Here is a 55,636-nt window from a genome sequence, read left to right as displayed (position 1 = left end):
TTTATAATTTTTATCAGAGAGCGGACCGTGGGTAACACCTCCACCAACCCAAATAGGACTTCTGCTAGACCCGTGTCGTGCGCGACCAGTCCCTTTTTGTTTCCAAGGTTTTTTGCCGCCTCCGCGCACTTCTCCGCGATCTTTAGTGTCGGCCGTACCAGCACGCTTATTAGAACGCATTCCTTCTACCACCTGATGCACCAAATCCGCCCGCCACTTGGCAGCAAAAACCTTAGCCGGAAGATTTATTTCTCCTGCTTCAGCTCCTTTTTGATTGTATATCTTTGCCTTCATCTCGGTTTCTGATTTTGTTTTTGTTTTTTTTGCTTCCATAATTTTTATTTTGTGACAGCGCTTTAGGCGCTCTGAGCGCCTAAAGCGCTGTTTCTCTGCTAACTATTTCCACTAATGTCCCTTTTCGGCCAGCGATCGCTCCTTTGATAAGCATTAAATTATTTTCTTTATCAACAAAAACAACTTGCAAGTTTTTTTGCATTATGCGATCGGACCCCATTCTGCCCGCCATTCTCATTCCCTTAGGAACATGAGTACGTAACCCTCCGCCGATACTTCCAGGCTCTCTTTCAGAATGTTTTTGACCGTGAGATCGCGGACCGCCGGCAAAACCATGGCGTTTCACGACCCCTTGAAAACCCTTACCTTTCGAAACACTCGCAACTTCTATTTTATCACCGGCAACAAAAGCTCCCACATCTATGATGTCTCCTTCTTTGGATAGAACTTTATCAGCAGGTTTTAGTCTAAATTCTTTTAGAGTTTTATAAAAGGCGCCTTTCATTGCTCCAGCGCTCCCTTTTGAAACTCTTTCTTTCTTTTGCGCGCCAAAACCTACTTGCACAGAATCATAGCCATCTTTGGATTTTTCAAAAATTCTGGTAACTGTTACTGGCCCTGCTGTTACTATCGTCACTGGAAAAACAGTCCCGTCGGGAGAAAAGTATTCTGCCATATTTTCTTTTGTTCCTAGTATAAATTTCATGATTTTATTGCGGTAGCGCTTTTTCTTACATCATTTTCACATCTATATCAACTCCAGAAGGAAGAGAAAGATTGGAAAGCGCCTCAACTGTCTTTGCATTTGGGTTTATTATATCGATCAATCTTTTGTGTACTCTTATTTCAAATTGTTCTCGCGTATTTTTGTAAATAAAAGCAGAGCGATTTACCGTATATTTTTTTATTTCAGTCGGCAAAGGAACAGGACCTACTATTTGCGCATCATAACGAGAAGCTGTATCTATTATTTGCTTGATAGATGCGTCTAAAATCTTGCTTTCGTAAGCGCGAACTCGGATACGCAAAACCACTTTCCCTTCGCCCTTTTTTTCTTTTTGAAGCGAAGCTTTCGGCATTTTAATCCCAACCTTTTTCTTTGCCGGAACCTTGGCTTTTGCCGTAATTTTTTTTTCTTTTTTTTCTGCTGTTGGCATTTTAATCTAGCCCAATATTTTTGTAACGACCCCTGCACCCACAGTCTTTCCTCCCTCTCGAACTGCGAATCTCTGTGATTCTTCAAGCGCAACAGGAGTAACTAATTTGACTGTAAGTTTTACTGTATCTCCAGGCATAACCATTTCTACGCCCTCGGATAAGAGAACATCGCCGGTAACGTCTGTAGTTCTGATATAAAATTGAGGCTTGTAACCCTTGAAGAATGGAGTATGACGTCCGCCTTCTTCTTTTTTCAAAACGTAAATTTCACAAGTGAAGTTATCGTGAGGAGTAACAGTGCCCGGCTTTGCCAAAACTTGTCCGCGAGTGATGTCTTCTTTCTTTAAACCTCGAAGAAGAATTCCGGCATTGTCTCCAGCCATTCCTTCTTGTAGGTTTTTGTTAAACATTTCGATACCAGTAACAACTGATTTCTGAGTTGGCTTGATACCGACGATTTCAACTTCTTCTCCAACTTTTATAACTCCTCTTTCTATTTTACCCGTTACCACTGTTCCACGGCCTTCAATTGAAAAGATATCTTCAACTGGCATAAGGAATGGTTTGGAAACATCTCTTTCAGGAACTGGAATGTATGTGTCAAGAGCATTTGTAAGTTCAAGAACTTTCTTTGCCCATTCATCGTCAATAGATTTTGCTTCGAGAGCCTTAAGAGCAGAACCGCGAATAACTGGAGCATTTGCGCCATCAAAACCTTGTTTGGTTAGAAGTTCTCGGATTTCTTCTTCTACCATGTCAATCATGTCTTTGTCGTCAACCATATCGCACTTGTTTAAGAACACTATGATTTTTGGAACACCAACTTGTTTTGCAAGAAGAACGTGTTCGCGAGTCTGAGGCATAGCACCGTCTGTCGCTGCAACCACGAGAATAGCGCCGTCCATTTGAGCGGCACCAGTAATCATGTTTTTAATATAGTCCGCGTGTCCAGGAGCATCGATGTGCGCATAGTGACGAGCGTCAGTAGCATACTCATTGTGAGAAATGTTAATAGTGATTCCGCGAGCTTTTTCTTCAGGAGCATTGTCGATTTGATCAACCCCTCGAAGTCTTACAGTTTTTCCTGCTAAATTTAAAACATGTAAAATTGCAGCTGTTAAGGTGGTCTTTCCATGGTCAACGTGACCAATGGTGCCGACGTTTACGTGCGGCTTATCTCTTTTAAATTCTTCTGCCATAATATTTTTTGAGCTAATAATTAAAACTTAACGTACGAGAACCAGTCGCTAAGGCTTAACTACTAACCTAATTAACTAATAAATTAAAAAATCAAAACAAAAACTGCAGAAAGTGCAGTTATTTAGATAATAGCAGATTGACAAATAATGTCAAATAATCAAGTTTATTTTCTTGCTGCGATAATAGTTTCAGCGACGTTGTTCGGCACAATGTCGTATCTAAAGAATTCCATCGTAAAAGATGCCCGGCCTTCGGTCATAGAACGAAGTCCCGTCATATAACCAAACATTTCCGAAAGAGGCACAATAGCTTTTATTACCTTGTTCATTCCGCGGTCTTCCATCCCTTCTATTAGTCCGCGCTTTGAAGAAAGATTTCCAGTAACATCTCCCATGAATTTATCTGGAGTAACAACCTCCACCTTCATCATCGGTTCTAGAATAACAGGATTGGCGCGACGACAAGCATCTTGAATAGCCATACTGGCGGCAATTTTGAAAGCCATTTCGTTTGAATCCACTTCGTGATAACTTCCATCCCAAAGTTCTACTGAAACATTCACTATCTTGAATCCAGCTAAAATACCACGATCTAATCCTTCTTTGAATCCCTTTTCACAAGGGGCAATGTATTCCTGAGGAATCACACCACCTTTAATAGTATTAATGAATTCAAAACCAGGAGACCTTTTTGTATTTTTTGGCAAATCTTCCAATTCTTCTTTGGTTAGCATTTCCATCGGCTTCACTTTTATCTTCACATGCCCGTAGTTTCCGCGCCCGCCGGACTGCTTGATGTATTTTCCTTCTGCTTCAGAATTTCCAGTAATGGTTTCTCGATAAGCTACTTGTGGTTTGCCGACATTTGCCTCTACAGTAAACTCTCTTTTCATACGATCAACAATAATTTCAAGATGAAGTTCTCCCATCCCGGCGATAATAGTCTCCCCTGTTTCTTGATCACTGCTGACTTTAAAGGTCGGGTCTTCTTGAGCAAGACGATTGAGGGCCATACCCATTTTTTCTTGGTCCGCCTTTGTCTTTGGTTCAATACGTAATGAAATAACTGGCTCAGGAAAAACAATTCTATTTAGTTCGATAGGATTGTTTTCATCACAAATGGTATCTGAGGTAATGGTATCTTTTAATCCTACCGCAGCGGCTATTTCTCCCGCAAAAACCTGTTTTACTTCTTCTCTGTCATTAGCATGCATCCGCAAGATTCTACCAATACGTTCTTTATTTCTTGTGCGCGGATTGTAAACATAACTTCCGGCCATCAAGCTACCAGAATAAACACGGAAAAAAATAATTTGTCCGACAAATGGATCTGTCGCCACTTTAAAAGCAAGAGCCGCAAAAGGCTCTTTATCATCCGCATGTCGAACCATAGACTCTTCAGTATCTGGATTAATTCCAGGGATAGGAGGAATGTCAGTAGGCGCTGGTAAGTAATCAACGACGGCGTCGAGCACTAGTTGAACACCTTTATTTTTCAATGCCGAACCAGCAAATACAGGAAAAATTTCGTTAGCAATTACGGCTTTACGTAAAGTTTTCTTTAAGACATCTATATTTGGAATAACCCCCTCAAGGTATTCAGTCATCATTGCGTCATCTGTCTCCACTATCTTTTCAATGAGTTCGGCGTGATATTTTTCTGCTTCAGCTTTTAATTCTTCCGGAATTTCTTTTTCGACAACTTTGTTGCCCATCTCTCCCTCGAAATAATAAGCTTTCATTTTTAGCAGATCGATAACCCCTTCATGTTTTTCCTCAAGCCCGATAGGGATCTGCATACGAACGGCTTTTTTTGTCAGACGGTCAAGGATAGTTGCAAAAGAATGCTCAAAGGAGGCACCCGTTCTGTCTAATTTATTTATGAAACAAATTCGTGGAACTTTCGCTTCATCCGCATAGCGCCAGTTTGTTTCGGACTGCGGTTCCACTCCTGCGACGCCATCGAAAACGACAACAGCTCCATCGAGAACACGAAGAGAACGCTTCACTTCTACTGTGAAATCAATGTGTCCTGGGGTGTCAATAATATTAAAACGATGTTTCTTTGATTTGTCGGTCGGAGATGCATATGTGGGAGTCCAGAAACATGTCACAGCCGCGGATGTAATAGTGATTCCACGTTCGCGTTCTTGCTCCATCCAGTCTGTAGTAGTTTCTCCATCATGCACTTCACCTATCTTGTGCGAAACTCCAGTATAAAAAAGCACCCGCTCCGTTGTAGTCGTCTTCCCCGCATCAATGTGCGCAATAATTCCAATATTCCTGACTTTTTCTAAAGGGTAATCTCTTTCCATAAATTTAAACTACCAAGCAAAGTGCGCAAAAGCTTTATTGGCCTCTGCCATCTTGTGAGTATCTTCTTTCTTTTTAATAGCTGAACCCTCGTTCTTGGAAGCGGCAATCAATTCATCAGCGAGGCTTATATGCATCGGAGAACCTTTTTTATTTCGAGCTGCATCACGAATCCAGCGCATCGCTAGAGCAAGTCGGCGTTCTGCGCGGACCTCGACAGGCACTTGATAGTTAGCACCTCCGATGCGTTTGGAGCGCACTTCGGTCATCGGACCGGCATTTCTCAAAGCTAAATCAAAAATTTCTAAAGGATTTGGATTGCCTGTTTTTTCCTTGATTATGTCAAAAGCGCTGTAGATTATTTTTCTAGAAGTTTCTTTCTTTCCGGACCACATGACATAGTTAATAAACTTCTCTAGTTTTTGAGAATTATAAACGAAATCAGGCTTCACTATGTTTCTATTTTTTACTTTGCGTCTCATTTTTTTATTTTCCTCCCCTCCTTATCGAGGAGGGGTTAGGGGTGGTGATTATTTTTTTACTTCTTTTTTAGGTTTTTTATTTCCATAAAGCGATCTGGATTGTCTCCTCTTTTCTACTCCTTGAGTGTCCAAAACTCCGCGTACGATGTGATATCTTACTCCGATCAAGTCTTTCACACGTCCTCCGCGAAGCATCACGACAGAGTGTTCTTGCAAATTGTGTCCTTCCCCTGGGATATAGGCGGTCACTTCCATGCCATTTGTCAATCTGACTCTCGCAATCTTACGCAAGGCGGAGTTTGGCTTTTTAGGAGTAGTGGTGGAAACTTTTGTGCAAACTCCTCGCTTGAAAGGTGAAGGAAAAAATACTGGTCTATTTTTTAAGACATTAAAACCTTTCGCCAAAGCCACTGTCTTGTGCTTGGAGCGAACTTTTGTTCTATTTTTCTTAATTAATTGGTTTATTGTTGGCATAAGTAAATAAAATAGCCCTAAGGGACTATGCGCATAATGTACTATAAAAATAATCAAAGCGCAAGCCCCCACACCTACTTTAATATCGCTTTTTATTCTGCCAATAAAAATAGTTAAGAAAAAAAATATTTGATAATTTTCAATTACAGAATTAATTATATTAAAAAAAAGCAGAATAATATTAAAGTAGGTGTGGGGGCAAGCCCTATGTTTACAATACCAACCCAGTTACCAAATGAAAAAGAAACGCTAATATCGGGTATAAATAATCAGAAAAGAAAACAATGAAAACAAGTAGAAGAATTAAAGAATATTGCTCATAAGCTAGAATAAAAGAAAAAGCTCTCTCGGGTAAAAAAGAAAAAAGTATTTTTGAACCATCCAAAGGAGGAATCGGGACTAGATTAAAAATACCTAGAGCTAAATTTACAATCACAATTGCGGAAGTTATAAAGTAAAAACCGGCAGGCAAATCAAAAGAAGCTGAAACGCGAATGATAATTCCAAAGATAATCGCAATAAGAAAATTGGCTAGAACACCAGCAGAAGCGACAGCGATAGTCCCCCATTTCTTGTCACTCAAATTGTTTGGATTATAAGGTACTGGTTTTGCCCAGCCAAAAAGAAAACCTGCATGCGAAAAAATCAAAACCGCCGGCAAAAGTATGGAACCAAATAAATCTAAATGCTTAATTGGATTTAAGGTCAGGCGACCAGCATCACGAGCGGTATCATCACCAAAATATTCCGCCATAAAACCATGAGAAACTTCGTGAATAACTATCGACATAATAAGTATAGTTATATAAAAAATTGCATCAGTACCTTGCATCCCGTTAGAAGCAGGTCGCGGTCAATATGTCGCGATTTTGCTTTATTATGTTATTAATTTTTTTTTTGATTATCATATTTATTTTTCTTAAACTGCGACCGCGGCTTCTAACGGGATTGCATTCCTATAAACTTAATGATAACATAAGCGGAATGAAAAAAATATGTATGATAACTAAAAAGGGTCCAATCATTGGAGGCGGGTATTCCAACAGAACTCGTGCCACTCAATTCAACCCAACCGGTAAGAAAAAAAAGTACCCAAATCTTCAAAAGAAGAGAATTTTTATACCTGAATTAAACAAAACCATCAATATAGAAGTCAGCGCTAGGGGTATGCGCACCATGAAAAAGCGAGGCACTTATGCCACTCTCCTCAAAGCTGGGCTAATAAAAGGCTAAATAGGTTATTTTTTTAATTTTTTGGGGCGACCTAATAAATAAAAAATAATATTGATTAAGATTATTAATCCAAAAGCGAACTCCCACGTTGGCTTTGGATTATAAAGATCTACGCTTATTAAAAGCGTGATTATTAAAATAAGGACGCTCAAAATAATGGATGTTGAGAAATAAGTAAGTTTTGGATTCATATATCTATAATACTATAAATTTACGCTGGTACAAAAGTCAGCGCGGTGCCTTTTTTACCGCTACGGCCTGTTCGGCCTATGCGGTGCACGTAAGTGTCATAGGTTTGCGGCACGTCATAGTTGATAACATGAGTAACATCTGGAATATCGAGACCTCTCGCCGCCACATCTGTCGCAATCAAAATACTTATTTGATCTTTTTTAAATGAATCTAAAGTACGAATGCGCTCACGGCTCCTTTTGTCGCCATGAATGCACCCCACCTTGAATCCCATATGGGCAAGTTCTTTAGTTAATGTGTCCACGCTATGTTTCATTTCCCTGAAAATTAAAACTTTGTTTGAACCGTCTTTACTTAAAACTTCGTGCAGTTTTTCTAATTTTTCTTCCTTAGTTCTTACGCGAATCACATCTTGATCAATATTTTTTGCTGTCTCACCAGAAATTACAGAAATGAAAACAGGATTTTTTAAATATTGTTCTGTTAATTTTTTGATTTCTGGAGAAAGAGTCGCTGAAAAGAAAAGGGTTTGTCTTTCGGTCGCTGTTTTTCCTATAATGTAAACCATATCATCCCGAAATCCCATATCGAGCATTCGGTCTGCTTCATCAAGCACTACTGAATGGCAAGTGGAAAGATCTAAAACCTTTTTTTCAATCAAGTCCCGCAAACGCCCCGGAGTGCCAATAACAAAAGAAACTCCCATTTTTATTTCTCTAATTTGTTTCATGATTGGCAAGCCTCCCACGCAAGCTACCGAAAACATTCCGAAACCGAAAGCAAGATTTTTAAAATCTGTTTCTATCTGTAAAGCAAGTTCGCGAGTCGGCGCCATTATTAAAACTGTTTCTCTTTTCTTTTGTCCTTTGGTTTTTGCAATTTTTTCAATCAAAGGAAGTAAGAAAGCTGCCGTCTTGCCGGTGCCTGTATTTGCCATGCCGAAAACATCCTTGCCTTCTATCACTGCAGACATAGCTTGGTCTTGGATAGGGCGTGGATTCGTAAATCCCGCTCTCTCAATATTTTTATGAAGTTGCGGATTAAAAGGAAAATCTGCAAAAGAGTGTTTTGCTACATACGGCTTTTCTTCTATATGCGTTCCTTTTTTTATGAAACGAGAAAAATCGATCCGTTCTCCGCGAGATCTTTTACTTGATCCGCCTTTTTTAAAAGAGGGTCTTGAATTATTAAATTTTCTTCTGCCAAAACTAGATTTCCCGCCAAAAGAACGGGTAGACGTTTTAAAAGAAGTGTGACCTCCAAATTTCTTTGGATTAGCCTTTTTTTGTGCGTACATAATGGGTCACTCCCAATATGTAAATAGATGAGAATGATGTTTTTAGAATAGCATTTCTGTATTATTTTGTCAATGTTTTACTCTCCCCGCACCAGACCTAGGGGAATCCCCTAGGTCTGGTGCGGGGTATGTTATACTAAAAATATGAAAGCCTACTTAGATATAGTAAAGAATGTTTTAGAAAATGGAGAAAAAGTGGACACTCGCCAAGGCACTCCTGCATATACAATAGCCGGAACTTTTTTTGAACACGATATGTCAAAAGGATTTCCTTTATTAACAACAAAAAAAATGCCTTTTCGCCTTATTTCTACTGAATTAGAATTTTTTATAAAAGGGATCACGGACAAAAAATGGCTGTTAGATAAAAATAATCATATCTGGGATGAATGGGCTTCCCCTAAGAAAGCACCCTATGGACACGATGAAGCTTCTAAAAAAAGAATGCTAGAAGAAAGAGACCTAGGACCGATTTATGGATTTCAATGGAGACATTTTAATGCTAAATATGAAAATTATGATACTGATTACACAGGCAAGGGGGTAGATCAATTAAAAAGACTTATAGAAATATTAAAAACAAATCCAAGAGATCGCCGAATGATTGTGAATGCGTGGAATCCTCTTCAGCTAGAAAAAATGGGGCTTCCCCCTTGTCATTATTCTTTTCAAGTCACCACTATTAATGGGAAATTAAATTTAATGTGGAATCAGCGTTCAGTTGATACCATGCTCGGTCTTCCATTCAACATTGCAAGCTATGCTTTACTACTTCATCTTATTGCTAAAGAAGCAGGGTTAAAAGAAGGAAAACTTGTTGGATTTTTAGCAGATGTTCATCTTTTTGAAAACCATGTGGAGGGTGCAAAAGAACAACTTTCTCGAGACCCGCAAAAATATTCATTACCAAAAATAGAGACAGAAAATTGGAAATCTATTTTCGATTGGAAAGCTGAAGACACCAAAGTTCTAAATTATCAAAGTTATGGCAGAATTCCTTTTGAGATAGCAATATAATTATGATTTCTTTAATCGCCGCTATTGGTAAAAATAATGAACTAGGTAAAAGCAATACTTTGCTTTGGCATTTACCTGTCGATATGAAACATTTCAAGGAAACAACCACGCTTCATCCAGTAATAATGGGACGCAAGACTTTTGAATCCATAGGACATCCCCTGCCCAACAGAAGAAATATAGTGATCACTCGCAATGTGAATTATAAAAAAGAGGGCGTCGAACTCGCATACTCTCTAAACGAAGCTTTGGATTTATTCCCGGATCAAAATGAGGAAATTTTTATCATTGGTGGCGCAGAATTATACAGACAAACTATGCCTATCGCAGATAAACTTTATATTACCCACATAGATGCAGAAGATAAAGACGCAGATGCATTTTTCCCTGAAATTATTCCAATTGTTTGGAATGAAGTCTCGCACATTGAACATGAAGCAGATGAAAAAAATATTTATCCCTACACTTTTTCAATTTACGAAAAATTCCAATAAATTTTATGGGTCTTCGTCTGTTTTAATTCGTATAAAAACGTCTTTGCCTTCTGGGGATTTTTCTTTTCTATACTTTCTCTTTTTATTTATTTCAATTTTTCTTAATAATTCTTTCTCTAAATCAAAATTCATCGTTTCGCACATACCTAGAATAAAAATCATCACATCGGCAAATTCTTCCGCCACACCGGGAAGATTTTTATTATGCTTGGAAAAAGCTTCAGAAAGCTCTTCGTAAGCTCGGCAAAATTCTTGCGCAATATCCGTCGTATTGAATCCATGCTCAATCTTGTTTCTTATTACCTCTTTTTGTAATTCTTTTAGATCTATCATAATTTAATACGATCAAGTGTAACTTTTGCTTGTTCTAAAATATCTACAGAAAGTCCGGTTGGGTAATCTTCTTTGGCAACTATCCTAATTATTCCAGCATTAATAATCATCTTTGCACACCATGAGCATGGCGCAAAGGATGTATACAATGTTGCTCCCTTGGTACTAATTCCATGCTTTGCAGCATGTACAATTGCATTTTCTTCCCCGTGACAACATACACATTCACTTTTACTATTTTTATCATAATTGTATGTTCCTGATGGTATTTTGCCTTTATAAACATTAATGCAACGTACACAACCACCATCAATGCAGTTTTTTACATTAGTGGGTGTACCATTATATCCTGTAGAAATAATTTTTTTATCTATTACAATCACGGATCCTTTGGCTGGACTAATACAATTGGATCTTGTTGCGACAACCTCTGCAATTTTCATAAAATATTCATCCCAAGACGGACGCTTATCTTTTATGGTTTTTTTAACTGCCTTTTTCATTTATCTAATATACTACCAAATACAAAAAAAGCCACCCCGACCTATGTCGGGGCAGCTTTTTTATTTTAAAAATTTGTTTAGTCTTTCACTTCTACCCACACATATTTTTCTGCTGAAAAATTGTCTGGGCACGCCTCGCGCCGTCGCGCTCCGGCCGGTAGAAGTAATTTAAATTACTTCTACCCCCATACTTCGAGCGGAGCCGGCAACGATGCGAATTGCTCCCTCTATATCTTTCGCATTTAAATCTGCCATTTTCTTTTCAGCAATTTCACCTGCTTGTTTTTTTGTTATTTTACCTACTTTTGCAGTAGCATTTTTACCTGAACCCTTTTCTATCCCGGCAGCTTTTAAGATAAGTCCTGTTACAGGCGGAGTTTTGACAACGAAATCATAACTACGATCTTCGTAGACAGTGATCTTCACAGAAACCTTATCTCCAGCCATTTTTTGCGTGGCAGCATTAAATTTAGTAACAAAGTCTCCAATGTTAATACCAGCCTGACCAAGCGCAGGTCCCAAAGGTGGCGCAGGAGTCGCTTTGGCGGCCGCAATTTGTAATTTAATTTTTTTTGTTATTTTCTTTGCCATCCCAGTACTAAAATTTTATTTATAATTAATATTGTTAATCTATACTATTTTCCCTTTTTTGTCTATTTTTCTAATTTTTATTTAATCAAAAATTAGGCAAAGCCGTTACGGGACAAGTACAATTTTATATCTTTTTTACCTGTAGAAAATCTAGCTCTACTGGCGTCTCGCGACCGAACATCGAAACGAGCACTTTCACTTTTCCGCGATCTTGATCAATATTGTTTACCTTGCCTTCCAGATCCTTAAATGGGCCATCGGTAATGCGAACCGTCTCGCCCACAACCATATCAATGTTGTGCCTGGCAGTTCCAGCATCCATCTTTTTGAATAAGTAATCAACCTCTTCTTTTTTTAATGGAACGGGGTTGACTCCTGCGCCGACAAAGCCAGTCACCCTAGGCGTATTGCGCACCACATACCAAGAATCATCCGTCACAATCATATCCACCAACACATATCCGGGATAAATTTTTTCTTCCACTTCTACTCGCTTGCCGGCTTTGATTTTTATTTTCTTTTCAACTGGGACAATCACGTTAAAAATTTTATCATTCATCCCGAGAGAGTCTATGCGCTGTTTCAAATTACGAAGAACAACGTTCTCGTATCCGGCATAAGTATGTATTGCGTACCAATTTCTTGTTCCTAGCGTTTCTTGTTTAGCCATCCCAGTAGTAAAATTTTAATTAATAATATTTATCGACTATGTCCCATTTGCTGAATTTACTACGGGACAAGTGTTCTTAAGGGGTAATTATTTTTTGTAAGACTTGGGAGAAAATAAAATCAAAAAAACCTAAATAATAGGCAATCACCACGGATAAAACAATAACTAAGAGCGTATAATATAAAGTTTGATTCCTAGATGGCCAGATAACATGTTTTAATTCTGTTTTTGTTTCTTCTAAGTATTCAGTGATTTTTGACATATACTTCCCCGCCTATAGCGGATTTTTAAATTATTTTAAAAAAGCCCCCTTTCAAGGGCTTTCTTAATAATACTCTTTTTGCTCAAATAGTCAAATGAACCCCCCTCTCCTTAACAAGGAGAGGGCTGGGGTGAGGTCTTTCTACCTTATTTCGTAAGTTATAGTCACATCCGAGCTGATGGTGTTCTCCCCTTTTGGAATCACTGCCGGTGCCGGAGCTGCCCCCGCACTATCTTTCATCATAGCGCTCGCGGTATACATAATCGGAGTATTTCCATTTTCACTGAAAGAAGTAATTTTTCCCAAACGTACTCCTAAATCTTTTGCCAACACTTTTGCTTTTGCTTTGGCGTCATCAATAGCTTTTTTCCTTGCTTCTGCTTTTAAAGAATCTTCTTTATCAATTGCGAAATTAGGGCCGTTCAAATCAGAAACGCCTGTTGTCCCTAGTCCTTGCATAATATCACCGACAGAATCGATATTTCTAATTTTTACCGTAATACTTTCGTTTGCTGTATAGCCGACAAGCACTTGCCTGCCAGGAGGACAATAAGAAGGAGAAGTTGAGCCAACTGCAATCCCGGCTGTGCCGGCACCCACAGGAACAGGAGGGCAAACAGCATTTTGATATTGATACTTAGGATTAAAGGATGCATTCGCGGTCTGAATATCTTTGTCTGCCACCCCTTTTGCTTTCAATAAATCTAAGGCTTTTTTCTCTATGGTTGCCACTGCCGTTTGAGCATCTTTCACTGTTTTTGCATCTTGGCTAATCGTAAAATAAATATTCGCTATATCAGGCACCGCTGTGACTTCCCCGTGCCCAGAAAAAGATATAGTGTTAGGTGTTTTATCTTCGTCTCTATCGCCTCTACAATCAAACAAAGCATTTGCGACCACAACAGCCAAGAAAACAATAAGCGCGATCTTTAATCCGTTATATAATTTTACTTTTTGTTCTGGCGATATTTCCATATATTTATTTTTTAATCGCTAGTAATTCGACATCAAAAATAAGGGTCGCATTCGGCGGGATAACTCCTCCGACACCAGTTGCCCCATAAGCATCCGCTGGAGGTATAGTAAGGATTTTTTTCTCTCCCACTTTCATTCCGACAATTCCTTTTTCCCAACCAGGGATAACTTGTCCGGAACCCAAAGTGAAATTGAAAGACTGTACGTGGTTAAATTTCGGATCGACATTTGAATCAAAAACTGTACCGTTTTCTAAACGGCCGGTATAATTTACAGAAACTGTGTCTCCATTTTTCGCTACTTCTCCCACTGAAACAGAATCCTCAGATGGAATAGTTGGAGTAGTATTGTCAGAAACATCATTAACAATATTGTTTACGTCATTATTCAAAGGCATATTTTCTTTATTTTTAAGGCTGATAAAAATTAAAACTCCCACCAAAGCTAAACAAATCACCACTGCCAAAACTATATTCATATTTTTTTTCTCTGTATTCATAATTAAGATTAATTAGATTTTTAATAATTTAATTATAACAACAAGTAATCAAGCTAAGCAAGTTAGAGTCTTGTCCAACGCACTTTAAATATCCCCATTCATCCTCCCCTTCGTCTTCTCCCCCACTACCCCATCCGAGCAAAGTAACAATAGGGCTGGTTTGAAAATGTTGGGATTGTTTAGCGAGGTAGTTAATCTCTTGATGCCATGTAAAAGAAATACAATGAAGTGGGGTCGCGGGTTGGGTCGGGTTTTCATATTTTAATAATATCATGACTCCGAGTCGGAAGTCATAATGTGCAATGTGTAAAACTATTTGTACAAACATAATGCAATGTAGAAGGAACTCCTTGCAGATATTATATCACGCTCAACCCGCTCCACTAAAAAATAATCAACTACTCCTTTTTATTTCGTCCCGCAGAAACATCAGTGTTTCCCGCTTCAATATCTTTCTAATTTTTTGGAATTGATCAGGTGCGAGCAAAGAATTCAAGTCCTGGTTGATAATCGTTTCAGTGATGTTTTTCTCGATAAAATCCGCTAGCTCCCTAAAAAACTCCGCGACAGACTTTTTCCTTCTTTCCTCAATCACTTCCTTGTCATAAGTGAAGCCTTGAAAGAAAAAATGATGGATGTCATACAGGTCGCGCCCGGCGATGGACTCGTTTTTCTCATAACGGTCGATAAGCGCCACCAATTTATTGGCAAACATCGTTTCGATAGTCTGGCAAGTAATGATCCTGTCAATATCAGCAAATTCCTTGGGTTCATATTTGTTGGCCAAGGGCGGAGGAAAAGTAACATCCAATTTTATCGTGTTTCGCTCATGATCTTTAGCGGGATATTTCAAAAAATATTGCGGAACGTTTTTGCTTCGGTCTTTTATTTCCATGCCGAGCTTTCTGAAAACTTTTTCCAGTTTTTTTTGAACCATCGGAACATCTTCCTTTTTACCGGTAAAATCAAAATCCAAATCCACCGAAAAACGATCAAGATACCCGAGCATCGCCGCACAAGTTCCGCCCTTGAAATACAAAAACCCAGCGAGTTGAGGCTCGTCGTAAATTCCCGAAAGCAACCTGTAAAGCCAGGCTTTGTGGATGGTGTCTTTGGTATTGGGTAAAATCATAAATTATTTCCGGTAATGCTTAAAGGTTGGCGAATAGCCGATAGTCTCCTGTATCTCCTTGACCTTGCGCCAATTTATCAAACCTTCCGCGTCGAAATGAGTCTTGGGATTGAAATATAGCATATCCGCCACCGCTCTTTCTGCCATCGCCCTTTTCACTCCATCTTTTTCAATTATGCCGGCCGGATTATATAGAAACCGGTCAGCTAATTTCCGGGAATGGAAATTCTGTCCGTTTATGGAAAATTTCTTTGACACTGAACTCACAAGGGTAATCCGATTGATTTTTTGCTGGATAATCCCTTCTTGTGCCAAGACCGTTTCCGCACTCATGTATGCATATCTATGCAAAGCCTTTGCGCCCAAAAGCGCTGGCTCCAGTTTCTCAACCGGCTTTAAGGAATACAGGCCTCGATAAACTCGCGTCAATAATCCGGCCCGGGTGTAACGTTTTAAAGTGGTATGCAAAGTATTTTTGTTCTTTATCTGCCATAAATTAGCCAGATCGCCAGCGTGAAAAATTACCATACCCAACCCGGCTAATTGCGCAAAACGACCTAAATAACCGCTTTTTCTTGCAACTTTATCATTTTTACCTGTACTCATATGTACAGTATAATACAATTATATAAAAAGGCAACTGTTTTCAAAATAGCGCCACTTACACAATATTAACTTCGGGCACTAAATCCAGTCCGAATTTTTCTTTTACGGATGCAATTATTTTGTTTGCTAACTCCAAAATCTCTAAACCTTTCACCTCTCCGTAATTTACTAAAACTAGTGCTTGCTTTTCATGCACCCCGACATTCCCCACTCTGTGTCCTTTCCATCCGCACTGTTCAACCAACCAAGCAGCAGGAATTTTTATAATTCCATTATTTTCAAAATGAGGGATTTCCGGATAACTTATTTGCAAAACTTGCAGCTGTTCTTTCCCCACAAAAACATTTTTAAAAAAACTCCCGGCATTGCCTATAATTTTTGGGTCTGGTAATTTGCTTTGGCGTATACACATCACAGCATCGCTAATATCTTTTGGGCTCTTAATTTCTATTTTATTTTTTTCTAAAAAATCTGACAAAATTTTATATTTTATGTTTCGCTTTTCTTTTTTGCTTAATTTTAAAGTAATAGCTGAAATAAAATATTTATTTTTTAATTTATTTTTAAAAACACTGTCCCGGTATCCCAACTTGCACTCTTCTTTGCTAAAAATCCTTTTTATTCCTGTTTCAATTTCAAAAGTTTCAACGTTAAAAAGCACATCCTTGAGCTCTAGTCCATATGCTCCTATGTTTTGTACCGGCGCAGCACCGACAGTCCCAGGAATGAATGATAAATTTTCTATGCCCCAATATCCATGATTGACAGCAAACATTACCAAATCATGCCAAAGTTCTCCGCCCGCTCCGCGAATATAAACATTTTCAGAATCTTCTTCCGTGATTTCTATGCCTCTTAATTTATTTAAAACCACCATTCCGTCAAAATCTTTGGTAAATAAAACATTGCTCCCTCCCCCGAGGAACATTTTCTTATTATTTTTAAATTCGGGCAAAACAAAAAGTTCTTTCAGATCTTTTTCAGATTGCACTTCGACGAAAAATTTCGCCTCGACGTTGATACCGAGGGTGTTTAACTTAGAAAGATTGTAGTTCTTTAAAATTTCCATCCCGTTAGAAGCAGATCGCGATCAACTCACGTATCTTATGTTTTATATTATTAATTTCCCAAATATTTGATTTCATATTTTGTTTGTTTTTAAATTGCGATCGCGGCTTCTAACGGGATCCATCACTTCTATGCTATACCCCCACACTTATTAAATCAACAATAAGTGTGGGGGTATACCAAAAGAAAAAAATTCGCTATACTTCATATATGGTTAAATTTCCTGATGAATTAATCGCTGACACAGAACAAAGTGCCGTACCAGATAAAACAAGGAAAAAAAGAAAAACTCCGAAACCATTCGGGAGATTTTTAAGAATCCTCGGTCCAGGGATTGTCACAGGAGCAGCCGATGACGATCCGTCTGGAATCGCTACATATTCCCAAGCGGGAGCGCAATTCGGGTTCTCCTTGCCCTGGACTATGCTTTTCACTCTTCCGCTTATGACCGCCGTGCAAGAAGCTTGCATGCGCATAGGAGCCGTCACCGGCAAAGGATTGGCGGCCGTGGTCCGTGAACGTTATCCCAAAATAGTATTGTATCCGATCGTATTGCTCGTGGTGTGCGCTAATACTCTCAATATCGGTTCAGACATCGGAGCAATGGCAGCCAGCACTCGGCTTATTATTCCGATTATTCCATTTTCTGTTTTAGCGGTTGGTTTTGCTATCCTTATAATATTATTAGAAGTGCTTATTCCTTATCGCACGTATATTCGTATTTTAAAATGGCTGGCAATGGCATTATTTGCCTATTTCATTACAGCATTTTTAATTGCCGTACCTTGGGTTGATGTATTAAAATCTACTCTCATCCCCCAGGTCCAATTCAATAGATCTTTTCTGTACATCATAGTCGGAATTTTTGGCACAACTATCTCGCCTTATTTATTCTTCTGGCAGACGAGCAACGTTGTCGAGGACAGTATCGCTAAACATAAAATGCCCCAAAGCGGTGGCATTCCTAAATTAACAAAATCTTATTTAAAAAATCTGCGTATTGATAATGCCGTAGGTATGCTTTTTTCCAACGTCACTGCATGGTTTATCATCGTAGTGGGAGCTCTCGTGCTCAATCAAAATGGAGTGACGAATATTAATACGGCTGCTGATGCCGCCCGCGCTCTTGAACCATTAGTACACACATTTCCAAACGCTGGCTTTCTGGCGAAGCTTATTTTTTCCATCGGAATAATTGGCATCGGTCTTCAGAGCATACCGGTGTTGGCGGGAAGTTCTGCCTACGCAGTGGCTGAGACCTTTAGCTGGCGAGAAGGACTGTTCCGCAAATTCAAACAATCGCGCAATTTTTATTTTGTGATTATTGTCGGCACCTTGATTGGTCTGGTTTTTAATTTTATAGGTTTTGATCCTATCAAGGCGCTTATCTTTACCGCCGTATTCAACGGAGTCGCAGCAGTCCCTCTAATTTATTTTATTACAAGACTTTCTAGCCGAAATGATGTAATGGGCGAGCATAAAAGCGGTCTAGCCTCAAAGCTTGGACTCTGGGCCGCTTTTGTATTAATGGGCGTATTTGCCATAGCGCTACTCGTTTCGTTTTTATAATTTACTCTACCCCATAGGTCTTGCCATGGAGTTGTTGTCATTCTCTGACAACAGTCACTGTTCCATCTTTATTTAATCTGATCACCTTGGATGCTTTGCCTGCAATAGCGCCTCCATCCACATACAGATTAACTGAGTTGCCAAAATATTTTTTTGCTTCATCGATATTTTGCACAGGAGGCATATCTTCTATGTTTGCCGAGGGAGCGATAAGTGGACCTGTTTGGATCAACAAATTTCTAAGTTCTTCATTAAGAGGAACTCTAAATGCAAGAGTATTCGTTCCTCGATGCAAAAATGCAAAAGCATCATCCGGGCAATCTAAAACAATACTCAAAGGTTCGGATCCTTCGATTCCGCTTAAATTAAACAAACTTTCTTTTAGTTTGCTTTGTTGCTGTTGTGATAAAGAAATGGAAAACTTTTCCAGTTCGTTAATATTTCCAATTAATATAATGCAAGGCTTATTGGGGCTTCTTTTGCGCAAGGCGTAAATATGCTCAACTGTCGCGAGGTTTTGCGCCCTTCCGACTATTCCATATATAGTATCAGTCGGCATCACTGCCACCCCACCATCTTTTAGAACTTTTATTAAATTAGGGTTATTCCAAATCATTATGGAAATAATTCTACTCTTAGTGTATTATTTATACAATACAATGATAAAAAGATTTTTAGATTTTTGCGAAAATACAGAAAATAAAATAAGGGCATTTTTGAGTCGTTATCCCATTATTTATGCGTTTATTGGAAGTATCGGCGTAGTACTTCTTTGGCGCGGAATCTGGCACACTGCAGACGACATGAGCATGAGCAGCACTCTTTCTCTTCTTTTGGGAATTATTATTCTTTTAGTAACAGGCTTGCTTGTCTATGAATTCATCGGAAACCGTCTTATCATCTCCGGCCTTATCGGTGAAGAAAAAATTACAAAAAAAGAAGAGGGTGAAATTAAAAAGGAAGAAAAAGAAATTCAAACAGAAGAAGTTCAGCTCAAAAACTTACAAAATACACTCTCTAGATTAGAGAAAAAGCTGGACCATATAGATGGTGAAGTGAAAAAAAAAATTAATTAAGATACTCTGCTATTTTGAATGAAACGTACCCAAGCAAGCCAAGCTGAACGGTCGGAGTTAATCCCGTTCCTAAAACAGGAATAATAGGCATGAGGGAATTGTACGCCCACCTGCCTGTTCCAAGTCCCCAATATTCTATAAAAATGGAAATTATTATTCCGATAAAAATTATCAGCCAACTTTTATTTTTGAGTGGAGAATAAAAAATAAATGGCAAGGTAATGATTGCGACAATAAGGGCATCAGCTAAACTGGCTCGCAAAAGTATAATCTCCGTGATTTTTCCACCCATATAATTTGCATAAAAAACAGAATGCAAATTCTCCCAAATTACATTCAGAATAAAAGCAGAAGCAAATATTGAAAGAATTTTTTTCATTTTAATTATTTTAAGTTCATTTGTTCGCCGACTTCTTCTTCTAATATTTTTGTTTCACTAGAAACAATATGTGTTTCATTATTGCGTGCAATTTTAATTTTTCCAATAAAAGCAGCGATAATTGCGGCTACTCCTCCTACGGCTAACCCGTAACGTGGACCTATGTGTTCTCCAATCCAACCAATGATTGGTCCACCGATTGACGTGGATCCAAGAAAGGCCACTGTCCAAAGTGCCATTACTCGACCCCGCATTTCTGGTCTGCTTTCCGTTTGTAAAGTTGTATTACTTAAAGAAATATAATTAATAGAAAATATGCCGACAATAAACATAACTAAAATCATAAGAAAAATATTTGGCATAAATGCGGCAATTGTTAAAGATACGCCTAACCCCATGGCCGACACAACAATCATATTAGAGGATATTTTTTTTCTGCTGGCTGCCAGCAAGCCACCTACAGCAGATCCAATTCCTATAAAAGTTTGCAAAAATGCATAACTTCCAGCATCGCCATGAAAAGTATATTGAGCGATTAATGGCAGCGAAGTGGCAAATTCATACGACAAAGTACCAATAATCGCCATCATTAGAAGTGTGTTAAAAAGAATTGGGTTAGATCGCACATAACGCAAACCCTCCATTAATTGCCCACTTTTATTTTGAGCTCTAAAAGTTAAATGTAACTCCTTTTCCTTCATAATGGAAAAAGCAATAATTACGGCAATGAAGGAGATTGCATTAAAAATGAAACACCAACCGATTCCAACAGATAAAATTAAAATTCCAGCTAAGGCTGGCCCAATAGCACGAGCTAAATTAGACTCCATTACATTTAAAGAAACTGCATTTTGTAAATTCTCCTTTCCTACCATCTCTGGAATAAAGGTATGTAATGTTGGGCTGTTTATAACATTGACTAATCCAAGGATTAAGGCGAATATATAAACCATATAAATTTGGATACTATGAGTCAAAACAAGAATACCTAATACTAAAGCCAAAACACCAAAAATACCTTGGGTTAAATAGAGAATCTTTCTTTTTGAAAATCTATCAGCAACCAACCCGCCCCAGGGACCCAAAATAAGAATCGGTAAAAATTGAAAAGTGTACACAATTCCAAGCTGAGTACCTGAATGTGTTAGTTGTAATACAAGCCAACCCTGAGCGATTGTCTGTATCCATGTACCAGACAAAGAAATTGCCTGACCAATAAAATACAATCTGTAATTTCTTATTCTAAGCGAAAGAAAGGTATTTCTGATTTTATTTTTCATTAATGGGTGCCCGGAGAGAATTGAACTCTCGATATCGGCTCCACAAGCCGAAGTTTTACCACTAAACTACGGGCACCATGTTATGAGGATTTACCTCGTATTCTATATACTGACAGATTTTTTTTAAATTTCAAGGATTCATCTTTATAATGGTGAACTAAAAAATGACAATTGTTACAAAGCCATGCAAGATTTGATACATGATTATTGTTTCTATTCTTATCAATATGATGGGTAGAAAGAACTCTTTCATCTTTTGTTCTACATAAATTGCAAAATTTAGGAATCTTATTTCTCGCCAATACGCTTCTGTAAGCAGATAACCCAGTTTTCCAATTATGATGTTTAATTCCTATGAATTCTTGATTTCTCCACACTGTTTGGCAAGACTTGCTACAAAAGAATTTACCACTTTTAGATTTTTTTAGTCTTTTTAACTGTTTATAGGTCTTTTCTCCACAAATCTCGCAGGGTAAAAATTTTCCACTTCGTCTAGCTTTGTACTGACATGCGGTAGAACAATACTTAGCCCAACCATTCTTTAGAAAAAATGGTTTACCATAAAATTCTTTTGAACATAATTTGCATTTAACTATTGGCATAAGTACATTATACCAAAAAAGAAAGACAAGGTAAACAAGAACACTTGTGGATATTTTTCACAAGTGTTCTTGCCACTTAAAGAGATTCTTTAATATTTCTTTTGTGCCCAGGGGGAGATTTGAACTCCCATGCCCTTGCGGGCGCTACCACCTCAAGGTAGTACGTCTACCAGTTTCGCCACCTGGGCATATTATGAGTATAACAATAGATTAATAAAAATTAAACAAAAATTTATTCTGCAACTTTTTCTACTGCATCGTTTGCTTCCTCTGAATGAGCGATGGAACGCATTTTTTTGCGAACATCTTTGACTGCCTTGGTACGGATATAGTAAAGTTTTGACCTGCGAGCGCGAGACCTTTTAGTTATTTTGATTTCCCCTATCATTGGAGAATATAACGGAAAAATTCTTTCTACTCCAACACCAGAAGAAACCTTTCTGACGGTAAAAGTAGCACCCGCTTCAGTGCCATGTTTTCTAGCAAGCACGATACCCTCAAAAACTTGAAAACGAGACTTGCCTTTTTCATCTATAATCTTTGACGAAACAGAAACAGTATCTCCAGCCTTGAAATTAAGCTTCTTTCGCTCTTCGATATCTACCGGAGTGAATTTTATTTTATTGATTTTATTTCCTGCCATCCCATTAAAAAATTTAAATAATAAACTTACTACTTCTTACCAGTCCGCTGATTTTCTAACGGGACAAGTAGTCGATTTAATCTAACATAAACAACCTCTTTAAGCAAATTCTTGCTGATAACACTTCACGCAATACACAATATTAGGACTTTCGGGAGAATAAGGGGTATAAATATTTACACCGCATTTCATACAATTTCGGTGATGCAACTTTGGTTTATTCATTCTGGCAAATCGTTTAATTTCACGGCATTTGGGACATTCATGCGGGATAGGTAAATTCATTTTACGCAATAAATCATATTCACCCTGAACTACCCTATATCCATTCCCACAATTTTCACATTCAATAACTTCGTTTAAGATATCTTCTCCTGTATTCGCAATTTTTTCCGGTAAAGAATTTGCTGGTTTAGAAATATTATATACGATATTTTCTCTATCACTCCAGTTAAACCCTTCACGGGTCGCTTGCTCTTTTGTCTTTGGGAAAAAACGTATGGCATTTGATTTATTATAAGAAAATTTACTTAACTCGGATGGAAAAAATTCTCCATAATAATATTTGCGTCCCAGTTTATCTATATACGGATTTATTTTCATATCTGCGATAATTTCATTTTTCAGTTTCTCGTATTCTTCTTTGGAATATTGTTTATTTAGGATGCAATATTGCTTTCTCTTTAGATTAAAACAGCCAAAATTATTTTTGCCGGATATATTCCAAGAACAATATTGAAGATTAAGAGAATCCGGCCAACAGCCATAACAAAAATAAATTGAATTCGCGTTCTCTCCTACAGTGGCAGATTCATAAATAAGAGAAGAATTGTTACCCCAGCCAGAGTAGTCCATGCAATCTTTTGCAGTAGGAACTGTTATAAACTGAGTCCATTTACAATTTTCTGCACCATTTACAACATATACCTCTTTAGAATTTTTAGATGTATACACATGTTCTCCTGTTACATTTAAATTTAAAGAATGGCCATCATATTCTCTATATGGTAAAGTCAGCCAAAATTCATGCGCTCTTTTTTCAAGCTCGCGTAATTTACTCCAAGAATCTAGACTGAGTTCTTTTAATTTTTCCGCATATTCTTCTTTAGAATATTTTACATTAAAAATATAATTAGAAGCTCCACGAAGGTTCACACATCCGATGCAATTGGTGCAACCGTAACAATTACGCGAAAACCATACATCCACACAGGTATCACATTCATCGGAAAAAAAAGTTCTATAATTTTTCGTAAAACCTATAGACTCATAACATAATTCTGATTCATATCCCCTAATACAATCTGCACTATATTTCAAACCATTTAATAAAGAAGAGTAAAAAACTGTATCACAATAATCAGCCCAGAAAACTAAATAACAATCTTTACTCCAGGCAATATCATTTGAATAATCAGAATTTTTTAATGTTAAATAAGCTGTTTCAAGCGCAGCATACGGCGTTTTGTTACTCAACTCTTTTAATTGTTCCAAAAACGGACGCGATGGATCGTAGTCCATAGCATACTCTGTGCCATCCCAAGAATCTCCCCACCAGCAAGGTTGGCAGTAAGTTGTGATTTTTGTTTCCGGTTCAAAAGTTGATAGAGTTTTAATCCCACACTTTTCACAATTTCGCCAAAACAAACTCCAAGTATTGTGAATAGCAAATCTACGTACTATTCGGCATTCTGGACACCAAGAGGGCGATGGAACTTTTATCTTTCCATAGAAATTAAAATCTTCTGGCTCTATCGTGAAATCTTTTTGGCAATTTTGGCAGGATTTAGTTTCTTGATTCATAATTAATTCACCTCTCCCCTTGCTTTCCCCTCTCCATAAATCAATTTATGGAGAGGGGTTGGGGTGAGAAAGTATTTCTTAGATTCATTTTACCACCTTCTCAAACTCTTTTGGAATTGCGGATTCCACTTTTATAGTTTCCCCTTTTAAGTTCTTAAATTCTATGGATTTGGCATGCAGGGCCACTCGAAAAATGCCTTTCGGGCAAGGATTATCAGGATTATAAAGCGAATCGCACACAATGGGATGATTCAAATATTTCATATGCACCCTGATCTGATGCGTCCGGCCAGTTTTTGGTCTTATTTCCAGATAGGTAAATCTTTGTGGCTTCGCTTCAAGTAATTTTCCACCCCTGCGCCCTTCTCCTGCGGAGTGGGACCCTCGGGGATGTAAAATTTCTTGAAGCTTCGCCTTAGCAACAAAACGTTTCAAAACCCTATACTGGGTTATCGCTTCTCGCATCTCTCCCCGGGCTCCTCTGCCAGCCGAATAACGGCGAAAATCTTTCGGGCTTCGCCCGATTGGCTTATTTATTATCCCCCTCTCATTTTTTACATTGCCGGAAACGATAGCATGATAAACTTTTTTTATCTCCCGATTTTGAAATTGTTTTTTTAGAAATTCGTGAGCTTTTTTATTTTTAGCCAACAAGAGAACTCCGGAAGTCTCTCTATCAAGTCTATGCACTATCTCTAATTTCAGATATTTTTTTATAAATAAATCTAAAATTGTTTTCTCTTTACTTCTTTCGTCAGGGTGCACCAAAATTCCAGACGGTTTGTCTATGGCCAGGATATTTGCATCCTCGTATAAAACTTTTATTTTTGAATTTGTTATTGCTGGCATTATAATTCAGAGTTATCTGCAATCAGAATATATACTGTTTTATAAACTGAGTACATGAATATAGTAAATATGCCGACAAAAATTAATGGGGCGCCTGCATTAATGAGGTCAGCTGAAATATTAACTGACTGCTTAATTAAATTAAATGGGTTTAAAAAAAGATCCCAGCTATTCCATCTTTCGAATCTTCCCAAATACACTCCGAAACTCGAAACAAAACAAATAACAAAAATTATCAGTTCAGAAATAAAATTGCTTAAATGATTTTTGAAATATTGATGAATACGATAAAGAGAAACCATTCCCAAAAGCAAACCGACCCATCCGAAGAAAAAGAAGAGCAAGCTGTCATACCACACGAAGGACGCAGGACTCGAGACTATGTGCGTAACATCAGTCACTAAATATGGAGCATTTGGGAAAAACAAAAGCCAGAAAATAAACAATGGTATAAAAATACTTATTGATGTTTCCTTTTTAATAAAATACGAAGAAATTATGTAAGGTATCCAAGCTAAAAAAAGATTCCAGATCAAATAACCAGGAGTTTCTACTCCCGACAAATCCAAACGAAAAAGGATAAAAATAATAGCGATAACCGACACCACGATGAGTATTTGAGTTATTTTTCTGATTTTCATATTGTGCTAAAAAATTATAAAAAACTTGCTTTTATTAAACTAATCTAATATAATCTCATATAGTTAATACATTAGATTAATTAATATATGAATTACAATAAACGTATTCAAAATATACCACAAAGTCTATGGACAATCATCAACCAAATTGATGAGTTAAAAGGAAGATGGATTGGTGGAGCGGAGATAAATCCGCAGGCGCTCGGAAGATTGAAACGCTCGGTTTTAATTACTTCGGCTGGCGCATCAACTCGTATTGAAGGAGCAAAACTTTCAGACGAAGATGTTGAAAAAATGATGCGCGGACTTTCTATGCAAAAATTCGCTGATCGGGACAAGCAGGAGGTGCAAGGATATTACGAACTGCTGAATAATGTTTTCAATTCTTATAACAAAATACCATTTTCGGAAAGTAGTATTCAGCATCTGCATAAAGAACTTTTGAAGTATGTAGAGAAGGATAAGCTTCACAGAGGCGAATACAAAAAAACAGAGAATAGGGTTGAAATGATAAACGAGGCTGGTGAATCCGTCGGCGTGTTATTTGATACTACGCCTGCTTGGCTTACGCCAAAGGAAATGCAGGAGTTAGTGGAATGGACAAAAGAATCTTTTATTCAAAAAGAAATCCACCCACTGCTTATTGTTGCTAATTTTTTAATTGAATTTTTAAATATTCACCCATTCCAAGATGGCAACGGCAGACTTTCCAGAGTACTAACAAATTTAATGATGCTTCAGGCTGGCTACGCGTATATGCCTTATGTCTCGCATGAGAAATTAATTGAAGACAACAAAGCTGAGTACTATATCGCTCTTCGCAAAAGTCAGAAAACTTTAAAATCTAACAATGCAAATATTGAGCCATGGCTTGAATTCTTTTTTAATGTTCTACTCACTCAGGCAAAGCAAGCAATTGAATTATTGTCAAAAGAAAATATTGAAAAACTTTTATCTCCAAAACAGCTTTTGGTTTGGGAATATCTTGAAAAAGTTTCTGAAGCAACCCCGGGAGAAATTTCAAAGAACACAAAAGTAGCGAGACCAACTGTATCACAAGCAATCGACACTCTTTTGCGTTTGAAAAAAGTGGAACGCATCGGACAAGGGAGGACGACGAGGTATAGAAAGAAGTAAATTAAATTACACCAAACATCCTCTCCCAGCCAAAGGAGGTTTCTTTTGGCAAGTGCTCACTAATAAAATTACGAAGGTCAGGTTTATTGCTTACAAATAAATTTAGCACTTCAACTATATCTGTCATAAGCTCACCCACTGTTCCATCAGAATCATCAACCCCATTGCAAACTTTTTTATCCAGCTTCACAAGAAAATCAATACATATCTTTGCCGACTCTTCGCATATGGGAAGTTTTGAAAGTGCGTACCGCATAAGTCGCCCGCCTTTTAACAAAGTATCTTGATACGTAAACCATTTTGAAGACGGTCCGTCATAATATTTTATATATGATAATCCGTGTTTCAATTCTTTTTTGATAGCAACTAATTCTTCTTTTGTGATATCTCGTATTTGTCCAGAACATACTGCTCGATCAAGCGGACTTGTGATGAGCTTGAAGTTTTCAGGATTATATTTGAAGATTGCAGCAATAGCGAGTGCAATCATATGTTTACAAAGAATGTCTTTTTGCCCTAGGTAGCAACTGCAAGACCCTTGGTCAAAATCATTAGCTTCAACAAATACTTCATAAGGATGCGCACCAGCAACAGCGGCACTAAAACCACGAATATCTGACTTTATTTTCCCAACCTTGCCGTCATTAAATAATTTGTACCCTTTTTTGAATTCTTCTTCGCCCACACCTATTTGAATATCGAAAAGCGAGAATTGCGGTAATAGGAATGTTCTATTGTTGGATTTTTTATCCATGATATAAATATATCATTTTTTCTATAATCAAGCTCTATTAAATAGTAATGTAATTTACAAAATAGAACCTAAATATTTTTGGGTTCCAAATAACTTAAGAGGTACCCCACTAGGAATACTTTTTTTGTATTCAACTTTCCAAAAAGCTTACAAAATAAGCCTCTCGGTCGGTCTCACACGCATGTGCCCTTGGTAGGAATCGAACCTACATCGAAGCCTTAGAAGAGCTCTGTTCTATCCATTGAACTACAAGGGCATATTATAAATCCTACTTTATCAAATCTACCACAAATGTATATATTTAGCCAAAAAATATCAAGACCACCCTTGCTATTTTTGTATTATTTTAAAAAGGAATTCACACCCCCATCCTCCCCTTCGTCTTCTCCCCCACTACCCCATCCACTTTTAGATTATGCGCTTTTTGGTATTGTTTGATAGCCATAGTTGTTTTTGATCCCAAGATGCCATCTATTTTCAAGTTTAGTTTCAGATCTTGGTTTAAGAACTTCTGGAGTTCTTTGACAGCTTCACCTTTGCTTCCTTTTTTGAGAACAGAGAGACCAAAGTTGTAAGCATTAACACTTCTTTCCCCTCCTTGATTCAGGAGGGGTGCTGTAGGCGGGGTGGTAATTACTGGAATTGAAATATTGTATTGATTAGCCAATTGTTGCGCTTGGGTGTAGTTGCCCATGGAGAGCAGATTGTTGATTCGACTCTGAGCACTGTTGCCTGAAGAATGCGCGGTAGGGTTAGTAATGGAAAAAGAAATAGGGTAATCGTTGCTGTTAGCATTTGAGCCGTCAGTGCAGCGGACATAGTAATTGTATGTATTGCCGTTGGAGAGACCGGAAATGGTGGTGGAATGGGATTGGGTGCCAGTTGTGGTAAAGGTATCGGTCATGGAAGCGTAAGCGGTGTCGGCAGAGGTGGAGTATTTGCAGGTGGCGTTTTCGTCGGTGGTCAAAGACATTGTTACTTGCGTTGTGCCAGCAGGTTGACTGCCGGAAGGCAAACCGGCGGAACGGATGGGGGCGGTATTATCTCCTTCTTCCACGTCAAAGGTGTGTTCGGAATATGAACCAGTATAGGTAAAAGATATTTTACCTTCCGCGTTGGAAAGACAGAGGCCGTTTGAACAGTTATCGCCGGTAATGTTGTTTCCCAGAACGGAATCCACGGACACATTGTAGTATTTGTTGGGTTCCAGGTCTCCGATGGTATGGAGGGTGTTGGTAATGGTGCTGGTAGTGTTTTCCGTCCAGGTTTTGTGATAAGTTCCGGAGTTGTCCCAGGTGGAAACTGCTATGTCCAGCCACTTGGTTTTATCCGAGTCGGGAATGGTAATTGAGAGATCAGCCGTGGTTTCCGTGGTGGTGGCGGTTTTGTTTCTGAACTTTTCGTCTCCGTACATTCTGACACTGGTGGAAGTGTTTACTGCATCCGTGCCCATGGTATATGGCGGCTGGTATTCATAAGCGCCGATGTCGGGCGTACCGTAGATGGAATTGCCGGCGTAGTCGGTGGTTAATGAGACATCGGTGCCAGAGTCGATGGCGGGGGAAGTGGGGAGAAGGGAAAAGTTATAAATACTGGAATTAAAAAATTTTGGATCCTGTATAATTGAATAAGCACCGGCAGAAATACCAACATAATTAGAAGTTAATACTCCATAAATAATATCATGGTCATTGGATATTGTTCCTCCAGTTTTTATAAGGCCACGATTGAAACCATCTATTATATTGTTTTGCATATCAACGGTCCCTTCAACGCTTACTGCATCACCAGTCTGACTTCCACTGTAAATAATATTATTATATAATTTATGATTTCCAGTATTTTGTAATAAAACAAGCGGCAAGGTGCCATTGGTTGCATGATAAAAAAGATCATAATACATTTCAACAGCGGAGCTATTAACGTGAGCAATCGCAGTTTTTAAATTATTTTTGCTGATTGAATACCTGATTATTCCAGAAGAAGTCTCATGGAAACTGAATCCGTCTCCATCTGATCCTATCCCGTCTGTTCCGTTAGTATCCGCCGTACAATAATCAAAAATAACACCAATCCAAGTGTTATGGACACCAAATCCATCCCCTCCGTTGTTGGCTGATGTTACCCTGGTAAGGATAACTGTACTGCCGGTCCCTTGTAGTAAAAATCCATTTTTATCAGATCCGATCCCATTACGGGACATGGTGGTATCTGTTATCGTAAAATTACTCCCGTTCGCAGTGCCATCGGTGAAAAAACCTTCTGATGTGTTGTCGTCGAAATGGCTATTGGATATGGACAATGTGTTAACAGTAACCCCGGCAAATCCATAAATACCATATGTATTATTACTGGCATTTAGATTTGAAATTGTTAGATTTGAAATTGTATTGTTATAGAGATGGATAGCCTTTGCAGAAGAAGATATACTTCCATTATTTATTGTTATGTGGTCATTTCCATTGAGAAAAAAGTATCCTTGGAATGTTGCATTTCTAACATCCAAATTATTAAACGTAACATAATTTATTCCACGAAGATCGATACCGCTATTATTTCCAGTAGCGTCGATTATAGGTTTATTTCCACTTCCATAGGAATCAAATGTTAATATATTTCCTACCGTTCCCGTTACCTTAACATACAAATAGCCAAAGAAAGTCTCCCCTGCTTTAAATAAAACACTATCACCAGCATGAATAGAAGCGGCATTCAGCGCGGCATTTACTTTAGTTAGTGTTTTCCATGGACCTTCACTTGCTCCATCATTTATAGTTGTGGTTATACCATTATATGTATCCTTTCCAAGAGTCGCATCCACATAATACGTCGCCGCGCTTGCTTCGTTTGCCAAAACAAAAAAGCTTCCCAGAAATATCGAGAAGAAAAAAATGAAACGGAAAAGTTTTATTATTTTGGCAAACGCATTAGATCCTGAAACAAGTTCAGGATGACAAAATTGGCGAGCGTCATTCACTCTCTCTCTCTCTCGATTTTGAAGTTTGTGTAAGGCATAGTTTGATTTTATTTTAACCTTTTCCTATTTTTTAACAACTTAAAATTGTTTTTAGAAACAATGGACCGGCCTAATCGTTTTTCAAGTTTTTTCCTGGCCCCACCGGCAATACTGCCACCAGCTTTAGCATCAGCTTTTAATTTTACCACACCTTGGGAATTTTCAGTTCTGTGTATTTCAGTTGTAGCTCTTTCGCCGAGCATATTAAAGATAAGTTCAAAATCGTCCATATGGTCACGCAGGTTTTCCCTTTTTAATCCTTTTAGTTTTTTGTATTCGCTCGGAGTAACACCGAAACTCGCTTTGGAAATTTCCGCTGTCAAAATTTCGTATTCCCGTTGCTCTTTGGCTCCTCGTTTTTTCCATTCGTCTGTCAATTCTTCGCGGATAGCGATGCCTCGCATTCTTTTTTCGATCCAGTTGTCGGGATAGCCTTTGAGTTTGTATAAAATTCGTGTTCTTTTGGTGGCTAATTCAGGATCTTCAATTTCCTGAATTCGTTCATAGCCCACTTTGGCAAGCCATCTTTTTAGTGGCTCGGCTTTAGGAGAAGGAATGGACTGAATAATTCGAAATAAGCCTTCGGTGTTGGCACAGTCGGTTTCATAAAATTTCCCGTCGGAAGATTGCAGTTTCAGTTGTCGACAAATTGTCGACAACTCAACCCCATCCTCATCTTTAACTCTTGCTTTCATTCTATACCAATAATCTCGAGGATTGACGCTATCCGTCAAAACTTCAATAACATCCACAACCGAAAACCACCATTCATTATTATAAATGATTTTTCTGATTTCCTTGCCTTTGAAAATGGCTATTTTGATTTCGTTGTCCATAAATCTATTATACTACATTTTTATCCCCACACTGACACTATTCGCAAATGATACGGAAAACACCCTGCAAATTTGCGCAATTTAGCATTTGTTTACCACCTTTTGTCTCTACCGAAAGGGGGGTGGCAATTTGCCCCCACCCTTTAGAAAGTTCCTTATCACGTCGACGCATATCTTTTATATAGCCATCAAGCTGAACGGAATTTGTCAGGACCGAAATTATAAAATATTAGTTCTCAAGATTAGATGGGCTTTCTTGGGCGGAAAACAAAATATCTTCCACTCTTTCATCCATTCGCAATCCATTAATCCACACCCCTAAAGCCTCCATCTCCATATTATAGAGCGTCATTAATTCCGTTTTGTTATCTATTTCTTTTTGGATAAAGTCCTCCCGCTCCCTCAAATGACAGTTAAAAGTTTTAAATTCTTTTTCTTTACCGGTTTTAGACATAGGCATAATTCCTTTCAGTTTATTTTTCACTCCAACCATTTTATCTTCCAAAACTTTAATTTCATCTTCTAAAACAACTAATTTATTTGCAAGAATTTTTATTTCTCTTTTTGAATTTTCTATTTCCTCTGCCTGTGGCGACCACCTTTCTATTTTACTTTTTTCTTTGTGATATTTTTCCATAAGTTCTATTCTGGTGCGCGGTGAGGGACTTGAACCCCCGACCTTCTCAGTGTAAATGAGTTGCTCTACCAACTGAGCTAACCGCGCATATTTATACTGTCAAAAAAATTACCTAATAACTAACTCTAAGTTAACGACCTACCAAAACAGCTAACCGCGCAAATATTAATCTTACCTCTCAACACCTATTCAAATTACCATTTTTACAACGAAGGGTCAACGATAGGCGCAGGAGAATTTAATATTTCTGTCGACTTGCTTTCTCTCTCGGAAAAATAATTCAACGCCTTGTCAATGCGGTCTTTATTAACCAAAGGAAGTTGTCCGCTATTGTCTCCAATTGGCAAAGCAGGATCTTGATTTATTTGGAGGAAAAGACGGTAACCGAAAATAAAAGACAAAAGAATTATAATAGCTGCAACGAAAAGAATAATTCTCCAATACAAACTGGAATGGAAAGTTAAATCTTTTTTCTTAAAACTTTTCTCTTTTTTAAATAAATTTATTTTATTCATGGAATAAAGCTTAAAAGTTTAATTTTAAAAACGGCCTCCCAATTCGGACCTTTGGCATTTTTATCAGTTGCGCTGGAGGAGCCGGCTTTATGGATGTTCATTGAGGTAAAATCAAGTTCGTATGGAGAATTTTCTAAGAGCGTTAGAAATTTATAGATTCCTTCAAACCTGCCTGCTGCCCTTAACTCAACCGTCAGTTCTGTGTTGTCCGTCTTGGTACTGATTGAATTGATTTCAGTCGAAACCCCTGATTCCTCTCCCAACCTTTCGATCATATTCAAAAAAGGGACAATATCCGAACTTTTGATAAAATGGTTTTCAAGCGAAATCCTATCGGGGGCGATTTTTTGAAGAGACTGATCAAGAGAGGCGATGTTGTCGCGTCGGAGCGTCTCTGTTTTTAAATTTATCGTATCTTGCTCTGTTTTTTGATTATTGTCATTAATCTTTTGATAAGTAAATACAAAAGCAAAAGAAAGCAAAAACAAAAGTATTATGGAAATGAGTATTAATATTTTTTGAAAATTATTTTTCATGGTTCTATTGTGATTATGAAGGGGTTAAGCTCAAATTGAAATTGATATTGGATCCTTTCACAAAATTTGAAATCGGCAAATTGACATTCTTGAAAGACGAACTGTTTTCCAATGCCTCGCGGAATAAAAGCAAGACTTCGCGAGACGGCGCGACGCCGGTAATGCTTATTTTTTTCTCGCTTGTCCCGTTGTTTTCATATGAAATTTCCGTGATTTTAATATCGGGTCTTTTGTTTAAGAGAATAGCATTGATCACTTTGACAGAGAGGGGAAATTTATTTTTTTCAAATTTTTCGACTAGGGTAATTTTATTGTTTATGTCTTTTAATAAAACCAAGGAATCCTCTCCTTGAAGAGGCAGTGGTTCTAATTTTTGATTTTCCAACCTTGCGCTGGTCAAGGAATGTTTTACAGAAGAAATAAAATAGGATGGGAGCAAAGAGAAAAAGGCGACCAAAATACAAAAATCCAGCATGGCTATAAATAAAATCACAAGCCTAAAATAGAAATCTATGACTTTCTCCTTTTTTTCTTCTTTTGGAATTAAATTAATCATATAACTAATTATTCTTATCAAAATCCCCGAGCGCCAACCCTAAAGCTGTAGCAAATGAAAGCGACTGCTTGAAACTCATTTCCGGAATATAATTTTCTGTATTTGATATATTAGTCCAGACGTTTGCCATCTCCACAGTACTTTTCATGCTGATAGAAATGTAATCAGCCAACCCTTTTAAATTGGCATCTCCTCCGCAAAAAATTATCTTTTTTATCAGTGGATTATTTTTCCCCTCCTCGTCTTTATGCGTCTGCCAATATAAAAAGTGTTTTACTATTTCGTCCCGCAAAATGGAAACACTGTTTAAAAGCACTGAGAATATTTCTTTATTGTCCGCATTTCGCTCCAACCCGTACTTTTCCTTTTTTTCTTCCGCTTCTTCGAAACTAATGTTGAAATTTTTCTGAATCATCTGGGTCAGCGTCATTCCTCCCAAATCGAGAGTGGATGTGAATACCACGATACCTCTGGAAACAATAAAAATACCGGTTCGTCTTTTGCCAAAATCCACGATCATATAAGTATCCATATCTCCCTTTTTTACAACCGCTCTCGAAACTGCCTGTGCTTCGAGTTCAAATGATTTGACTGATATATTAGACTGTTTAAAAATCAATAAGTAATTTTTAATTATATTTTGAGGAACTGCGGTGACTTGAACTTCCAGATTTTTAACATTTTCACTAACTATTTCGTAATCAAAAATTGTATCCTGGGCCGAAATCGGGATATGGTCTTCAAGGGCAAGCTCGATTCCCTCTCGGACATTTTTCAAACCGTTTTTTTCTAATTTAAGCGGAAAAAGGTACGCTTGTTCTTCCGGCAAGGAAACCCGAACGTATTTTATTTTTTCTTCTTTTCGGAGCGCTGAGAGAATTTCCTCCATTTTTCTTGAGTCTTTTATTTTCCCCGACTCGATGACTCCTTGGGGGATACTTCGCTCTCCATACTTCCCCACTCGAATACCATTTTTAGTGGAAACAAGCTCTACGAATTTTATGGATTCATCTGAAATATCTAAACCAAAAAAAGGTTCAGAAAGAAATTTAGGCAAAGGAAAAAATCTTAGAAGGAATTTATTAAATAAATTACCAGACATACAAATATTATAACCTATTTGTCTCTAAATCACGAAACATAACTTTTCGCAGGGGTTTCGAGGCTGGCGAGCCGAGAACTTCAGGATTTTTTAAGCTTCAAAAAATCCGTACCGAAGAAAAGTTTATGTTTCATGATTTACGATATTTATTTTATCTAAATATCGCTGTAAGATGAGAGCCGCCGCGGAGGCATCTATTCGGCCAGACTTTATTTGCTTCAATCTGCTATGAGCATTAGATTTTCTAGCTTGCCCGCCAAGATCTTCATATCGGCGAGCCTCCACTGAAGTTAAGAATTCTTTTTGCTTATGCACCGGCAATTTGAAATGCTCTTTCAATTCCAAAATAAAAACTTCAATCCTACCGGATAAAGCATTTAATTTCCCTGAAAAATCCACAGATTCTCCGACCACGATTTCTGCCACTTTTTCTTTTTTTATTATCTCGCCGAGCTTTTTAAAAGTATTTGGGTTATTCAAAACGATTTCTTTTGGAAAAGCCAAGGTGTGATTTTCGTCTGAAATAGCCACTCCTATCCTTTTTGTCCCAAAATCAATTCCCAAAAATCTCCCTGTATTCATATTGAGAATACTAGCACCCCCACACTTATCTTTGCAATGCAACTTTGTTGCGTGCCCTTGGCACCTTGCAAAAATAAGTGTCGGGGTAGCACAAAAATAATTATCTGTTATAATATACCGCATGAATCAATTTAATCCATTGTTTATGAATAGCGGTTGGGGTTGGGGTCTATTATTACCAATTTTAATATGGTCTCTATTTTGGAAAGGTTGCGCTTTGTGGACAGCCTCCAAAAATAATCAAAAAGGGTGGTTTCTTGCGCTTCTTGTATTGAACACCGTCGGTATCTTAGAAATTATTTATATCTTTTACGTTTCTAAAAAGAAATGGGCAGATATAAAAGAAATTCTAACCGCCAACAAAACTGAAATTAAATAAATAATCAAAAAATACCCCAGCCAACTGGGGTATTTTTTGATGCAAATTTTGTGGTATACTGGATGAGTGGCTGAGGCATATAAAAGAAATCCAAATACTAATTGCAGTATTTGTAAAAAAGAAATTTATAGAAGACCTTCTGAGATAGCAGCAAATAAGGGTCGAGTCTTTTGTAGTCCTGCTTGTTATGGTATTTCTCTTAGAAAAGAAATCCCCTGCTCAATGTGTGGAAAATTAATTTTGACTGGCCTAAATAAAAAAACTTGTAGCAGAAGTTGTGCAAATAAATACAGAACAGGCATAAAATATAAAATCGGAAGACCTTCAAAAAGCAAAGTAAAGTCTCAACAACTTTTGAAACTTAGATTGCTAAAAGTAAGAGGTAAAAAATGCGAGAAATGTGATTATGATAAATATGAAATATTGCAAGTTCATCATAAAAACAGAGATAGAAATAATAATGAACTCAAAAATTTAGAGCTTATTTGCCCAAATTGTCATTATGAAGAACATTTTTTAAAAAACAGCTGGTTAAAAAATAAACTTGAGAAAAAACCTGAAATAGCTATACTGAACTAGTCATAAAAGACGGAAACGTGGCGGAGTGGTCTAACGCACTTGTCTTGAAAACAAGAGTGCCGCAAGGCACCGTGAGTTCGAATCTCACCGTTTCCGCAAACGAATTAAATTAAATAAAGAAGTTTCACAGATTTATGAATATATTTTATCCCATACAATTATTAGCTGATTGGTTTACATATTCTGTTTTTAAAATAATTCCCAGCACATTAAAAGCCAGCGCAGTTAATTTTTTTATTTATGACACTTTAAAAATAATTATCCTGCTTTCAGTTATTATTTTTATCGTTTCAATAATCCGTTCTTATTTACCGCCAGAAAAGATAAGGACTATTCTTTCCCGCGAAAGTAAATATATGGGAAATGTCATTGCTTCGCTTTTGGGAATAATTACGCCTTTTTGCTCTTGTTCCGCTATTCCATTGTTCTTGGGTTTTATTCAAGCAGGAGTTCCGCTCGGGACAACGTTTTCTTTTTTAGTAGCCTCCCCGATGATAAACGAAGTGGCTCTCGTGTTGCTTTTAGGAATGTTCGGCTGGAAGATTGCCTTGATGTATGTAGTGAGCGGACTCGTTATTTCAATTCTTTCAGGAATTATTATTAGCAAAATGAAAGTGGAAAATTTAGTTGAACCGTTTGTTTACGAGAACATAATAAATAAAAATGGAAGCCTGCCAATAATGACCAAAAAAGAAAGAATCCTTTACGCGAGAGATTACACTTTAGATATTTTAAGAAAAGTTTGGGTTTATATTTTAATAGGTATCGGGATTGGCGCTTGGATACACGGTTATGTTCCCGCTGATTTCTTGGCTCAATATGCAGGAAGTGATAAATGGTACGCTGTACCGCTCGCTGTACTCATAGGCATTCCTTTATATTCAAACGCAGCCGGAGTTATTCCCCTTGTGTCTACTTTGACTGAAAAAGGAGTGTCCATCGGCACAACTCTGGCATTTATGATGTCTGTTACGGGCCTATCCTTGCCGGAATTTATGATCTTGAAGAAAGTTATGAAAACGAAACTTATTTTTATATTTGCCGGAATTGTGGGAGTGGGAATTATGTTCACTGGGTATTTATTTAATTTGATTCTGAGATAGACATGCTATAATACACCCTATGTCTATATTTGAAATTGGAATGTTGGTGTGTTTTGGTTCTGCTTGGCCTTTTTCTATTTATCGTTCCTATACTTCTAGGAAAAATAACGGAAAAAGTGTGACGTTTTTATTTATACTTCTTTTGGGCTATATATTTGGAATATTACACAAAATTTTTTATAATTTTGATCTAGTAATTTATCTTTACATACTAAATAGCATAATGGTCTCGATAGATATTTTGCTCTTCTATCGCAACGCTCGCTTGAATAAAGAAATCTAAATCACTAACTTATTCATATCGCATGGCCTCCACGGGATCCATTTGGGCGGCTGATTTGGCTGGAAAAACCCCGAAGGATATTCCGATTATTGCCGAGACGCTAAACGCAAGCACAATGGCATAGACCGGCACGGAAAATGTCCAAGCGAGGTTTGCTCCTTTGGCAATGAGAGAAATAATAAAACCCAAAAATGATCCGAGGCCTATCCCTATCAGACCTCCCGCAATAGTGACCAGCACCGCTTCTACTAGAAACTCTTTTAAAATATCCGACTCGCGCGCGCCAAGAGCTTTCTTGAGCCCGATTTCTGCTGTTCGTTCTGTGACCACGACGTACATAATGTTCATAATACCAACGCCTCCCACCAAAAGAGAGATAGCGGCGATAGCGATAAGCAGATAAGTTATGCCATCGAAAATAACGTTGAAAGTTTCCAAGGCTTGCGCTTGTGTCTGAACAATGAAATCATCTTTGGCTGGATCAGTAATATTGTGATTGTTTCTAAGCGCAATTTTTATTTGCTCGGCGGTAGCATCCGCTTCATTCATATCGTTCAAAGCCACCACTGCGATAGTGATATAATTTACACCAAGTAATTTTTTCTGCGCTGTATTAAGCGGAATAAAAACTATACCATCGCTCTCAGAGAGCGCTCCTTGCGGAGCATAGACTCCGATCGCCTGAAAATTTAAACCGCCGAGTTTAAAAGATTTTCCGATTGGATCATCTTGTCCAAAAAGATCTTCGGCGACGGTAGCCCCGAGGATCGCTACTTGCGCTCCGCTCGCATCTTCTACTTTAGAAAAAAATCTTCCGGAAGAAAGTTTTGTTTTATCAAAATTAAATCTGTCCGCCCCGACTCCATAATAGATAGAACTTTTTTTATTGTCTCTATATTGCGCAACGGCTTGTCCGGTGATAAAACCATAACTTCCAGCCACATTGTGCAATTTATTAATAGTATCTAAGTCTCTTTGCTTAAAACTAGTAATAACAACTCCGACGATTGCGCCTCCGGGACCATCCGTTGCATCGCTTCTTTGTTTTGTGGCAGAAGGAATGTGGGTTTGGACAAACAAAGTGTTGCTTCCATACACTGCGACTTGGGAATCAATCAACGAACGAAAGCCTGCCCCGGCAGAAAGCACCAAAACAACCGTTCCAATGCCAATAATAATTCCAAGCATCGTCAAAAAAGTTCTTCCTTTATTGGCTCGTAGCGCTTTAATAGATTGTCTTAATGCTTTATTCATCCCGTACGAAATAGGACGCGTACGCTTACGCTTGTTTGTCCTTTTTATTATTTATAATATATTTTATCAATTTCATAATTTTGTTTACTTTATGCGTCCGCGATTTCGTTCGGGATTATTCATATCTTAATGCATCTATTGGATTTAATCTCGAAGCTTTTAATGATGGATATAAACCGAAAATAACTCCAGTCAAAACAGACACTCCGACAGCCAAGAGAACAGATGTAATCGAAATAACAAAATCCCAATCAAAACCCAAATACTTCATTAAAAGCGCCATCAGGTAAGACACTAAAACGCCGACAATAATGCCGATCACTCCGCCGATCAAAGTCAACGTTCCCGCTTCAAGTAAAAATTGCCTCATGACCATTGAGTTTGTGGCACCCACTGCTTTGCGCAACCCTATCTCGCGAGTTCTCTCCGCCACTGTGGCAAGCATTATGTTTAAAATTCCAATACCACCCACGACCAAAGCAACAGCCGCCATAGAAGTAAGGAATAAAGACAATGCGCTGGTAATGGTTTTTAAAATATCGGCAGCCGCCGCCTGGTCCCTGATAGTAAAATCAATATTATCATCTGACAATATGTGATGTCTTTGTTTTAAAGTATAAGTTATATCGCTTATCGTCTGATCGATATTGTCTGCCGAATCTACTTTTACATTTATCGCTTGTAAGTAATGAATCCCAAGAAGCTCACTCTGCGCCACGGAAAGCGGGATAAATATCTGATCATCTTGATCTTGAAAAAAAGCACTGCCTCTTTTTTCGACAACTCCAACTATGCGCAAGGGTACTCCGCCGGCATCCGCCTGAGAAGTACTTCTAATTTTAATGACTTGGTCAATAGGATCTACTCCCGTACCTCCAAATAAAGCATCGGCAACTTTAGAACCCAGCACTACCACTTTTGTTCCTGCTTTGTTTGCCGTCTCACTAATAAATTCTCCGGAACTCATTGAAAAATTAACCACCTTATCATATCCATAATCTGTACCCAAAAAACTCGTATCCGTACTTCTATTTTGCCAAGTTACCGTGCCAGCTCCGCGGACCATAGCATTGATAGCTATCGCATGCGGAACTTGGGAAGGAGAACGCAGAGCTTCGGCGTCAGATTCAACTAAAGTGGTAACGACAACGCCAAAAACTTGCGCTGGCGGTCCTTTGGGATCGCTTTTCCCCGGTTGGATAGAGAGCAGATTGGAACCGAGCTTATTGATTTGGCCAAGCACTAATGATTGCGCTCCCGCGCCGAGAGAGATGATGATGATCACCCCCGCCACTCCGATCACAATGCCAAGCATAGTAAGAAAAGATCTTCCTTTTCTACTGAGCAAACTGCGCACGGTCATTTTAATTGTCAGGAAAAAACTCATGTAAAATTTATGCTACTTCTTTAATTCTCCGTCCGAAGTGGCCATCGTTCGCTTTAATACTTTTTCATCTCCGATAATCATGCCGTCTTTGATGTAGATTATTCTTTTGGCATGATTCGCCGTGTCCATCTCGTGAGTTACCAAGATAATAGTGTGCCCCTTATCATTTAATTTTTGTAAAATTTCCAAAACTGCATTGCCTGATTTTGAATCAAGGTTGCCGGTCGGCTCATCGGCAAAAATAACTGCCGGGTCGCAGACTAAAGCTCTCGCTATGGCGACACGCTGTTTTTCTCCTCCGGAAATTTGGTTAGTAAAATAATCAAGACGATGAGAAAGACCCACGTCTGCTAAAGCCTTTTTAGCCAAACTATCGTGATCTTTTTTATTGCTGTAGGATAGTGGCAACTTCACGTTATCTAGCACTGTAGTGCGCGCGAGCAGATTGAATGATTGAAAGACGAATCCAATGCGCTCGTTTCGGAGTTTGGCGAGATAATCCTTATCAAAATCTTTCGTATCCTGTCCTTCAAACTCGTACGACCCAGCAGTCGGCTTGTCTAAAAAACTCAATATGTGCATCAAGGTCGACTTCCCAGACCCGGACGGCCCCATAATAGCCACAAATTCTCCTTGCTCCATGACAAAATCCACTCCTCGTAAAACAGAAGTGACAATTCCTCCGCTCTCATAATCTTTAGTTAAATTTTCTATTTTTATCAGAGGCATAACAAAGCAAAAAACATTATAAGAATCAAAATTCTATTTAATAAAAGTTACCACCTCCTGCCCTAGGCTGAGCCCAGACATAATCTCTGTCAGCCCACCATCTGCTTCGAGTCCTGTTTCCACCGGCACTTCGGTGTAAGTTTTCGTTTTCGGATCATTGATCACTCTTACAATGCGCTTGTTGTCTTTGTTTATGATCGCGCTGTTTGGAATCACTAATACATTTTTCTTTTCCGCCACGGTTATCGTCATGTTGTCGGTCATGCCAGGCTTGATCTCAGGAATTTTTTCCAAACTACCAGTCACTTTGTAATTGACTACGCCAGAAATAACAGTGGAGGCAGGATTCACTGTAAGCACTTTGGTTGTAAAATGTTTATCCGGACCAAGCGCATCAAAAGTATTGTCGATTGATTGACCTACGGCGACAGAGGCAATGTCAGCTTCACTAACCAAAGCTTCGGCATGCAATTCTCCGACATTTAATAATTTTAGCGCTTCTTTTGAGGCCTGCGCCAATTCCCCAACTTTTATATCCACCTGGGTAATCGTACCGCTCGTAGGAGCAATAATTTTAGCATTCTGAATTTTTATTAAAATACTATCCACGCTGGCTTGCGCTTGAGCAATTTGCGCTTCAGCTACAGAATCAGTGACTCCCACATTTGCCTCCGCCCCCGCAATAGCAGTATCTCGATTCTGTAAAGCGAGTTGGTAAGCATTGTAGTTGGTATTGTAATTGGTAGCAGTTTTGTTCGGAATGTTTATCTTAAATTCAACTCCAGATTGTAAAGTCTTGGTTTTATCAAAAGATAGAAAGAGTCCACAGTTTCCCATAGGTCTTGGAATATCGGTTAACAACAGAGATCCTTGTTCTAGCCCAGAGTAGTTTACAGAAACACCGCCTGCTGAACCATAAGTTTTTAAGTCATAAGTTCCTTCTTGATCACAGCTGTAGGTTCCGGAAACTGTTGGAGCATCCGAACCGCTATAGTCTCCGACTGTTAGAACAGAAAGGGTGGAGTTTAGGAGAGTGCGGTGGGCGTTTTGGACGAGGATGTTTTGCTCAGCAGTTACGTTTGCGAGATTACTTTTTGAAGAAGACGCACGCTCTTGTGCTAAAACCAAACCAGCTTGCGCATTGTGCAATTGAGCTACAAGATCGCTCGTGTCTTGTTCTGCTAGTACTTCTCCGGCGTGCACCACATCTCCTTCTTTTACCAAAACTTTTTTCACTACTCCGCTTGATTGCCAGCTCAAATCTAAATCCGTAGAACTGACGACTTGTCCGGTGGCTAGAACTGTTTTTTGGATATCTTGCTGTTTAACCAAAACGGTTTGAATGTTGCTGGTGTTAGATTTTTTGCCAAAAATAAGGTAGCCCAAAAACAATAGGACTAATATAACGATTGTCCAAATAATCTTCTTTTTGGTAAAAAACGCCCTTATTCTCATTAAAATTGTGTTGATTTGCATCGTTTCATTATATACTGCGAATGACAAAACACAACTTTTCGAAAATATGTTACAATTACTTTATGGATCCCGTTAGAAGCCGCGATCGCAATTTTAAAACAAACAAAAACATGAAACCAAGTATTGAGAAAATTAATAACCTAATATATCAGATACGCGAGTTGATCGCGATCTGCTTCTAACGGGATGGAAATAATCGAAAGATCAGATGAAAAATTAGTTTGGTCTGCCTTGGAATACGAAGAGAAAGATCGAACCTCGGATTGGTTTTGGGCGCTCGGCATCATTGTGGTGACAAGCTCCATCGCTTCTATTATTTTTGAAAATTATTTTTTTGCAGCTTTAATTATTCTTGCTGGAATCCTGCTCGGATTTTTTGCCATTAAAAAACCAGATACGATCACCTATGAATTAAATCAAAAGGGCTTGATCATTAGAAACCGCCTTTATCCTTTTGAAAATATAAAATCCTTTTGGGTTCAATTAGGAGAACATCCTGAAGCAGGTATTAAACCAATCCTTTTCATTCATTCAGAAAGAGCTTTTATGCCTATTCTCTCTATCCCAATAGCTGAAGCAATAGCAGAAGATATTCACTCCATAATGCTTTCAAAAAATATTCCAGAAGTGGAAATGAAAGAACATGCTTCAGAAAAAATAATGGAGGCCTTGGGGTTTTAGAAATACAACCCTCCCTGCCCTCCCTTATCAAGGAGGGAAAATTCTTATAGTCCCCCTGACAAGGGGGATTTAGGGGGTTGCATCTTTACCTTAAAACAAAAAACTGTTAATCTAAAACTACCAAAGAAATTATGCCTTCGTCGTTCAATGGATAGGACGCAACTTTGCGGAAGTTGTGATGCAGGTTCGATTCCTGCCGAGGGCACCAGCACGAGTGAAGCCAACTTCTTGGCTTCTTGCAGGAAGCGAAAGGCTTTTACTTATTTTTTATTTATAAAAAATGTAAAAGGTATACTGTTCCTGTAAGGAAAGATTACCCTGCCGAGGGCACAAATGTATTTTTTACTTAAAATTCAAACTTAATCAGGAATTTAATAATTTTTTATAAAAATGAAGAGGAGTTTTGGGATAGTTTTCACAGATTGACATTTTTGTCAAGGTATGATACAATCCTAGGTGGAAAAGGAGTGGGGATTTCCCTCACAAGTTCTATAAATTTTTTAATAAAAAAGGAGGTAATAGCCATGAAAAAGCTATTCCTAGCCACACTAGTGGCTACCGTACTGTTGTATTCCGCGTTTGCTAACGCGGAAAAGCAGAGGTTTTTCGGAAATGATAAGGCAAAGTGTGAAAACTCATTGCCGACAAAGGATTTCACTTCCTACGAGCCGAAATATTTCGGTCTCAAGGGAAAAAATCCTGTCAATGGGACGACAATAGTCGCCGCTCCGACAGAGAGGGATCTCTGCGCACACATGCTGACTACGGCCGGCTGGCAGTGGGTAGGGCAAGAAATTGGGACAGTCCTGCGCTGGGAAGCCAAAGATGGGGTCCTTATAAGACCCATCGCCCGTGACGACTGCGGAAATCCTATAGACGGGATTTCCTACGGCCCCCCGGCTACCCCCACCTCGCAGCCAGCACAAAAGCTGGCGCAAAACATGACCCAGTCGCAGGTGGTGACCCAGCCAGCGTCTACCACCCCGACCGTGATCATGGTAAACGTGCCGGCACAACAACCGGCACCGGCAACACAACCTCAACAGTATGAGGACCCATGCGCAAGGCATGGTGTTGGGGTCGACGTAGGACCTTTTGGGTTCATCGGCTTTACAGCTGGACCCATCTGTAATCCCCCTTCTTATAGTGGTTCAGTATACTATCCGGGCAACGGTCCAGTATACTACCCCACAGAAAGCGGAAGAGGAGGTAGGGGGGGAAGAGTTGTTATAAACAACAACTTCAACAACGGTGGTCAACGCGGTGGCAACCGAGGTGGTGGTGGCGGACACCGCGGAGGAGGAGTCGGCCCCGGTGCCAACACCATCGGTGGTCGCTAAATTTCTAGGCATTCCTTAAGTTATATTTCTGGGAATGCTAACATCATAGTGGAGTTTCGTTTGTTTACACACGAAACTCCACTACTTTCCAAAGTTATGAATTAGTGCTAGTTTAAGATTCATAATTCCGGAAAGTAAAAATGTCGAATTTTTACTTTAAAATTAAAAAAATAACTACCTCTAAAGAGGCAAAAACAACATGAATAAAAAAATAAAATTGTCGATCGGGTTGATATTGAGTGTCTTTGCACTCTTTAGCTTTTTTATAATTCCATCTAAGGCTTCCGCTTTGACTTGCAATAGTGCAACCTTTGTTGGTGACGTAACTACCGGCACCCCTCCTGCCTATGCTAGGTTTATATACAGTCCAGATTTTACTACCGTGCAAAACGGTGGAGGAATGGTAACTGAGACAAAATATTTTTATACAGAAGGAACTTTTCCAATTGAACAATTTGTCGCTAACCTGTCTCCAAGTACCACCTATTATTTCGAACTCATAGTAACAAATAATTACGGCACTAACACTGGTGGTATTAAATCTATTACCACTCCCGCTTGTACCCCAACCCCAACTCCCATAAACGGAGGCTGGAGTGATTGGAGTCCTCAGTCTACTCAATGTGGATACACCGGCACTCAAACTCGCACTTGTACTAATCCAGCTCCAGCTAACGGAGGAGCCTATTGTTCTGGACCATCTAGTCAATCATATACAACTGCACCTTGCCCAGTTCAGCAACCCACTGTTACCTTGAATGCTAATCCGACGACTATCCAATCTGGACAAAACTCTAATTTGACCTGGAATTCCACAAACGCAACTTCCTGTTCCGCATACTGGACTTCAAGTACCGCTACGAATGGTTTCGGTATTGTCGTACCAAATATTACCACCACATACAGTATCACTTGTTACGGCGCCAGCGGCTTGAGCGCTACAGCACAAGCTACTGTGTACGTGAATCAAGCACAACAGACTTGCCAAGATCCGAATGCGATAAACTACGGTGGTTCATTGCCTTGCAGATACCAAAACGCAAATCCTACCGTTACTCTGTACGCTAGCCCTTCAAGTATCCAATCTGGACAAAACTCTACCTTGACCTGGTATTCTACCAATGCTACTTCCTGTTCCGGTTACTGGATGAACAGTAATGCCACTTCCGGTTCTGGAATTGTCGTGCCAAATGTCACTACCACCTACAGCATTACTTGTTACGGAACGAACGGCTTGAGTGCCACCGCTTCTGCGACGGTATATGTGAATCAAGTACAGCAAACTTGCTTAGACAGAAATGCTAATAATTATGGGGGAGTATTGCCTTGTACCTACAATAATTATATTCAGGTATGCCAAGACCCTAACGCTATAAATTACAGAGGGGTATTGCCTTGTATCTATAGGGCTGTAAATAACCAACCTACGGTAACAGTCTATTCAGATAAAGTGAGTGTTCCTTATAATGGAACTGCCACTGTTCGCTGGATTACCACCAATGCAACTTCTTGTTATGCAAGCGGTGGATCTGTCGGCTGGGCAGGAGCAAAAAGTATTGGTCCGGGAAGTTTTTTCACTGGATCACTAACGAGTAGTAAATCTTATACCCTTACCTGTAGCAATAGTTTTGGATCTGCTACTGATTCAGAAACAATAAGTGTTCGAAATCCCGTTGGTCCAAAACCTACTCCGACTTCGCTCGTGCTTATCACTTCTTCTATCGATCGCAATCAACCAATAGTTCCTACCATAGACAACACCAGACCGCGCCCAGGAGATGAGATTAATTACACTGTGAGTTATCAAAATATTGGCACAGGGTCAATTACCAATCTTAATCTGCAAATAAATCTTCCTTTTGAAGTAGATTATCTGTCTTCTAATCCAAATAATCCGATTATCTCTGGCAATACCTTAATCTTCAATCTAGGAACACTCAAAGCAAATGGCAAAGGGACAGTAACCATCAGGACTCGAGTGCGAGAAAATATTCCTGCTGGAACGAACTTAAATTTCCCTGCAACTTTGAACTACACTGATCCTTCCGGTCAAAACCAATCAGTAAGCGCAAATGTTTCCGCACAAGTTTGGAGTAATCCAGAAAATGAAATTGTTGTACCCCTCGGAGCAAACGCTTTCTGGGCTGGATTCTTCCCGACAAATCTATTCGGCTGGCTCTTGCTAATCGTTCTGATCCTCGTTCTCATCTTCTTGGCACGATATTTGTTTGGTTATACCGAACCATTTACGAAGAAAACTATCACCACTAAAATAGAGCATTAAGAAACAATCAAACGAATGATCTGTTTATTGTCTTGCGAAAGACCAACCTATATTAACACTAGAAATAGTCATCGCGCTCATATTTACCGTGCAAGTACCTGCCGACAAGTCTGCACAATCACTTCCAAACCCTCCGACCAAACCCTGACTATTCCTATATCCCGACCACCCATTGAATTTATAACCGGCTTCTGGATGAGCGGTAAATTTTATCACACTTGTTGGAGAATAATCATAACCGCATGCCCACATACTTGAACCTGCTTTTACCCCGCATTGCATTTTCCCAATACTATCAGATACATACCCCCCAACAAACTGCGCGCTAACGGTTATTTTTTTATAATTCGCCGGCGCGACAAAACAAGCATCGATTCCGGCTATTAGATCACTTTGTGTTGATTGAGGAATAGTTAAAGAACAAGTGCCGTTTGTAGAACATCCAGACGGCTCCTGAGAACAACCATTCTCGCAACTACATCCGGCAGTCCACCTTTTAAATGTATAAATTGGATCTGTTACTTGAGCTATAAGAGTTACCAAATCCCCAACATTATATCTCTGTCTGCATATTTTATTATTTCCGGCACCTTCGCACTCTATCGTTCCTTTATTACCGGTAATCTTTCCCCACCCATTTTTTACAACCAAATCATAATAAGTAGTTCCGGGTGTCAGTTCTACTGACGCTCCAACATTCACATCAGTCATTAATGTCGACATTGTAATTGTGCATGTTCCACTTTTAGTGGCACAATCACTTCCAAACCCTGGAAGTAATGGGTATTGAGCATTCGTATACCCAGACCATCCCATAAATGAATAGCCCGTACTAGGTGTTGCTGTCAATATAACAGTATCAGATTCATTAAAAGTTGCTCTACATTGAGTCCCTCCTTGTCCACAATTTATCCCCGCTAGATTACTTACAACTTTTAAATTTGAACCTCCTGAAGTGCTTATAGTGCGTGGACCAGAAGGAAATTGACGTTCACATACTTTTTGATGCTCGCCGCAATAATATCCAAAATTGCAGTTTCCACAACCTATATACCCCCCACACCCATCAGTCCAAGCTCCACAAATTATTCCCTGAGGGCATGATGTTGCTTTAACACAAGATGGTGAACACATATTATTACAAGTAGAAGATGTAAAAGTTCCGTTAACATTATCTTGGACACAACCGGTATTAGCACACTTGTACTTTGGAACTACCCCGACATTACAAGAATTATCACAAGTAGAAGATGTAAAAGTTCCGTTAGCATCATCTTGAACACAACCAGTTTCTGAACATTTATATTTAGACAGAACAGGGGAAGTAGAATCAACCACATTCACGTTAATGGTTGTTTCAGCAGTAAGCCCTTGACTATTCTTTACGGTAAATTTAGCCGTGTAAATTCCTACATTATTATAAATATGAGAAAAGGTGGCTGTTGAAACAAAGTTCGCGCTCATAGCACTAGCACTACTTGCTATGTCTCCCCAACTCACATTATAAGACAAAACTCCTTGCTCTGAATCATTCGCCATTACAGTCCAAGTGCCAGTTTGCCCAACATCTAAAACAGTTGGTCCGCTTATTCCAGAAATTATTAGAGTTTGGTTGGTAGATTTCACACAAGTACCAAAAGTTCCTGCAATATCACGAGGAGCATAAGCCATTAATCCTGGACAGCAAGATGGAGGCGGAATATTTCCCGGTACTACCGCGCCCAAACTTCCACCCTCAGATACACAAGCAGGCGCAACTGAAGAACAAGAATAAGAAACTCCATAAGTACTATTAATCAAAGGACACATCTTTTGCCATGGTGTAAGTTTTATTTTTTCTAAAGTATCAGAACCCACTACTCCTGTTGTAGTAATACTATTTTCTGCTTGATATTTCATCACTGCGCTTTTAGTTATGGGACCATAAATACCATCAACTTTTCCAGAAAGAAAATTAGCATCTTTTAAAATCTGTTGGACGACTTTAACATCTTCTCCTTTTGAGCCCATTGCAAGTTGTCGTTTAAATAAAGTATCTAGGATAGAATTATTTCCTGTATTTTCTGTCCATGTATTACAACGCTTGCCTGTTGTTGTACTAAATATATCACCAGTTGGACAAGAAACAACTAAACTTGTGCTAATACAAGCTTGGCCAGTTACCGAATTAAATAAATCGCCAGACGCACAATTAGCTGCACTCACAGGTTTAGCGTTAAAACTTAATAATAAAGTTAAGAATAAAGCAAAAACAAACAAAACCGACATATATTTTTTCATATACTCTAGTATATCTCTCCTTGTGCATATTTAACAAATAAAGTTATCCACACAAAAACTTATTATAGACAAAGAATTATTTTCTGACAGAATAGTTACCAGTCGCTATCCATTTATAAGTAGTCATTTCTTTCGCACCCATAGGACCACGAGCGTGAAGCTTAGAAGTGGAAATACCGATCTCTGAACCGAGTCCGAATACTGCGCCATCAGAAAATCGAGTCGAGGCATTCACATAAACCACCGCCGCATCAACTTTATCCAAGAACTTCTGGGAGTTTTGTTTATTTTCTGAGAGAATAGCCTCAGAATGTTTGGAGGAATATTTATTGATATGCTTTATCGCTTCATTAATATCTGAAACAATTTTCACAGACATTTTCTGGCTTAGGAATTCTCGTCCAAAATCTTTTTCTGTGGCCTTTTTTAAAAGATCAGTTCTATAATATTTTTGTAATATTTTAAAGCTTGGAGAATCGGCAAAAATTTCTACTTCTTTTTGAATTAACAATTGAGCGATCATTGGAAGAAATTTTTCCGCTATTTTTTGGTGCACTAACAAGGTATCTAAGGCGTTGCAAACACTTGGTCGCTGTGTTTTAGCATTAAAAATAATCCGAGCAGAAGAATCAAGCTTGGTAGAAACGTCCACGAAAGTATGACAAACCCCGGCCCCCGTTTCGATTACTGGCACAGTAGCATTCTCTCGTACAAAATTTATTAAATTGGAGCTTCCTCTTGGGATAATTACATCCACTAAACCGTTTGCCGAAATTATATTCAAAACAGCATCTTTTGTTTTTGGATCTATAAACTGAACCGCTTCGAAACTAGCTCCGGATGAAACCAACGCCTTTTTAATAATTTTGTGGAGAATAATATAACTTTCTCTTGCCTCCTTCCCTCCCTTAAGAATAACCGCATTGCCCGACTTAATACATATCGCAGCCACATCTGTGGTTACATTTGGTCGTGATTCATAAATAACACCGATCACCCCGAAAGGCACTCTTTTTTTGCAAATTTTAAGTTCTTTATTCCCTTTACTATTTCGGCAATCAAAAATTTCACCTATAGGATCCGGCATTTTTATCAAACTTTCTATTTCTTTTGCCATGCCCTCAATCCGTGTTTCATTTAAAAGCATGCGATCACGCATGGGATCATTTAATGGAAATTTTTTTAGATCTTTAGCATTTGCTGTAATAATTGTTTTTTTATTTTTACGCAATTCTTTTACAATATTTTTTAAAATTAAAATTCTTTTTGAATGAGGCAAAAGGGCAAATTCTCTAGAGGCTTCTTTCGCTTTATTTAATTGTTTTAATATTTTTTTATCCATTTCAGCCTTGATTTAATTCTTGCGCTCTTTTATATGCAGAACGAATAGCTTTTAATACAATTCCGTTGAAATTTTCTTTTTGAAAAACATCGAGTGCCGCTTCTGTGGTGCCACCTTTGGAAGCAACTTTTTTTATAAGGGAAGAATAATCTTCTTCTCTGCTTAAAATAGCGGCAGCTGAAAATGTTTTCTCTACAAGCTGTCTGCTTTCATTTTTATTAAATCCAAGACTAGCGCAAGCTTTAATCAAACAATCTGCTAAAAGAAAAAAATAGGCTGGTCCGCTGCCAGATATCGCTGTTACTTTATTTATAGTATCTTCATTTTTGACTTCAAAATTTTCTGTGATTTTATTTATAAAATTTTTAACTTTCTTTTTTTCTAATGTAGATATTCCCACACCCTTCCAAACAGCTATACCACAACCCACAGAAAGTCCTAAGTTTGGCATCATTCTTATTATTTTTTTATGCCCGGAAAGATTTTCAATCTTTTTTATCGAAGTGCCAGCCATGATAGATATCAGTATTATTTTTTTATTTAAATAATTCTTAATTTCAAGGATTGCCTCTTTTGCATCTTGCGGTTTTGTAGCTAATATTACAAAATCAGATTTTTCTACTTTCCGAATAAAATTATTTTTATCAGGTTTATCTTTATCTATACCGAAAACGGAGATTTTTTTATCTTTTTTGAGAATTGCTTTTGCAATAGCTTTACCCATCGTGCCGAAACCAATAATTGTAACTTGAGTTTTCATTATTGTTTTTAAGCTAAAAATCTTGTACCTGGAAAATTTTTACTAAAAGCTTTTACTATCGTCCCAGATTTTTCCCCGTTACCTATAAATGTTTCTATCCCTCTTTTGGTTGCATAATCGACAGATGAAATCTTTGCGCACATTCCACCAAATCCAAGGTCAGACTTTCCAACTGAACATAATGCTTTTATTTTAGCATCAATTTTACATACATTTTTTATTAATTCTGCGTTTTTATTGTGGTCAGGATTATCTGTAAAAAGTCCGTCTTGATTAGTTAAAATCAAAAGTTTGTCTGCCTTTAACCCTACCGCCACCATCGCGCTTAGCATATCATTGTCATTAATTCTTAAATCTTCTCTTTTCATCACATCATTCTCATTTATGATTGGAAGAATTTTATGAGCAAGCATCGCCTTTATATTTAAAACAAAATTCTTAAAACGTTCATGGTTCGTAAAGTCATCACTCAATATTAGAATTTGACCAACAACAATTTTATATTTTTTTGCCTCATTAATATAGTTGTGCATCAACATAGGTTGACCAACAGCTGCGGCAATTTTCTTCCGAAGCAAGCTTGAAAAATTAACCAAGGGCAATCCTGTGCCTATGGCGCCAGAAGTCACCAACACAACTTCATGCCCAAGTTTAAAAAGCTCATCAATTTCTTTAATGATTTGCCTAATTCTCCTCTTATTTAATCCTTTTTTATCAGAAATTACTTGAGTGCCTACCTTTATTACTATGCGCATACAACCACTTTATCTCAATAACTCATTATCTGCAAATGCATAATATGCTATACTGACAGCCATGCGGATAAATCCCAACACCAACTTTGGTATTGTTCTGCTTTTTCAATATTTTTAATTACTAAATATATCATTTTATGAAAAATAATAATCAGTCAATAAATTCAGAGCAGAACAAAAAAAGCAATACCAAAGTTGGTGTACGGATAAATAAATACCTAGCTTTAAAAAAAATCTCTACCAGACGAGGAGCGGATCTTTTAATAAAAGAAAAAAAAGTATATATCAATAAAAAATTAGCGGTCCTAGGCAGTCAGGTAAATGAAAATGACATAGTGGAAGTGAAGGGCGCAAAACCAACGGCATATAAATATTATGCATACTATAAGCCAAAAGGCACAGAAACCAGTTCTCCCAAAGAAGGCTTGTTTCCTTTAGGAAGACTAGATAAGGCTAGCCACGGACTAATGATCCTAACAAATGACGGGCGCATCACTGACCAGCTCCTAAACCCAAAATATTTTCACGAAAAAGAATACATCGTCCGCACCAAAGAAAAACTCCGCTCCAACTTCAAACAAAAAATGGAAGCAGGAGTAAATATTGAAGGCTATGTCACCAAACCATGCAAAGTAAAAACAATGAGTGAAAATACTTTTAAAGTAATTTTGACTGAAGGGAAAAAACACCAAATCCGCCGGATGTGCTCGAATCTTTTTCAAGAAGTAGCCGACTTAAAACGTGAAAGAATTATGAATATCAAATTGAACAACTTAAAACCAAATACTTTAAGAGAAATAAAGGGAGAAGAATTGGCTATTTTCCTAAACTCATTAAGCTTGACAAATTAGGCTGTTTTGTGACATACTAAAGAAACAAAGTAGGTGCGAAGAGAGTTTAAAGAGTCGATTTCTAAAGTATATCTTTGTATTTAATAATTTTAACCAAAAAATCAATGACTGGTACAATAAAAAAACTAGTAAGTGAAAAAGGTTTCGGCTTTATAACAGCAGAAGGACTACAGAAGGATTTATTCTTCCACAGCAATTCTCTTGTAGGCGTAACCTTCGATGAATTGAAAGAAGGAGACACTCTTTCTTTTGAAACAGAAGAATCACCAAAAGGATTGAATGCTACAAACGTACAACGCGCGTAGTTTCAAAAAAGAAATAAAAAAACTCTGCGGAAGGTTCCAGCTTGGCTGGAGTAAGCAGAGTTTTTTTTATTTCTTTTTGAAGCGTATCAAGCTTCCATTTTCTCAAACAAATATCTGCCGATCAAAACAACAACCACAGAAAAACCAATGAGTACAAATAAATCAATCCATGGATTATAAATCGAGATGCCTTCAAAAACATAACGCAAGCCGTCTATCCCATAAGAAAGAGGATCGAGCTTCCCTATTATTTGCAGGGCTTTAGGCGCGGTGGTAAGTGGAAAAATCGAACCAGAAAGGAAAAATAAAGGCATCACCAAAAAATTCATAATAATTGGAAAAGCTTGCATGTCGGTAAGCTGGGAGGCTATCGCCGTGCCTAAAGCGGTAAAGAAAAATGCCGTTAAAAACATAAAAAGAAGTGCAGGGAAAATCATCAAAGGGTTGGACAATTTAAAACCGACAAAAAAAGAAATAATCAGAACAGCGATCCCTTGGATGACTGACACCGTCGCTCCGCCAAAAGTTCTGCCCAGCATAATATTAAAACGAGAAACAGGCGCCACCATCGTTTCCTTTAGAAAACCAAATTGTCTATCCCAAATAAGTTCAATGCCTCCGAAAATGGCGGTAAAAACAACGGCCATCGCCACAATGCCGGGCACGAGGAATTGGATATAATTTCCACCGCCCGCCTTGGAAAAGATCGAACCGAAACCGAAGCCAAAAACCAAAAGAAAAAGAATCGGCTGGCCCAAGCTTCCGATGATTCTCGGAATAGATCTGCTGTATTTTTTTAATTGTCTTAACCAAAGAATATATATTGTGTTCATATTGTTATCTTCTTCTACCCCAGGCTCTCGCATGAGAACGAAGCTTGTCTACATCGCTTGCCTCATCGCTTCTAATAGCCTCGCCTGTTAATTTCAAAAAGGCTTCTTCTAGTGAATTTGTGGCAGTTGAATTTTTTAGCTCTTGCGGAGTCCCAGAACCTATTATTTTCCCTTGATCGATAATGACTACTTTATCTGCCATCTTCTCCGCCTCCTCCATATAATGAGTGGTAAGGAAAACCGTTACCCCTTCTTTTTTAGAAAGATCGACAACATAAGACCAAATATGATTGCGAGTTTGCGGATCGAGACCCACAGTGGGCTCATCTAAGAAAATGACCTTGGGTGTGTGGATTAAAGAACGAGCTATTTCAAGTCTGCGCTTCATTCCTCCAGAAAAATTCTTTACGAGCTCTTTTCTTCTGTCCCATAGATCCACTAATTTTAAAAGTTCTTCAATTCTTTTTATACGAGTGGCTTTATCGACAGAATAAAGCACCGCATGAAATTCCATATTTTCATAAGCAGTCAAATCATCATCTAGCGAAGGATCTTGAAAGACAATTCCAAAAGAACGCCTGACTTTATCCCGCTCTCGCCTTAAATTAAAATCATTAACTTTTGCCTCTCCTTCTGTCGGCTCTAGAAGTGTCGTCAACATTTTTATCGTGGTGGTTTTGCCTGCTCCATTAGGTCCTAAAAATGCAAAAATTTCGCCCTTTTCAACCGTAAAAGAAATATCATTTACGGCTGTAAAATCTCCAAATTTCTTTGTTAAGTTTTTTACTTCTATAATAGACATAATTTTTTTACTGAGTGAATTCTTCCCCTTTTGCCCACTTTTTTAGTATATCATAGCCTGCATCCCCGCAAATAAATTTTTTTGTTTGGGTATTGTAGAAAAAAGGAACCCCGCCGCATAATTCTCCATTATCAATTTCGAGTAATTTCTTTTCGTTTTCTTTATTATGCCAAACTTCCAAGCTTTCGATTTTTATCCCCTCTTCCTTTTCCAAACGCTCCACCAGCTCGTGCATATTTACACAATGCGGGCATTCAGTTCCATAAAATTCTAACAGATGTGATGACATAATATATGGTGGTCAAAAATTTGTATTTTTAAAAGCCTTGCGCAGGAGATTAGAAAATAAAGAAAGTACTCTTTCTATTATTTTCTTGATCGACGAGCAGTTCGCTGGCAAAGCTTTGCCAGATAGATTGCTTTTTAAAATATAAATTTTTGATGAACTATTTAACCAACTTTGATAACCGAGATTTCTTGCGAGCTGCGTTGTTCTTTTTGATCACCCCTTTTTGCGCGGATTTGTCGATCGCTTGAAAAGCAAGTGAGAGCATTTTTTTAGCTTCAGCCTTGCCTGTTTCCTTGTTTGTTTTTACAACTTTCTCGATTTTCTTGATTATTTCTTTCATTGCCTTCTTGCGTTGGTCATTGAAAGCCTTCTTTCGAAGAGAACCGCGAATTGCTTTTTTAGCTGATTGTGTTATTGGCATAAAGCTAATATAGCAAAAAAAAGGCATAGATGCAATCCCTGCTGCGTCAGAGCAAATATGATATGATTAATCTATGATCGGAAGCATTAAAGGAAAAATTATATTTAAAGCGGATAAATTTTTAATCGTGGAAACGGGCGGGGTTGGATATAAAATAAATGTCTCCCCAGATGTATTGTCTAAAACAAAAAAAGTAGG

64 protein-coding genes and 6 tRNA genes (2 of these 70 cut by a window edge) are annotated in these 55,636 nt (G+C 38.3%); 18 read left to right on the top strand and 52 right to left on the bottom strand.

The window, feature by feature from the left end; all coding sequences use genetic code 11:
* The 8 genes from rplD to PHT16_01150 form a co-directional block, all read right to left on the bottom strand.
* Positions 1-333, bottom strand: the 5' portion of a protein-coding gene (rplD, locus tag PHT16_01185; protein MDD5721045.1) for a 50S ribosomal protein L4. The gene continues 366 nt to the left of window position 1, outside the view; only the first 333 of its 699 coding nucleotides appear in the window; the start codon lies at positions 331-333; the stop codon falls past the left edge of the window.
* A 40-nt stretch (positions 334-373) separates the two neighbouring features.
* On the bottom strand, positions 374-1,000 hold the full coding sequence (gene rplC, locus PHT16_01180; GenBank protein ID MDD5721044.1) for a 50S ribosomal protein L3: 627 nt from the start codon (positions 998-1,000) through the stop codon (positions 374-376).
* Positions 1,001-1,025: 25 nt separating this feature from the next.
* Positions 1,026-1,373, bottom strand: a complete 348-nt coding sequence (rpsJ, locus tag PHT16_01175; protein MDD5721043.1) for a 30S ribosomal protein S10 — start codon at positions 1,371-1,373, stop codon at positions 1,026-1,028.
* Positions 1,374-1,457: 84 nt separating this feature from the next.
* Positions 1,458-2,654, bottom strand: a complete 1,197-nt coding sequence (gene tuf, locus PHT16_01170) for an elongation factor Tu (GenBank protein MDD5721042.1) — start codon at positions 2,652-2,654, stop codon at positions 1,458-1,460.
* Between the two features lie 161 nt (positions 2,655-2,815).
* The gene (fusA, locus tag PHT16_01165; protein ID MDD5721041.1) at positions 2,816-4,966 is read right to left on the bottom strand and encodes an elongation factor G; all 2,151 of its coding nucleotides are present in this window, start codon (positions 4,964-4,966) and stop codon (positions 2,816-2,818) included.
* 9 nt (positions 4,967-4,975) lie between these two features.
* Positions 4,976-5,446 (bottom strand): 30S ribosomal protein S7, encoded by a 471-nt coding sequence (gene rpsG, locus PHT16_01160; GenBank protein ID MDD5721040.1) that lies wholly within the window; start codon positions 5,444-5,446, stop codon positions 4,976-4,978.
* 48 nt (positions 5,447-5,494) lie between these two features.
* Entirely contained in the window at positions 5,495-5,920 is a 426-nt protein-coding gene (gene rpsL, locus PHT16_01155; protein ID MDD5721039.1) for a 30S ribosomal protein S12, read from the bottom strand.
* A gap of 211 nt (positions 5,921-6,131) precedes the next feature.
* A complete protein-coding gene (locus PHT16_01150) occupies positions 6,132-6,752 on the bottom strand; it encodes a site-2 protease family protein (GenBank protein ID MDD5721038.1) in 621 nt (206 codons plus the stop codon).
* A 167-nt stretch (positions 6,753-6,919) separates the two neighbouring features.
* On the opposite strand from PHT16_01150, the gene PHT16_01145 reads away from it, so the two are divergent.
* Complete coding sequence (locus PHT16_01145; protein ID MDD5721037.1) at positions 6,920-7,153, top strand: bL28 family ribosomal protein; 234 nt, start codon at positions 6,920-6,922, stop codon at positions 7,151-7,153.
* A 211-nt stretch (positions 7,154-7,364) separates the two neighbouring features.
* On the opposite strand, the gene PHT16_01140 is transcribed toward PHT16_01145, so the two are convergent.
* The gene (locus PHT16_01140; protein ID MDD5721036.1) at positions 7,365-8,642 is read right to left on the bottom strand and encodes a DEAD/DEAH box helicase; all 1,278 of its coding nucleotides are present in this window, start codon (positions 8,640-8,642) and stop codon (positions 7,365-7,367) included.
* Positions 8,643-8,786: 144 nt separating this feature from the next.
* Between PHT16_01140 and thyA the strand changes: the two genes are divergently transcribed.
* Positions 8,787-9,659: a thymidylate synthase gene (gene thyA / locus PHT16_01135; GenBank protein MDD5721035.1), complete on the top strand. Its 873-nt coding sequence runs from the start codon at positions 8,787-8,789 to the stop codon at positions 9,657-9,659.
* Positions 9,660-9,661: 2 nt separating this feature from the next.
* The gene (locus tag PHT16_01130; protein MDD5721034.1) at positions 9,662-10,153 is read left to right on the top strand and encodes a dihydrofolate reductase; all 492 of its coding nucleotides are present in this window, start codon (positions 9,662-9,664) and stop codon (positions 10,151-10,153) included.
* Between the two features lie 3 nt (positions 10,154-10,156).
* On the opposite strand, the gene PHT16_01125 is transcribed toward PHT16_01130, so the two are convergent.
* From PHT16_01125 to murB, 10 genes are all read right to left on the bottom strand, one after another.
* Complete coding sequence (locus PHT16_01125; GenBank protein ID MDD5721033.1) at positions 10,157-10,486, bottom strand: hypothetical protein; 330 nt, start codon at positions 10,484-10,486, stop codon at positions 10,157-10,159.
* Positions 10,483-10,989 carry a cytidine/deoxycytidylate deaminase family protein gene (locus tag PHT16_01120; GenBank protein ID MDD5721032.1) on the bottom strand — a complete coding sequence of 169 codons (507 nt, stop codon included), beginning with the start codon at positions 10,987-10,989 and terminating at the stop codon, positions 10,483-10,485. Before PHT16_01120 ends, PHT16_01125 begins: the two co-directional genes overlap by 4 nt.
* A gap of 168 nt (positions 10,990-11,157) precedes the next feature.
* A complete protein-coding gene (gene rplK, locus PHT16_01115; GenBank protein ID MDD5721031.1) occupies positions 11,158-11,580 on the bottom strand; it encodes a 50S ribosomal protein L11 in 423 nt (140 codons plus the stop codon).
* A 124-nt stretch (positions 11,581-11,704) separates the two neighbouring features.
* Positions 11,705-12,250 (bottom strand): transcription termination/antitermination protein NusG, encoded by a 546-nt coding sequence (gene nusG, locus PHT16_01110; GenBank protein MDD5721030.1) that lies wholly within the window; start codon positions 12,248-12,250, stop codon positions 11,705-11,707.
* Between the two features lie 76 nt (positions 12,251-12,326).
* Entirely contained in the window at positions 12,327-12,512 is a 186-nt protein-coding gene (gene secE / locus PHT16_01105; GenBank protein MDD5721029.1) for a preprotein translocase subunit SecE, read from the bottom strand.
* Positions 12,513-12,653: 141 nt separating this feature from the next.
* On the bottom strand, positions 12,654-13,487 hold the full coding sequence (locus PHT16_01100) for an SIMPL domain-containing protein (GenBank protein MDD5721028.1): 834 nt from the start codon (positions 13,485-13,487) through the stop codon (positions 12,654-12,656).
* Between the two features lie 4 nt (positions 13,488-13,491).
* Positions 13,492-13,986, bottom strand: a complete 495-nt coding sequence (locus PHT16_01095) for an FKBP-type peptidyl-prolyl cis-trans isomerase (protein ID MDD5721027.1) — start codon at positions 13,984-13,986, stop codon at positions 13,492-13,494.
* 394 nt (positions 13,987-14,380) lie between these two features.
* Entirely contained in the window at positions 14,381-15,118 is a 738-nt protein-coding gene (locus tag PHT16_01090) for a nucleotidyl transferase AbiEii/AbiGii toxin family protein (protein MDD5721026.1), read from the bottom strand.
* Between the two features lie 3 nt (positions 15,119-15,121).
* Positions 15,122-15,724 carry a hypothetical protein gene (locus tag PHT16_01085; GenBank protein ID MDD5721025.1) on the bottom strand — a complete coding sequence of 201 codons (603 nt, stop codon included), beginning with the start codon at positions 15,722-15,724 and terminating at the stop codon, positions 15,122-15,124.
* Positions 15,725-15,779: 55 nt separating this feature from the next.
* Entirely contained in the window at positions 15,780-16,793 is a 1,014-nt protein-coding gene (gene murB / locus PHT16_01080; protein MDD5721024.1) for a UDP-N-acetylmuramate dehydrogenase, read from the bottom strand.
* 209 nt (positions 16,794-17,002) lie between these two features.
* On the opposite strand from murB, the gene PHT16_01075 reads away from it, so the two are divergent.
* The gene (locus tag PHT16_01075; protein MDD5721023.1) at positions 17,003-18,361 is read left to right on the top strand and encodes a divalent metal cation transporter; all 1,359 of its coding nucleotides are present in this window, start codon (positions 17,003-17,005) and stop codon (positions 18,359-18,361) included.
* A gap of 37 nt (positions 18,362-18,398) precedes the next feature.
* On the opposite strand, the gene PHT16_01070 is transcribed toward PHT16_01075, so the two are convergent.
* Positions 18,399-18,977, bottom strand: coding sequence for a Sua5/YciO/YrdC/YwlC family protein (locus PHT16_01070; protein MDD5721022.1), 579 nt, complete (start codon positions 18,975-18,977; stop codon positions 18,399-18,401).
* A gap of 1 nt (position 18,978) precedes the next feature.
* Between PHT16_01070 and PHT16_01065 the strand changes: the two genes are divergently transcribed.
* On the top strand, positions 18,979-19,437 hold the full coding sequence (locus PHT16_01065; protein ID MDD5721021.1) for a hypothetical protein: 459 nt from the start codon (positions 18,979-18,981) through the stop codon (positions 19,435-19,437).
* Here the strand turns inward: PHT16_01065 and PHT16_01060 are convergent.
* The 9 genes from PHT16_01060 to PHT16_01020 form a co-directional block, all read right to left on the bottom strand.
* A complete protein-coding gene (locus PHT16_01060; protein ID MDD5721020.1) occupies positions 19,430-19,816 on the bottom strand; it encodes a hypothetical protein in 387 nt (128 codons plus the stop codon). The two genes, PHT16_01065 and PHT16_01060, sit on opposite strands and share 8 nt — an antisense overlap.
* 5 nt (positions 19,817-19,821) lie before the next feature.
* Positions 19,822-21,096 carry an MFS transporter gene (locus PHT16_01055; protein MDD5721019.1) on the bottom strand — a complete coding sequence of 425 codons (1,275 nt, stop codon included), beginning with the start codon at positions 21,094-21,096 and terminating at the stop codon, positions 19,822-19,824.
* A gap of 5 nt (positions 21,097-21,101) precedes the next feature.
* Positions 21,102-21,172 (bottom strand) — tRNA-His (locus PHT16_01050).
* 4 nt (positions 21,173-21,176) lie between these two features.
* Positions 21,177-21,698, bottom strand: coding sequence for a hypothetical protein (locus tag PHT16_01045; protein ID MDD5721018.1), 522 nt, complete (start codon positions 21,696-21,698; stop codon positions 21,177-21,179).
* A 104-nt stretch (positions 21,699-21,802) separates the two neighbouring features.
* Positions 21,803-21,886 (bottom strand) — tRNA-Leu (locus PHT16_01040).
* 44 nt (positions 21,887-21,930) lie between these two features.
* On the bottom strand, positions 21,931-22,341 hold the full coding sequence (gene rplS, locus PHT16_01035; GenBank protein MDD5721017.1) for a 50S ribosomal protein L19: 411 nt from the start codon (positions 22,339-22,341) through the stop codon (positions 21,931-21,933).
* 99 nt (positions 22,342-22,440) lie between these two features.
* On the bottom strand, positions 22,441-24,144 hold the full coding sequence (locus PHT16_01030; protein MDD5721016.1) for a hypothetical protein: 1,704 nt from the start codon (positions 24,142-24,144) through the stop codon (positions 22,441-22,443).
* Positions 24,145-24,228: 84 nt separating this feature from the next.
* Positions 24,229-24,993, bottom strand: coding sequence for an RluA family pseudouridine synthase (locus PHT16_01025; protein MDD5721015.1), 765 nt, complete (start codon positions 24,991-24,993; stop codon positions 24,229-24,231).
* Positions 24,993-25,634, bottom strand: coding sequence for a DUF1361 domain-containing protein (locus tag PHT16_01020; protein ID MDD5721014.1), 642 nt, complete (start codon positions 25,632-25,634; stop codon positions 24,993-24,995). Before PHT16_01020 ends, PHT16_01025 begins: the two co-directional genes overlap by 1 nt.
* A gap of 87 nt (positions 25,635-25,721) precedes the next feature.
* Here PHT16_01020 and PHT16_01015 point away from each other — a divergent pair, with 87 nt between their 5' ends.
* Positions 25,722-26,771, top strand: coding sequence for a Fic family protein (locus PHT16_01015; GenBank protein ID MDD5721013.1), 1,050 nt, complete (start codon positions 25,722-25,724; stop codon positions 26,769-26,771).
* 1 nt (position 26,772) lies between these two features.
* Here PHT16_01015 and PHT16_01010 read toward each other — a convergent pair whose 3' ends face one another.
* The 11 genes from PHT16_01010 to ruvX all read right to left on the bottom strand — a co-directional run bounded on the left by PHT16_01010 (position 26,773) and on the right by ruvX (position 35,305).
* Positions 26,773-27,525 carry an SWIM zinc finger family protein gene (locus PHT16_01010; GenBank protein ID MDD5721012.1) on the bottom strand — a complete coding sequence of 251 codons (753 nt, stop codon included), beginning with the start codon at positions 27,523-27,525 and terminating at the stop codon, positions 26,773-26,775.
* Between the two features lie 184 nt (positions 27,526-27,709).
* Positions 27,710-27,781: transfer RNA gene (locus PHT16_01005), tRNA-Arg, on the bottom strand.
* 102 nt (positions 27,782-27,883) lie between these two features.
* Positions 27,884-30,502, bottom strand: a complete 2,619-nt coding sequence (locus PHT16_01000; GenBank protein MDD5721011.1) for a peptidoglycan-binding protein — start codon at positions 30,500-30,502, stop codon at positions 27,884-27,886.
* Positions 30,503-30,549: 47 nt separating this feature from the next.
* Positions 30,550-31,377, bottom strand: coding sequence for a Bro-N domain-containing protein (locus PHT16_00995; protein MDD5721010.1), 828 nt, complete (start codon positions 31,375-31,377; stop codon positions 30,550-30,552).
* Between the two features lie 229 nt (positions 31,378-31,606).
* The gene (locus PHT16_00990) at positions 31,607-32,014 is read right to left on the bottom strand and encodes a hypothetical protein (protein MDD5721009.1); all 408 of its coding nucleotides are present in this window, start codon (positions 32,012-32,014) and stop codon (positions 31,607-31,609) included.
* An 11-nt stretch (positions 32,015-32,025) separates the two neighbouring features.
* Positions 32,026-32,101, bottom strand: a tRNA-Val gene (locus tag PHT16_00985).
* 116 nt (positions 32,102-32,217) lie between these two features.
* A complete protein-coding gene (locus PHT16_00980) occupies positions 32,218-32,529 on the bottom strand; it encodes a hypothetical protein (protein MDD5721008.1) in 312 nt (103 codons plus the stop codon).
* A complete protein-coding gene (locus PHT16_00975) occupies positions 32,526-33,065 on the bottom strand; it encodes a hypothetical protein (protein ID MDD5721007.1) in 540 nt (179 codons plus the stop codon). The genes PHT16_00980 and PHT16_00975 overlap by 4 nt, the downstream gene beginning before the upstream one ends.
* Before the next feature lie 13 nt (positions 33,066-33,078).
* Entirely contained in the window at positions 33,079-33,621 is a 543-nt protein-coding gene (locus PHT16_00970) for a hypothetical protein (GenBank protein ID MDD5721006.1), read from the bottom strand.
* Between the two features lie 4 nt (positions 33,622-33,625).
* Positions 33,626-34,723 carry a pilus assembly protein PilM gene (pilM, locus tag PHT16_00965; protein MDD5721005.1) on the bottom strand — a complete coding sequence of 366 codons (1,098 nt, stop codon included), beginning with the start codon at positions 34,721-34,723 and terminating at the stop codon, positions 33,626-33,628.
* Between the two features lie 123 nt (positions 34,724-34,846).
* Positions 34,847-35,305: a Holliday junction resolvase RuvX gene (gene ruvX, locus PHT16_00960; GenBank protein ID MDD5721004.1), complete on the bottom strand. Its 459-nt coding sequence runs from the start codon at positions 35,303-35,305 to the stop codon at positions 34,847-34,849.
* A 121-nt stretch (positions 35,306-35,426) separates the two neighbouring features.
* On the opposite strand from ruvX, the gene PHT16_00955 reads away from it, so the two are divergent.
* The 5 genes from PHT16_00955 (at position 35,427) to PHT16_00935 (ending at position 37,649) form a co-directional block, all read left to right on the top strand.
* Positions 35,427-35,684 (top strand): DUF5652 family protein, encoded by a 258-nt coding sequence (locus PHT16_00955; GenBank protein ID MDD5721003.1) that lies wholly within the window; start codon positions 35,427-35,429, stop codon positions 35,682-35,684.
* Between the two features lie 66 nt (positions 35,685-35,750).
* The gene (locus PHT16_00950) at positions 35,751-36,263 is read left to right on the top strand and encodes an HNH endonuclease signature motif containing protein (protein ID MDD5721002.1); all 513 of its coding nucleotides are present in this window, start codon (positions 35,751-35,753) and stop codon (positions 36,261-36,263) included.
* An 11-nt stretch (positions 36,264-36,274) separates the two neighbouring features.
* Positions 36,275-36,359: transfer RNA gene (locus PHT16_00945), tRNA-Ser, on the top strand.
* Positions 36,360-36,397: 38 nt separating this feature from the next.
* On the top strand, positions 36,398-37,366 hold the full coding sequence (locus PHT16_00940; GenBank protein MDD5721001.1) for a permease: 969 nt from the start codon (positions 36,398-36,400) through the stop codon (positions 37,364-37,366).
* 19 nt (positions 37,367-37,385) lie between these two features.
* Positions 37,386-37,649: a hypothetical protein gene (locus PHT16_00935; protein MDD5721000.1), complete on the top strand. Its 264-nt coding sequence runs from the start codon at positions 37,386-37,388 to the stop codon at positions 37,647-37,649.
* 9 nt (positions 37,650-37,658) lie between these two features.
* Here the strand turns inward: PHT16_00935 and PHT16_00930 are convergent, their stop codons facing one another.
* The 4 genes from PHT16_00930 to PHT16_00915 form a co-directional block, all read right to left on the bottom strand.
* On the bottom strand, positions 37,659-38,903 hold the full coding sequence (locus tag PHT16_00930; protein MDD5720999.1) for an ABC transporter permease: 1,245 nt from the start codon (positions 38,901-38,903) through the stop codon (positions 37,659-37,661).
* A gap of 115 nt (positions 38,904-39,018) precedes the next feature.
* A complete protein-coding gene (locus PHT16_00925; GenBank protein MDD5720998.1) occupies positions 39,019-40,290 on the bottom strand; it encodes an ABC transporter permease in 1,272 nt (423 codons plus the stop codon).
* A gap of 12 nt (positions 40,291-40,302) precedes the next feature.
* Entirely contained in the window at positions 40,303-41,013 is a 711-nt protein-coding gene (locus tag PHT16_00920) for an ABC transporter ATP-binding protein (protein MDD5720997.1), read from the bottom strand.
* A 39-nt stretch (positions 41,014-41,052) separates the two neighbouring features.
* The gene (locus tag PHT16_00915; protein ID MDD5720996.1) at positions 41,053-42,495 is read right to left on the bottom strand and encodes an efflux RND transporter periplasmic adaptor subunit; all 1,443 of its coding nucleotides are present in this window, start codon (positions 42,493-42,495) and stop codon (positions 41,053-41,055) included.
* Positions 42,496-42,681: 186 nt separating this feature from the next.
* On the opposite strand from PHT16_00915, the gene PHT16_00910 reads away from it, so the two are divergent.
* From PHT16_00910 to PHT16_00895, 4 genes are all read left to right on the top strand, one after another.
* Positions 42,682-43,176 carry a hypothetical protein gene (locus PHT16_00910; GenBank protein MDD5720995.1) on the top strand — a complete coding sequence of 165 codons (495 nt, stop codon included), beginning with the start codon at positions 42,682-42,684 and terminating at the stop codon, positions 43,174-43,176.
* A 133-nt stretch (positions 43,177-43,309) separates the two neighbouring features.
* Positions 43,310-43,384 (top strand) — tRNA-Arg (locus PHT16_00905).
* Positions 43,385-43,607: 223 nt separating this feature from the next.
* Positions 43,608-44,516, top strand: coding sequence for a hypothetical protein (locus tag PHT16_00900; protein MDD5720994.1), 909 nt, complete (start codon positions 43,608-43,610; stop codon positions 44,514-44,516).
* Positions 44,517-44,715: 199 nt separating this feature from the next.
* On the top strand, positions 44,716-46,800 hold the full coding sequence (locus PHT16_00895) for a hypothetical protein (protein ID MDD5720993.1): 2,085 nt from the start codon (positions 44,716-44,718) through the stop codon (positions 46,798-46,800).
* 24 nt (positions 46,801-46,824) lie between these two features.
* Here the strand turns inward: PHT16_00895 and PHT16_00890 are convergent, their stop codons facing one another.
* The 4 genes from PHT16_00890 to proB form a co-directional block, all read right to left on the bottom strand.
* A complete protein-coding gene (locus PHT16_00890) occupies positions 46,825-49,080 on the bottom strand; it encodes a peptidoglycan-binding protein (protein MDD5720992.1) in 2,256 nt (751 codons plus the stop codon).
* A 76-nt stretch (positions 49,081-49,156) separates the two neighbouring features.
* Positions 49,157-50,422 carry a glutamate-5-semialdehyde dehydrogenase gene (locus PHT16_00885; GenBank protein ID MDD5720991.1) on the bottom strand — a complete coding sequence of 422 codons (1,266 nt, stop codon included), beginning with the start codon at positions 50,420-50,422 and terminating at the stop codon, positions 49,157-49,159.
* 1 nt (position 50,423) lies between these two features.
* Positions 50,424-51,182 carry a pyrroline-5-carboxylate reductase gene (locus PHT16_00880; GenBank protein MDD5720990.1) on the bottom strand — a complete coding sequence of 253 codons (759 nt, stop codon included), beginning with the start codon at positions 51,180-51,182 and terminating at the stop codon, positions 50,424-50,426.
* 8 nt (positions 51,183-51,190) lie between these two features.
* Positions 51,191-51,937, bottom strand: a complete 747-nt coding sequence (gene proB / locus PHT16_00875; protein MDD5720989.1) for a glutamate 5-kinase — start codon at positions 51,935-51,937, stop codon at positions 51,191-51,193.
* Between the two features lie 137 nt (positions 51,938-52,074).
* Between proB and PHT16_00870 the strand changes: the two genes are divergently transcribed.
* Positions 52,075-52,788 (top strand): RNA pseudouridine synthase, encoded by a 714-nt coding sequence (locus tag PHT16_00870; GenBank protein MDD5720988.1) that lies wholly within the window; start codon positions 52,075-52,077, stop codon positions 52,786-52,788.
* A 104-nt stretch (positions 52,789-52,892) separates the two neighbouring features.
* A complete protein-coding gene (locus tag PHT16_00865; GenBank protein ID MDD5720987.1) occupies positions 52,893-53,093 on the top strand; it encodes a cold shock domain-containing protein in 201 nt (66 codons plus the stop codon).
* Between the two features lie 86 nt (positions 53,094-53,179).
* Here the strand turns inward: PHT16_00865 and PHT16_00860 are convergent, their stop codons facing one another.
* The 4 genes from PHT16_00860 to rpsT form a co-directional block, all read right to left on the bottom strand.
* Entirely contained in the window at positions 53,180-53,926 is a 747-nt protein-coding gene (locus tag PHT16_00860) for an ABC transporter permease (protein ID MDD5720986.1), read from the bottom strand.
* Positions 53,927-53,930: 4 nt separating this feature from the next.
* The gene (locus PHT16_00855) at positions 53,931-54,728 is read right to left on the bottom strand and encodes an ATP-binding cassette domain-containing protein (protein ID MDD5720985.1); all 798 of its coding nucleotides are present in this window, start codon (positions 54,726-54,728) and stop codon (positions 53,931-53,933) included.
* Between the two features lie 7 nt (positions 54,729-54,735).
* Positions 54,736-55,017: a hypothetical protein gene (locus tag PHT16_00850; GenBank protein ID MDD5720984.1), complete on the bottom strand. Its 282-nt coding sequence runs from the start codon at positions 55,015-55,017 to the stop codon at positions 54,736-54,738.
* Positions 55,018-55,174: 157 nt separating this feature from the next.
* The gene (gene rpsT / locus PHT16_00845) at positions 55,175-55,438 is read right to left on the bottom strand and encodes a 30S ribosomal protein S20 (protein MDD5720983.1); all 264 of its coding nucleotides are present in this window, start codon (positions 55,436-55,438) and stop codon (positions 55,175-55,177) included.
* A 73-nt stretch (positions 55,439-55,511) separates the two neighbouring features.
* Between rpsT and ruvA the strand changes: the two genes are divergently transcribed.
* Positions 55,512-55,636, top strand: partial view of a Holliday junction branch migration protein RuvA gene (gene ruvA, locus PHT16_00840; protein MDD5720982.1) — the 5' portion only. Its footprint extends 442 nt past the window's final position; only the first 125 of its 567 coding nucleotides appear in the window; its start codon is at positions 55,512-55,514; its stop codon lies beyond the right edge, outside the window.

It is taken from the genome of Candidatus Paceibacterota bacterium, assembly GCA_028718635.1.
In the GTDB taxonomy this organism is placed as follows: domain Bacteria; phylum Patescibacteriota; class Minisyncoccia; order Phycocordibacterales; family UBA9973; genus UBA9973.
The sequence above is the reverse complement of the archived record's forward strand: the minus strand, read 5'-3'. Positions and strand labels throughout refer to the sequence as shown.

What these genes read in the sequence shown, in the direction of transcription:
- PHT16_00855 (MDD5720985.1), bottom strand. Translation starts at nt 54,728, where the DNA reads ATGTCTATTATAGAAGTAAAAAACTTAACAAAGAAATTTGGAGATTTT.
- PHT16_00890 (MDD5720992.1), bottom strand. Translation starts at nt 49,080, where the DNA reads ATGAAAAAATATATGTCGGTTTTGTTTGTTTTTGCTTTATTCTTAACT.
- rplK (MDD5721031.1), bottom strand. Translation starts at nt 11,580, where the DNA reads ATGGCAAAGAAAATAACAAAAAAAATTAAATTACAAATTGCGGCCGCC.
- PHT16_00865 (MDD5720987.1), top strand. Translation starts at nt 52,893, where the DNA reads ATGACTGGTACAATAAAAAAACTAGTAAGTGAAAAAGGTTTCGGCTTT.
- PHT16_00970 (MDD5721006.1), bottom strand. Translation starts at nt 33,621, where the DNA reads ATGATTAATTTAATTCCAAAAGAAGAAAAAAAGGAGAAAGTCATAGAT.
- secE (MDD5721029.1), bottom strand. Translation starts at nt 12,512, where the DNA reads ATGTCAAAAATCACTGAATACTTAGAAGAAACAAAAACAGAATTAAAA.
- PHT16_01020 (MDD5721014.1), bottom strand. Translation starts at nt 25,634, where the DNA reads ATGAAAATCAGAAAAATAACTCAAATACTCATCGTGGTGTCGGTTATC.
- PHT16_00935 (MDD5721000.1), top strand. Translation starts at nt 37,386, where the DNA reads ATGTCTATATTTGAAATTGGAATGTTGGTGTGTTTTGGTTCTGCTTGG.
- PHT16_00870 (MDD5720988.1), top strand. Translation starts at nt 52,075, where the DNA reads ATGAAAAATAATAATCAGTCAATAAATTCAGAGCAGAACAAAAAAAGC.
- PHT16_00895 (MDD5720993.1), top strand. Translation starts at nt 44,716, where the DNA reads ATGAATAAAAAAATAAAATTGTCGATCGGGTTGATATTGAGTGTCTTT.
- PHT16_01125 (MDD5721033.1), bottom strand. Translation starts at nt 10,486, where the DNA reads ATGATAGATCTAAAAGAATTACAAAAAGAGGTAATAAGAAACAAGATT.
- PHT16_01090 (MDD5721026.1), bottom strand. Translation starts at nt 15,118, where the DNA reads ATGATTTTACCCAATACCAAAGACACCATCCACAAAGCCTGGCTTTAC.
- PHT16_00990 (MDD5721009.1), bottom strand. Translation starts at nt 32,014, where the DNA reads ATGGAAAAATATCACAAAGAAAAAAGTAAAATAGAAAGGTGGTCGCCA.
- fusA (MDD5721041.1), bottom strand. Translation starts at nt 4,966, where the DNA reads ATGGAAAGAGATTACCCTTTAGAAAAAGTCAGGAATATTGGAATTATT.
- PHT16_00860 (MDD5720986.1), bottom strand. Translation starts at nt 53,926, where the DNA reads ATGAACACAATATATATTCTTTGGTTAAGACAATTAAAAAAATACAGC.
- rplS (MDD5721017.1), bottom strand. Translation starts at nt 22,341, where the DNA reads ATGGCAGGAAATAAAATCAATAAAATAAAATTCACTCCGGTAGATATC.
- PHT16_01030 (MDD5721016.1), bottom strand. Translation starts at nt 24,144, where the DNA reads ATGAATCAAGAAACTAAATCCTGCCAAAATTGCCAAAAAGATTTCACG.
- rplC (MDD5721044.1), bottom strand. Translation starts at nt 1,000, where the DNA reads ATGAAATTTATACTAGGAACAAAAGAAAATATGGCAGAATACTTTTCT.
- pilM (MDD5721005.1), bottom strand. Translation starts at nt 34,723, where the DNA reads ATGTCTGGTAATTTATTTAATAAATTCCTTCTAAGATTTTTTCCTTTG.
- PHT16_01045 (MDD5721018.1), bottom strand. Translation starts at nt 21,698, where the DNA reads ATGCCAATAGTTAAATGCAAATTATGTTCAAAAGAATTTTATGGTAAA.
- murB (MDD5721024.1), bottom strand. Translation starts at nt 16,793, where the DNA reads ATGGAAATTTTAAAGAACTACAATCTTTCTAAGTTAAACACCCTCGGT.
- PHT16_01095 (MDD5721027.1), bottom strand. Translation starts at nt 13,986, where the DNA reads ATGAATACAGAGAAAAAAAATATGAATATAGTTTTGGCAGTGGTGATT.
- rpsG (MDD5721040.1), bottom strand. Translation starts at nt 5,446, where the DNA reads ATGAGACGCAAAGTAAAAAATAGAAACATAGTGAAGCCTGATTTCGTT.
- PHT16_00880 (MDD5720990.1), bottom strand. Translation starts at nt 51,182, where the DNA reads ATGAAAACTCAAGTTACAATTATTGGTTTCGGCACGATGGGTAAAGCT.
- PHT16_00980 (MDD5721008.1), bottom strand. Translation starts at nt 32,529, where the DNA reads ATGAATAAAATAAATTTATTTAAAAAAGAGAAAAGTTTTAAGAAAAAA.
- ruvX (MDD5721004.1), bottom strand. Translation starts at nt 35,305, where the DNA reads ATGAATACAGGGAGATTTTTGGGAATTGATTTTGGGACAAAAAGGATA.
- PHT16_01055 (MDD5721019.1), bottom strand. Translation starts at nt 21,096, where the DNA reads ATGAAAAATAAAATCAGAAATACCTTTCTTTCGCTTAGAATAAGAAAT.
- PHT16_00955 (MDD5721003.1), top strand. Translation starts at nt 35,427, where the DNA reads ATGAATCAATTTAATCCATTGTTTATGAATAGCGGTTGGGGTTGGGGT.
- PHT16_00915 (MDD5720996.1), bottom strand. Translation starts at nt 42,495, where the DNA reads ATGCAAATCAACACAATTTTAATGAGAATAAGGGCGTTTTTTACCAAA.
- PHT16_00940 (MDD5721001.1), top strand. Translation starts at nt 36,398, where the DNA reads ATGAATATATTTTATCCCATACAATTATTAGCTGATTGGTTTACATAT.
- PHT16_00885 (MDD5720991.1), bottom strand. Translation starts at nt 50,422, where the DNA reads ATGGATAAAAAAATATTAAAACAATTAAATAAAGCGAAAGAAGCCTCT.
- PHT16_00930 (MDD5720999.1), bottom strand. Translation starts at nt 38,903, where the DNA reads ATGAATAAAGCATTAAGACAATCTATTAAAGCGCTACGAGCCAATAAA.
- PHT16_01060 (MDD5721020.1), bottom strand. Translation starts at nt 19,816, where the DNA reads ATGAAAAAAATTCTTTCAATATTTGCTTCTGCTTTTATTCTGAATGTA.
- PHT16_00850 (MDD5720984.1), bottom strand. Translation starts at nt 55,017, where the DNA reads ATGTCATCACATCTGTTAGAATTTTATGGAACTGAATGCCCGCATTGT.
- PHT16_00910 (MDD5720995.1), top strand. Translation starts at nt 42,682, where the DNA reads ATGGAAATAATCGAAAGATCAGATGAAAAATTAGTTTGGTCTGCCTTG.
- PHT16_01025 (MDD5721015.1), bottom strand. Translation starts at nt 24,993, where the DNA reads ATGCCAGCAATAACAAATTCAAAAATAAAAGTTTTATACGAGGATGCA.
- PHT16_01120 (MDD5721032.1), bottom strand. Translation starts at nt 10,989, where the DNA reads ATGAAAAAGGCAGTTAAAAAAACCATAAAAGATAAGCGTCCGTCTTGG.
- rpsT (MDD5720983.1), bottom strand. Translation starts at nt 55,438, where the DNA reads ATGCCAATAACACAATCAGCTAAAAAAGCAATTCGCGGTTCTCTTCGA.
- PHT16_00975 (MDD5721007.1), bottom strand. Translation starts at nt 33,065, where the DNA reads ATGAAAAATAATTTTCAAAAAATATTAATACTCATTTCCATAATACTT.
- rpsL (MDD5721039.1), bottom strand. Translation starts at nt 5,920, where the DNA reads ATGCCAACAATAAACCAATTAATTAAGAAAAATAGAACAAAAGTTCGC.
- PHT16_01070 (MDD5721022.1), bottom strand. Translation starts at nt 18,977, where the DNA reads ATGATTTGGAATAACCCTAATTTAATAAAAGTTCTAAAAGATGGTGGG.
- PHT16_01065 (MDD5721021.1), top strand. Translation starts at nt 18,979, where the DNA reads ATGGAAATAATTCTACTCTTAGTGTATTATTTATACAATACAATGATA.
- PHT16_00925 (MDD5720998.1), bottom strand. Translation starts at nt 40,290, where the DNA reads ATGAGTTTTTTCCTGACAATTAAAATGACCGTGCGCAGTTTGCTCAGT.
- rpsJ (MDD5721043.1), bottom strand. Translation starts at nt 1,373, where the DNA reads ATGCCGAAAGCTTCGCTTCAAAAAGAAAAAAAGGGCGAAGGGAAAGTG.
- PHT16_01145 (MDD5721037.1), top strand. Translation starts at nt 6,920, where the DNA reads ATGATAACTAAAAAGGGTCCAATCATTGGAGGCGGGTATTCCAACAGA.
- PHT16_00995 (MDD5721010.1), bottom strand. Translation starts at nt 31,377, where the DNA reads ATGGACAACGAAATCAAAATAGCCATTTTCAAAGGCAAGGAAATCAGA.
- nusG (MDD5721030.1), bottom strand. Translation starts at nt 12,250, where the DNA reads ATGGCTAAACAAGAAACGCTAGGAACAAGAAATTGGTACGCAATACAT.
- PHT16_01130 (MDD5721034.1), top strand. Translation starts at nt 9,662, where the DNA reads ATGATTTCTTTAATCGCCGCTATTGGTAAAAATAATGAACTAGGTAAA.
- PHT16_01015 (MDD5721013.1), top strand. Translation starts at nt 25,722, where the DNA reads ATGAATTACAATAAACGTATTCAAAATATACCACAAAGTCTATGGACA.
- thyA (MDD5721035.1), top strand. Translation starts at nt 8,787, where the DNA reads ATGAAAGCCTACTTAGATATAGTAAAGAATGTTTTAGAAAATGGAGAA.
- proB (MDD5720989.1), bottom strand. Translation starts at nt 51,937, where the DNA reads ATGCGCATAGTAATAAAGGTAGGCACTCAAGTAATTTCTGATAAAAAA.
- PHT16_01010 (MDD5721012.1), bottom strand. Translation starts at nt 27,525, where the DNA reads ATGGATAAAAAATCCAACAATAGAACATTCCTATTACCGCAATTCTCG.
- PHT16_01140 (MDD5721036.1), bottom strand. Translation starts at nt 8,642, where the DNA reads ATGTACGCACAAAAAAAGGCTAATCCAAAGAAATTTGGAGGTCACACT.
- PHT16_01085 (MDD5721025.1), bottom strand. Translation starts at nt 15,724, where the DNA reads ATGAGTACAGGTAAAAATGATAAAGTTGCAAGAAAAAGCGGTTATTTA.
- PHT16_01075 (MDD5721023.1), top strand. Translation starts at nt 17,003, where the DNA reads ATGGTTAAATTTCCTGATGAATTAATCGCTGACACAGAACAAAGTGCC.
- PHT16_01100 (MDD5721028.1), bottom strand. Translation starts at nt 13,487, where the DNA reads ATGGAAATATCGCCAGAACAAAAAGTAAAATTATATAACGGATTAAAG.
- PHT16_01150 (MDD5721038.1), bottom strand. Translation starts at nt 6,752, where the DNA reads ATGCAAGGTACTGATGCAATTTTTTATATAACTATACTTATTATGTCG.